Origin of the sequence: Bacteroides clarus YIT 12056, assembly GCF_900129655.1 — a bacterium.
Classification (GTDB): domain Bacteria; phylum Bacteroidota; class Bacteroidia; order Bacteroidales; family Bacteroidaceae; genus Bacteroides; species Bacteroides clarus.
In genome coordinates this window covers 173,014-230,684 of record NZ_FQWK01000002.1, presented here as the reverse complement: position 1 = coordinate 230,684, position 57,671 = coordinate 173,014, and the positions used below count along the sequence as shown (strand labels likewise).

Annotated in this window: 44 protein-coding genes (2 of these 44 only partly in view); 28 read left to right on the top strand and 16 right to left on the bottom strand. The window is 46.2% G+C overall.

Features of this window, described 5'->3' with window-relative positions; genetic code table 11:
• From rpsA to BUB52_RS03000, 7 genes are all read left to right on the top strand, one after another.
• On the top strand, positions 1–992 hold the 3' portion of the coding sequence (rpsA, locus tag BUB52_RS03030) for a 30S ribosomal protein S1 (protein WP_009122506.1). 802 nt of this gene lie to the left of the window's left edge; 992 of the gene's 1,794 nt are visible here — the last part of the coding sequence; the start codon falls outside the window, past its left edge; its stop codon occupies positions 990–992.
• 228 nt (positions 993–1,220) lie between these two features.
• Positions 1,221–1,979 (top strand): hypothetical protein, encoded by a 759-nt coding sequence (locus BUB52_RS03025; protein WP_254302497.1) that lies wholly within the window; start codon positions 1,221–1,223, stop codon positions 1,977–1,979.
• A gap of 32 nt (positions 1,980–2,011) precedes the next feature.
• The gene (locus tag BUB52_RS03020) at positions 2,012–2,926 is read left to right on the top strand and encodes a ribonuclease Z (RefSeq protein WP_009122504.1); all 915 of its coding nucleotides are present in this window, start codon (positions 2,012–2,014) and stop codon (positions 2,924–2,926) included.
• Positions 2,927–2,970: 44 nt separating this feature from the next.
• The gene (locus BUB52_RS03015; protein ID WP_022217615.1) at positions 2,971–3,555 is read left to right on the top strand and encodes a DNA-3-methyladenine glycosylase I; all 585 of its coding nucleotides are present in this window, start codon (positions 2,971–2,973) and stop codon (positions 3,553–3,555) included.
• A gap of 112 nt (positions 3,556–3,667) precedes the next feature.
• Complete coding sequence (locus BUB52_RS03010; RefSeq protein ID WP_009122502.1) at positions 3,668–4,222, top strand: RNA polymerase sigma factor; 555 nt, start codon at positions 3,668–3,670, stop codon at positions 4,220–4,222.
• Between the two features lie 48 nt (positions 4,223–4,270).
• A complete protein-coding gene (locus tag BUB52_RS03005) occupies positions 4,271–4,639 on the top strand; it encodes a hypothetical protein (RefSeq protein ID WP_039951004.1) in 369 nt (122 codons plus the stop codon).
• Between the two features lie 32 nt (positions 4,640–4,671).
• Positions 4,672–5,151, top strand: a complete 480-nt coding sequence (locus BUB52_RS03000) for a hypothetical protein (RefSeq protein WP_009122500.1) — start codon at positions 4,672–4,674, stop codon at positions 5,149–5,151.
• Positions 5,152–5,228: 77 nt separating this feature from the next.
• Here BUB52_RS03000 and mazG read toward each other — a convergent pair whose 3' ends face one another.
• Both mazG and BUB52_RS02990 read right to left on the bottom strand, forming a co-directional pair.
• Positions 5,229–6,023, bottom strand: coding sequence for a nucleoside triphosphate pyrophosphohydrolase (mazG, locus tag BUB52_RS02995; RefSeq protein WP_009122499.1), 795 nt, complete (start codon positions 6,021–6,023; stop codon positions 5,229–5,231).
• 69 nt (positions 6,024–6,092) lie between these two features.
• Positions 6,093–7,190, bottom strand: coding sequence for a DUF3810 domain-containing protein (locus BUB52_RS02990; protein WP_039950933.1), 1,098 nt, complete (start codon positions 7,188–7,190; stop codon positions 6,093–6,095).
• Here BUB52_RS02990 and BUB52_RS15545 point away from each other — a divergent pair.
• Positions 7,177–7,428, top strand: coding sequence for a hypothetical protein (locus BUB52_RS15545; RefSeq protein ID WP_139259685.1), 252 nt, complete (start codon positions 7,177–7,179; stop codon positions 7,426–7,428). The genes BUB52_RS02990 and BUB52_RS15545 overlap by 14 nt on opposite strands.
• 111 nt (positions 7,429–7,539) lie before the next feature.
• Positions 7,540–10,224 carry a valine--tRNA ligase gene (locus tag BUB52_RS02980; protein WP_009122497.1) on the top strand — a complete coding sequence of 895 codons (2,685 nt, stop codon included), beginning with the start codon at positions 7,540–7,542 and terminating at the stop codon, positions 10,222–10,224.
• A 59-nt stretch (positions 10,225–10,283) separates the two neighbouring features.
• Here the strand turns inward: BUB52_RS02980 and BUB52_RS02975 are convergent, their stop codons facing one another.
• Entirely contained in the window at positions 10,284–10,874 is a 591-nt protein-coding gene (locus tag BUB52_RS02975; protein ID WP_009122496.1) for an RNA polymerase sigma-70 factor, read from the bottom strand.
• A gap of 115 nt (positions 10,875–10,989) precedes the next feature.
• On the opposite strand from BUB52_RS02975, the gene BUB52_RS02970 reads away from it, so the two are divergent.
• The 4 genes from BUB52_RS02970 to BUB52_RS02955 all read left to right on the top strand — a co-directional run bounded on the left by BUB52_RS02970 (position 10,990) and on the right by BUB52_RS02955 (position 19,109).
• Positions 10,990–12,015, top strand: a complete 1,026-nt coding sequence (locus tag BUB52_RS02970; protein WP_009122495.1) for a FecR family protein — start codon at positions 10,990–10,992, stop codon at positions 12,013–12,015.
• Between the two features lie 90 nt (positions 12,016–12,105).
• On the top strand, positions 12,106–15,642 hold the full coding sequence (locus tag BUB52_RS02965; RefSeq protein ID WP_009122494.1) for a TonB-dependent receptor: 3,537 nt from the start codon (positions 12,106–12,108) through the stop codon (positions 15,640–15,642).
• A 15-nt stretch (positions 15,643–15,657) separates the two neighbouring features.
• The gene (locus tag BUB52_RS02960; protein WP_009122493.1) at positions 15,658–17,628 is read left to right on the top strand and encodes a RagB/SusD family nutrient uptake outer membrane protein; all 1,971 of its coding nucleotides are present in this window, start codon (positions 15,658–15,660) and stop codon (positions 17,626–17,628) included.
• A 98-nt stretch (positions 17,629–17,726) separates the two neighbouring features.
• Positions 17,727–19,109, top strand: a complete 1,383-nt coding sequence (locus BUB52_RS02955; protein WP_009122492.1) for an arylsulfatase — start codon at positions 17,727–17,729, stop codon at positions 19,107–19,109.
• Between the two features lie 87 nt (positions 19,110–19,196).
• Here BUB52_RS02955 and BUB52_RS02950 read toward each other — a convergent pair whose 3' ends face one another.
• From BUB52_RS02950 to lnb, 5 genes are all read right to left on the bottom strand, one after another.
• Complete coding sequence (locus tag BUB52_RS02950) at positions 19,197–19,643, bottom strand: hypothetical protein (RefSeq protein ID WP_009122491.1); 447 nt, start codon at positions 19,641–19,643, stop codon at positions 19,197–19,199.
• 67 nt (positions 19,644–19,710) lie between these two features.
• Positions 19,711–20,805 carry a DUF6340 family protein gene (locus tag BUB52_RS02945; protein ID WP_039950929.1) on the bottom strand — a complete coding sequence of 365 codons (1,095 nt, stop codon included), beginning with the start codon at positions 20,803–20,805 and terminating at the stop codon, positions 19,711–19,713.
• Positions 20,806–21,006: 201 nt separating this feature from the next.
• On the bottom strand, positions 21,007–24,303 hold the full coding sequence (gene secA, locus BUB52_RS02940) for a preprotein translocase subunit SecA (protein ID WP_009122489.1): 3,297 nt from the start codon (positions 24,301–24,303) through the stop codon (positions 21,007–21,009).
• Positions 24,304–24,468: 165 nt separating this feature from the next.
• On the bottom strand, positions 24,469–26,037 hold the full coding sequence (locus BUB52_RS02935; protein WP_009122488.1) for an alkaline phosphatase family protein: 1,569 nt from the start codon (positions 26,035–26,037) through the stop codon (positions 24,469–24,471).
• A complete protein-coding gene (gene lnb, locus BUB52_RS02930) occupies positions 26,037–27,254 on the bottom strand; it encodes a lipoprotein N-acyltransferase Lnb (protein WP_009122487.1) in 1,218 nt (405 codons plus the stop codon). The genes BUB52_RS02935 and lnb overlap by 1 nt, the downstream gene beginning before the upstream one ends.
• Positions 27,255–27,690: 436 nt before the next feature.
• On the opposite strand from lnb, the gene BUB52_RS02925 reads away from it, so the two are divergent.
• The 15 genes from BUB52_RS02925 to BUB52_RS02855 all read left to right on the top strand — a co-directional run bounded on the left by BUB52_RS02925 (position 27,691) and on the right by BUB52_RS02855 (position 43,875).
• On the top strand, positions 27,691–28,422 hold the full coding sequence (locus BUB52_RS02925; RefSeq protein ID WP_009122485.1) for a type III pantothenate kinase: 732 nt from the start codon (positions 27,691–27,693) through the stop codon (positions 28,420–28,422).
• Positions 28,409–29,671: a BamG family beta-barrel-assembly machinery protein gene (locus BUB52_RS02920; RefSeq protein WP_009122484.1), complete on the top strand. Its 1,263-nt coding sequence runs from the start codon at positions 28,409–28,411 to the stop codon at positions 29,669–29,671. The genes BUB52_RS02925 and BUB52_RS02920 overlap by 14 nt, the downstream gene beginning before the upstream one ends.
• 47 nt (positions 29,672–29,718) lie before the next feature.
• Positions 29,719–31,038, top strand: a complete 1,320-nt coding sequence (locus BUB52_RS02915; protein ID WP_009122483.1) for a tetratricopeptide repeat protein — start codon at positions 29,719–29,721, stop codon at positions 31,036–31,038.
• Between the two features lie 4 nt (positions 31,039–31,042).
• The gene (gene lptC, locus BUB52_RS02910) at positions 31,043–31,669 is read left to right on the top strand and encodes an LPS export ABC transporter periplasmic protein LptC (protein WP_009122482.1); all 627 of its coding nucleotides are present in this window, start codon (positions 31,043–31,045) and stop codon (positions 31,667–31,669) included.
• A 4-nt stretch (positions 31,670–31,673) separates the two neighbouring features.
• Positions 31,674–32,930 carry a hemolysin family protein gene (locus BUB52_RS02905; RefSeq protein ID WP_039951002.1) on the top strand — a complete coding sequence of 419 codons (1,257 nt, stop codon included), beginning with the start codon at positions 31,674–31,676 and terminating at the stop codon, positions 32,928–32,930.
• Between the two features lie 123 nt (positions 32,931–33,053).
• A complete protein-coding gene (locus tag BUB52_RS02900; RefSeq protein ID WP_009122479.1) occupies positions 33,054–35,192 on the top strand; it encodes a SurA N-terminal domain-containing protein in 2,139 nt (712 codons plus the stop codon).
• Between the two features lie 146 nt (positions 35,193–35,338).
• The gene (gene rlmN, locus BUB52_RS02895) at positions 35,339–36,376 is read left to right on the top strand and encodes a dual-specificity RNA methyltransferase RlmN (RefSeq protein ID WP_009122478.1); all 1,038 of its coding nucleotides are present in this window, start codon (positions 35,339–35,341) and stop codon (positions 36,374–36,376) included.
• 69 nt (positions 36,377–36,445) lie between these two features.
• Positions 36,446–37,504, top strand: coding sequence for a DUF4837 family protein (locus BUB52_RS02890; RefSeq protein WP_009122477.1), 1,059 nt, complete (start codon positions 36,446–36,448; stop codon positions 37,502–37,504).
• 2 nt (positions 37,505–37,506) lie between these two features.
• Positions 37,507–38,604 (top strand): 4-hydroxythreonine-4-phosphate dehydrogenase PdxA, encoded by a 1,098-nt coding sequence (gene pdxA / locus BUB52_RS02885; RefSeq protein ID WP_009122476.1) that lies wholly within the window; start codon positions 37,507–37,509, stop codon positions 38,602–38,604.
• Between the two features lies 1 nt (position 38,605).
• A complete protein-coding gene (locus BUB52_RS02880) occupies positions 38,606–39,856 on the top strand; it encodes a sigma-54 interaction domain-containing protein (protein ID WP_009122475.1) in 1,251 nt (416 codons plus the stop codon).
• Entirely contained in the window at positions 39,843–40,367 is a 525-nt protein-coding gene (locus BUB52_RS02875; protein WP_009122474.1) for an LptE family protein, read from the top strand. Before BUB52_RS02880 ends, BUB52_RS02875 begins: the two co-directional genes overlap by 14 nt.
• A gap of 7 nt (positions 40,368–40,374) precedes the next feature.
• Entirely contained in the window at positions 40,375–41,253 is an 879-nt protein-coding gene (locus BUB52_RS02870; protein WP_009122473.1) for a hypothetical protein, read from the top strand.
• A 4-nt stretch (positions 41,254–41,257) separates the two neighbouring features.
• The gene (gene secG, locus BUB52_RS02865) at positions 41,258–41,653 is read left to right on the top strand and encodes a preprotein translocase subunit SecG (RefSeq protein ID WP_009122472.1); all 396 of its coding nucleotides are present in this window, start codon (positions 41,258–41,260) and stop codon (positions 41,651–41,653) included.
• A gap of 196 nt (positions 41,654–41,849) precedes the next feature.
• Positions 41,850–43,514 (top strand): MFS transporter, encoded by a 1,665-nt coding sequence (locus BUB52_RS02860; protein ID WP_009122471.1) that lies wholly within the window; start codon positions 41,850–41,852, stop codon positions 43,512–43,514.
• Between the two features lie 10 nt (positions 43,515–43,524).
• Entirely contained in the window at positions 43,525–43,875 is a 351-nt protein-coding gene (locus BUB52_RS02855) for a PqqD family protein (protein WP_009122470.1), read from the top strand.
• Between the two features lie 61 nt (positions 43,876–43,936).
• Here the strand turns inward: BUB52_RS02855 and BUB52_RS02850 are convergent, their stop codons facing one another.
• From BUB52_RS02850 to BUB52_RS02815, 8 genes are all read right to left on the bottom strand, one after another.
• The gene (locus BUB52_RS02850; protein ID WP_009122469.1) at positions 43,937–44,989 is read right to left on the bottom strand and encodes a DUF4831 family protein; all 1,053 of its coding nucleotides are present in this window, start codon (positions 44,987–44,989) and stop codon (positions 43,937–43,939) included.
• An 86-nt stretch (positions 44,990–45,075) separates the two neighbouring features.
• The gene (locus tag BUB52_RS02845) at positions 45,076–46,194 is read right to left on the bottom strand and encodes a lactonase family protein (protein ID WP_009122468.1); all 1,119 of its coding nucleotides are present in this window, start codon (positions 46,192–46,194) and stop codon (positions 45,076–45,078) included.
• Between the two features lie 96 nt (positions 46,195–46,290).
• Positions 46,291–49,125, bottom strand: coding sequence for a glycoside hydrolase family 3 N-terminal domain-containing protein (locus BUB52_RS02840; RefSeq protein WP_009122467.1), 2,835 nt, complete (start codon positions 49,123–49,125; stop codon positions 46,291–46,293).
• A gap of 400 nt (positions 49,126–49,525) precedes the next feature.
• Positions 49,526–51,211, bottom strand: coding sequence for a fimbrillin family protein (locus BUB52_RS02835; protein ID WP_139259684.1), 1,686 nt, complete (start codon positions 51,209–51,211; stop codon positions 49,526–49,528).
• A gap of 42 nt (positions 51,212–51,253) precedes the next feature.
• On the bottom strand, positions 51,254–52,837 hold the full coding sequence (locus BUB52_RS02830; RefSeq protein WP_009122464.1) for a glycoside hydrolase family 32 protein: 1,584 nt from the start codon (positions 52,835–52,837) through the stop codon (positions 51,254–51,256).
• 13 nt (positions 52,838–52,850) lie between these two features.
• Positions 52,851–54,257: a DUF4960 domain-containing protein gene (locus BUB52_RS02825; protein ID WP_039951001.1), complete on the bottom strand. Its 1,407-nt coding sequence runs from the start codon at positions 54,255–54,257 to the stop codon at positions 52,851–52,853.
• Positions 54,258–54,306: 49 nt separating this feature from the next.
• Entirely contained in the window at positions 54,307–56,052 is a 1,746-nt protein-coding gene (locus BUB52_RS02820; RefSeq protein ID WP_009122462.1) for a RagB/SusD family nutrient uptake outer membrane protein, read from the bottom strand.
• 26 nt (positions 56,053–56,078) lie between these two features.
• Positions 56,079–57,671 carry the 3' portion of a SusC/RagA family TonB-linked outer membrane protein gene (locus BUB52_RS02815; RefSeq protein ID WP_009122461.1) on the bottom strand. Its footprint extends 1,488 nt past the window's final position, so only the last 1,593 of its 3,081 coding nucleotides appear in the window; the start codon falls outside the window, past its right edge — the gene reads right to left on this strand; it ends in the stop codon at positions 56,079–56,081.

The window sequence follows — 57,671 nt, the reverse complement described above, 5'->3', positions numbered from 1 at the left end:
TCGACTTCGACGATGAGAAGAAGCGTATCGCTCTCGGCTTGAAACAACTTACTCCGCATCCTTGGGACGCTCTTGATCCTAACTTGAAGGTAGGCGACCACGTGAAGGGTAAAGTAGTCGTTATGGCTGACTACGGTGCATTCATCGAAATCGCTCCGGGTGTTGAAGGTTTGATTCACGTATCTGAAATGTCTTGGTCACAGCACTTGCGTTCTGCACAGGACTTCATGAAGGTAGGTGACGAAGTGGAAGCTGTAGTTCTGACTTTGGACCGCGAAGAACGTAAGATGTCTTTGGGCATCAAGCAACTGAAAGCTGATCCTTGGGAAACTATCGAAGAGAAATATCCTATCGGTTCCAAGCACACGGCTAAAGTTCGTAACTTCACTAACTTCGGTGTATTCGTAGAAATCGAAGAAGGTGTTGACGGCTTGATCCACATCTCTGACCTGTCTTGGACTAAGAAGGTTAAGCATCCTTCCGAATTCACTCAGATAGGTGCGGACATCGACGTACAGGTTCTGGAAATCGACAAGGAAAACCGTCGTTTGAGCTTGGGTCACAAGCAACTCGAAGAGAATCCTTGGGATGTATTCGAAACTGTATTCACAGTAGGTTCGGTACACGAAGGTACTATCATCGAAATGCTGGATAAGGGTGCGGTAGTTGCACTGCCTTATGGTGTAGAAGGTTTCGCTACTCCGAAACACCTCGTTAAGGAAGACGGTTCACAAGCTCAGTTGGACGAGAAACTCGAATTCAAGGTTATCGAGTTCAACAAGGACGCTAAGCGCATCATCCTGTCTCACAGCCGTATCTTTGAAGATGTAGCTAAGGCGGAAGAAAGAGCTGAAAAGAAAGCCGCTAAGAAGTCTACCGGTAAGAGAGAAGAAGCTCCCGCTTCAATCCAAAACCAGGCTGCTTCTACAACTTTGGGCGACATCGACGCTCTGGCTGCTTTGAAAGAGCAAATGGAAGCCGGAAAGAAGTAATCACTTCCACATATAGATAAGGTAAGGGCACTTGTGTAACCACAGGTGCCCTTTCTTGTTTTCTATTTCGGTAGAATTTGCAAGAATAAAGGCTGTTTCTTTATTTTATGATTATCTTTGCAAAATAGTAGTTTGAAACGAGGTTTCATAGCTGCCATATTCCAAACAATATACATAACTTTATTTTAGTTCACTATGCAAAACATTCTCAAAACCTCAGGAAGCATTATGTTACTGGCTTGTTTGTCTCTCGTGTTATTGACAGGATGCAGCCAAAAGTCCAAACTCAAACTGGCAATAGAATTGGCCGACAAGCAATGTCCCATGGATATGGGAACTGTCGGTGAGATATCCGGCATCACTTTTGATGGTACGGATGTGATATATAACATGCTGATGAATGAGGATTATCTGGATTTGAACGCATTGGAGAAGAATCCGGACGCAATGAAATCTGCGGTAACGGCCATGTTCAAGAATCCGAAAGGCGAGATAAAGACAATGCTGGAAATGGTTGTTGATACAAAATCCGGAATTAAATTTATATATAAGGGAAAAACCACAGGAAAAGAGGTGGAATGCTATTTGGAAACCGAGGATTTGAATAACATCCTGAATCAGAACCTGACAGAGGAAGAAAGCGACAAGCATAAGTTGGAAGAACTGGTGAATGTAACCAATGTCTCCTGTCCGATGGATGTAGATGAGGCTACTACGCTCGATAAGCTGACGATAGAGCCGGATAAAGTAGTCTATAATTATACCATAGACGAGGCAAAGGTCGATATGGCTACAATGAGAAATAATGAAGCGCAAATGAAGCAGGCCATCAAAGGCTCTTTGAATGTTTCCGAATCTTCTTTAAGGTTGTTTCTGGAAGCTTGCGTAAAGGATAATAAAGGGCTTTCTTACCGGTATGTAGGTGGTACTTCGGGAGAGAGTGCGGAGTATATTTTCACGGTTGCCGAATTAAAAGCGCTTCTGTAAAAAGAGATAAAGATTGTTCTGAACCGTTTATCATGGAAAAGTTTGAATTGCATGTACTCGGCTGTGGTTCCGCACTGCCCACAACACGTCATTTTCCTACTTCGCAAATAGTGAATGTGCGCGATAAGTTGTTTATGATTGATTGCGGGGAAGGTGCACAGTTGCAGTTCCGTAAATCGCGTTTGAAATTTTCGCGACTGAATCACATATTTATATCTCATCTGCATGGAGACCATTGTTTTGGATTATTGGGGCTGATTTCTACCCTCAATCTTTTGGGACGTACGGCCGAATTACACATTCATTCTCCAAAAGGCTTGGAAGACCTGATGATACCCATGCTTGATTTTTTCAATCGTCAGATGACTTATAAAGTGCTCTTCCATGAGTTCGGAACGAAAGAGGCTGCGGTCGTTTATGAAGACCGTTCATTGACGGTGACTACCATTCCTTTGCGGCATCGTATGCCTTGCTGCGGTTTCCTGTTTGCCGAAAAGCCGGGTCCCAACCATATCCTGCGCGATATGATAGATTTCTATCAGGTGCCGGTGTACGAGCTGAACCGTATCAAGAACGGTGCGGACTACGTTACGCCGGAAGGAGAGGTGATACCCAATGCCCGCCTCACCCGTCCTTCGGCTGCTCCGCGCCGCTATGCCTATTGTTCGGATACGATTTATCTTCCCTCTGTAACGGAGCAGATAAAAGGAGTGGATTTGCTTTTCCATGAAGCCACTTTTGCCGAAGATGCCGCCCCGCGTGCCAAGGAAACCTTCCATACCACCGCTTCGCAGGCCGCAAGGATAGCTCGCGATGCGGAAGTGAAGAAGTTGCTGATAGGTCACTTCTCCGCCCGTTACGACGATGAGCAGGTATTGCTGGACGAAGCCCGGGCGGTCTTTCCCAATACGCAGCTTGCCAAAGAAACGCTTTGTATATCGGTGTGAATTAAACTTTTACTATCTTTACCGGTGTATTAAATATAATGAGTATGCAAGATATAGTAAACGGACGTTGCGGCTGGTGCGGAACGGACGAGTTGTATGTGAGATACCACGACCAAGAGTGGGGGAAGTTAGTGACCGATGACAAGACGCTGTTTGAGTTTCTTGTATTGGAAAGCTCTCAAGCCGGGCTGAGCTGGATAACCATCCTTAAAAAGCGCGAAGGATACCGTAAAGCCTTTTGTGACTTCGATGCCGGACAAGTGGCGCAAATGACCGATGAGGACGTTGAGCGGCTGATGCGGTTTGAGGGTATTGTGCGGAACCGTTTGAAAATCAAATCGACCATCACAAACGCAAAACTGTTCCTTGCCGTCCAAAAGGAGTTCGGCAGTTTTTATAATTATACCCTGTCATTCTTTCCCGACGGAAAACCTATCATCAATACCGTTCACTCATTGAGCGACATTCCGGTATCATCGCCTCAGTCCGATGCCATGAGCAAGGATATGAAAAAGCGGGGATTCAAGTTCTTCGGGACAACCATTTGCTACGCGCACTTACAGGCGTCAGGCTTTGTGAACGACCATCTGGCGGGATGTATCTGTCGCCAAACAACAGAGGTGAAATAAGCGAAATGCCAATACAACTCTGCCTTTACCGGGCTTTTTGTTCGTTTCGGGCTGCTTTTCGTTTTAATTTCTTATCTTTGCTATCCAAAAGCCATAAATGTGAATAGAATATATGAACCCTTCTTATAATGAACGCGAAGTGCTGGCGCTTCTTCAAGAGGAGAGTACACAGAAGCGGGGATTCGAGATGATTGTCGCACAATACAGTGAGCAGTTATACTGGCAAATCCGGCGCATGGTACTTTCGCATGAAGATGCCAACGACTTGCTTCAGAATACCTTTATCAAGGCATGGATCAATATCGACTATTTCCGGGCGGAGGCCAAACTCTCCACCTGGCTCTATCGTATCGCCCTGAACGAGTGCCTTACTTTCCTGAACAAACAGCGGGCGGCGGGTACCGTGTCATTGGACGCTCCCGAAGCCGCCACCCTTCAAAAGCTGGAGAGCGATCCTTACTTCTCGGGAGACAAGGCTCAGATGGCTTTGCAGAAAGCGCTGCTCACATTGCCCGAAAAACAACGTATGGTGTTCAACCTGAAGTACTACCAGGAAATGAAATACGAGCAAATGTCCGATATCTTCGGTACTTCCGTAGGAGCTTTGAAAGCGTCCTACCATCATGCCGTGAAAAAAATAGAGAAGATATTGGGAGAAGAAGATTAAACCTTTGACATGAATAAAAGTCTAACCAAACAGAGAGGAGAAGAGCTTATGAAAGAAGAAGACAACATACTCAAAAAGGCAGGGACGGGGAATGCTTTCCATGTGCCCGAGGGATATTTTGAGAACCTTACTTCGGAGATTATGAACCGGCTTCCCGAAAAAGAGCGCCTTGCTTTTGAGAAGAAAGAATCTACGATGTGGGAGAGAGTAAAGCCGTGGGTATATATGGCGGCTATGTTTGTAGGCGCGGCATTGATTATCCGCGTGGCTTCCTCTGACCATACTCCGGCTGCGGCAGACCGCATGGCTGCCGACGAAACGGAAACCGAAATGGAATATATCAACATGGCGGTGGATAACTCCATGCTTGACGACTACTCATTATACGTCTATCTGGCTGATTCCGACGCAGAGTGAGCGATAGATAACTTTAACCGATTGAAGAAAGAATGAAAAAGCTGATTGTTTTATTAGTTATGATGTGCGGTTTGGTACCCGTATTGCGGGCAGCGGACGGATGTAACCAGCGTTTGTCGCCTGCTGAGTTTCGTGCCAAGCAGAAAGCCTATATTACGGAAAAAGCCGGATTGACCAAGGAAGAGGCCGTTAAGTTTTTCCCTCTGTACTTTGAGTTGCAGGATAAAAAGAAAGAGCAGAACGATAAGGCATGGAAGCTGATTCGTCAGGGAAAAGACGAAAAGACTACCGAAGCCCAGTATGACGCGATAATGGAAGGCGTGTACGACGCGCGTATCGCTTCCGACCGTTTGGATAAAACGTATTTTGAGAAGTTCAAGAAGATATTGTCTGCCAAGAAACTCTATCTGGTGCAGAAAGCCGAAATGCGCTTTCACCGGGAATTGCTGAAAGGCATGCGTCATAACGGCGACAAGGGTAAAGCTCCGAAATCCCAACCGGGCAAGAAATAAAAACACACCGTCTGTTTGCGTGAAACGGACGGTGTGTCGAGGTCTGACAGACTATCTGTTTGAGCCGTACAGACAGTCTATTTTTTATTTTCCAACGCTTTGGCTTCTTCCCATAGTTTGTCCATTTCTTCCAGCGTCATGTCGTGCAGGTTTTTGCCCTCTTTGATGCTGTGCGCCTCTACATAGTTGAAGCGGCGGATAAACTTCTGGTTGGTATGTTCCAGCGCGTTGTCCGGATTTATCTTATATAGGCGTGCGGCGTTGATGAGGCTGAACATCACGTCCCCGAACTCCTCTTCCGCTTTCTGCTTGTCCATATGGGCCACTTCGGCTTGGAACTCCTGTATTTCTTCTTTCACTTTATCCCATACCTGCTCGCGTTCTTCCCAGTCGAAACCTACGTTGCGGGCTTTATCCTGAATGCGGTAGGCCTTGATAAGCGAGGGAAGGGCTGAAGGTACGCCGCTTAACACGGTCTTGTTGCCACCCTTTTCCCGAAGTTTCAGCTGTTCCCAGTTTTCGGATACTTGTCCGGCGGTTTCCGCTTTCACGTCGCCGAATACGTGGGGATGGCGGAAGATAAGCTTCTCGCAAAGGCGGTCGCAGACATCTTTCATGTCAAAGTCGCCGGTTTCCGAACCGATTTTGGCATAAAAGGCTACGTGGAGCAATACGTCTCCCAGCTCTTTGCAGATGTCCTGCTTGTCGTCGCGCATCAGGGCGTCACAGAGTTCATACGTCTCTTCAATGGTGTTGGGACGCAGACTTTCGTTGGTCTGTTTCTTGTCCCAGGGACATTTTACCCGCAGTTCGTCGAGAATGTCGAGGAAGCGGCCGAAGGCTTCCATCTGTTCTTTTCTTGTATGTTGCATGAGTCGCTTTTTTGATTAAAGATTGACGCAAAGATACGAATATTGCACTACGAAAGTGCAGCATTTGTCTTATTTCTGTACTTCTGCGGCACAGTTGGCCTTATTTTTCCATTCTTCATACGAAATCAGCAGGCCTATTACTTCCGAGTAGTTTTTCCGCCCGCTTTCTATCTTGTTTCCTTTCAGGTATAAGTCGTATATCCGGTCTTGGATATCACCGACCAACGGGTTGTACTTCCTCATCCAGTATTCGCTGTTCTTCTTGGCCAGTCCGATGATTTCCGGACGGATGCTCCGGTAGAGTTGTGCATATTCTTCTTCGTCCATAAGCCGGCGCGCATTGCCCAAGACGTGGGGCAGTACGGACAGATAGCCGCTGAAACGGATGTCTTTCGCCTGCGAGCGGGTACATACCTGATAGGCGTAGAAATTGGCTTCCGCCTCGCTGGTGATGCCCAGTAAGTGGGCGAACTCGTGGGCGTAAGTGGCGGGATATTGAGAGGGAAGCAAATCGCCGTTCAGGGTGAACTCGCAGAAGAAAGGCGCCATGCTGCCGGTGACTCCCACCATGGAAATCAGGGGGGTGAATAGCATTGTTTTTACGCGGGGCGATTGATGAAAAGGATGGTGAACACCTAAGGAGTCACCGATTTGATTATAGGCTTGTACGCTTTCACGGCAGACCAGTTCTTTGTCAATCGACGTAATATCGGTGTAAGAGCTGTTCAGATTCTTGATGTAGCCGTCTGTAAAACTCCGAAAGTTTTCAGGAGTATAGGCGGTGTAAGGAATGCGCGTCCGCTCGTAAAAGTTCTTTTGCGAGTAATTCAGCCCCCATGCCAGATAGAACCATACATACACCCATAGAAGATACTTTACATCTTTCAGCAGGATGCGGCTCCATTTCCGTTTGCGGATGCAGCGCGCGTAAGCAGGGTAGAGAAGTACGCCGGCGATACTTAGCGCAATGAACAGGTCGCCGATGGCGAAAGGGATAAGCCGGGAGAAGGACGAAAGCGTCCGGGCGATGGACGGGTATACGTACATGGCGTAGGCATTTCCCCAACCGGGCACTGTCTGCACGCACAATACGAGCAACAAAAAAAATATCAAAAGCAATGAATCGCCTCTGAATCTCACTCCTGCTATTGTTATGCTACGCTTCATTCTATTCTTCTTCTTGAGCCCGTGCCGGTTTCCTGCCTTCGGTACTGTTGTTTCCCCCTTTGAGAACGGGAGTTTCAAGCGGTGGAACTCCGGTTTCCTTACGTGGATACTGACGTTTCTTTACGTGGGCACTGTTGTTTCCCTGCGTGGATACTCCGGTTTCCTTGCATGGAAACTTTCGGTTCCGGCAGCCGAAACCGACGCGGCACCGGGTGCTTATTACGGCAACTCCGTATAAAATCATCATTTGTAAAGCAAAGGTATGTAATTCTTTTCATTGCTTTTGCCGGATAAAGCTATTAATTTATTAATTTTGCGCCCATTATAACAAAATATAGATTTTAGAAACATGGAATTAGCAAGTAAGTACAATCCCGCTGACGTAGAGGGAAAGTGGTACCAGTATTGGTTAGACCACAAATTATTCAGTTCTAAACCCGATGGTCGTGAGCCCTACACCATCGTCATTCCGCCCCCCAACGTCACCGGTGTGCTCCACATGGGACACATGCTTAATAATACCATCCAAGATATCCTTGTACGCCGTGCCCGTATGGAAGGCAAGAACGCCTGCTGGGTTCCGGGTACGGACCATGCTTCCATTGCCACCGAAGCCAAGGTTGTGAACAAGCTTGCCGCGCAGGGCATCAAGAAAACAGACCTTACCCGCGACGAATTCCTGAAGCATGCCTGGGAATGGACGGACGAGCACGGCGGCATCATCCTGAAACAGCTCCGTAAGCTGGGTGCTTCCTGCGACTGGGACCGTACTGCCTTTACCATGGACGAGAAACGCAGCGAAAGCGTGCTCAAAGTATTCGTAGACCTTTACAACAAGGGACTGATTTATCGTGGCGTGCGTATGGTGAACTGGGACCCGAAAGCCCTCACCGCCCTTAGCGACGAGGAAGTCATCTACAAGGAAGAACATAGCAAACTGTACTATCTGAGATATTACGTTGCCGACGATGATATGTCAGGTGAGACGGGAGCCGAAGGTGAAGTCGTTCATCGTGACGCCGCCGGCAAACGTTATGCCGTAGTGGCTACTACGCGTCCCGAAACAATCATGGGCGATACGGCGATGTGTATCAATCCCGCCGACCCGAAGAACCAGTGGCTGAAGGGCAAGAAAGTGATTGTTCCGCTGGTGAACCGCGTTATCCCCGTCATCCAGGATGATTATGTAGACGTGGAATTCGGTACGGGCTGTCTAAAGGTAACTCCTGCACACGACGTCAACGACTATATGCTGGGCGAGAAATACAACCTGCCCACTATCGACATCTTCAATGACAACGGCACGTTGAGCGAAGCCGCCGAACTCTATGTCGGCATGGACCGTTTCGATGTACGCGAGCAGATAGAGAAAGATTTGCAGAATGCCGGACTGTTGGAGAAGGTGGAAGCCTATACCAACAAGGTAGGTTTCTCCGAGCGTACCAACGTGGCTATCGAGCCGAAGCTCTCCATGCAATGGTTCCTCAAGATGCAGCACTTTGCCGATATGGCTCTGCCCCCGGTAATGAACGACGACTTGAAATTCTATCCTGCCAAGTATAAGAATACTTACAAGAACTGGCTGGAGAACATCAAAGACTGGTGTATCAGCCGTCAGTTGTGGTGGGGACACCGTATTCCCGCTTACTTCCTGCCGGAAGGCGGATATGTGGTAGCCGCCACTCCCGAAGAGGCTTTGAAGCTGGCTTGGGAAAAGACCGGAAATTCCGCCCTTAAAATAGAGGACTTGCGTCAGGACGAGGACTGCCTCGACACTTGGTTCTCTTCCTGGTTATGGCCTATCTCTTTGTTCGACGGCATTCTGAACCCGGGCAACGAAGAAATCAACTATTATTATCCTACCAGCGACCTCGTGACCGGACCGGATATCATCTTCTTCTGGGTAGCCCGTATGATTATGGCGGGTTATGAATACGAGGGTAAGATGCCGTTTAAGAATGTTTACTTCACAGGTATCGTCCGTGACAAGCTGGGACGCAAGATGTCCAAGTCGCTCGGTAACTCGCCCGACCCGCTGGATTTGATAGAGCGTTACGGTGCTGACGGTGTACGTATGGGTATGATGCTTTCGGCTCCTGCCGGCAACGACATCCTTTTTGACGATGCGCTTTGCGAACAGGGACGTAACTTCAACAATAAGATATGGAATGCTTTCCGCCTTATCAAGGGTTGGGAAGTAAGCTCCGAGGTGGCTGTGCCGGAAGCTGCCGAACTGGCAATGCGTTGGTTCGACTCCAAACAGAACGCCGTAGCTGCCGAAGTGGCGGACTTGTTCGGCAAGTATCGTTTGAGCGAGGCGTTAATGGCCGTGTACAAGCTCTTCTGGGATGAGTTCTCTTCGTGGTATCTGGAAATGATTAAGCCTGCTTACGGTCAGCCTATCAACAAGAAGGTGTACGACACGACTATCGGTTTCTTCGATAATCTGTTGCACCTGTTGCATCCGTTCATGCCGTTCATCACCGAAGAATTGTGGCAGCACATTGTCGACCGTAAAGACGGAGAGAGCCTTATGGTAAGTCCTATTTCCATGTCGACGGAAGTGGATGAAGCCTTTGTACAGCAGTTTGAAGTGGTGAAAGAGGTTATCAGTAACGTACGCTCCATCCGTTTGCAGAAGAACATTGCCCAGAAAGAGGCACTGGAGTTGCAGGTTGTCGGTGAGAATCCCGTGGCTGCTTTCGACGCTGTCATTATCAAGATGTGTAACCTTTCTGCCGTAACCGCGGTTGAGGCTAAGGCTGACGGCGCCGCCGCTTTCATGGTAGGTACGACGGAATACGCCGTTCCTCTGGGTAACATGATTGATGTGGATGCCGAAATAGCCCGTATGGAAGCCGAGCTAAAGCATAAGGAAGGCTTCTTGCAAGGCGTTCTGAAGAAACTCGGCAATGAGAAGTTCGTGAATAATGCTCCCGCTGCCGTAATCGAAATGGAACGCAAGAAACAGGCGGATGCGGAGAGTATCATCAATTCACTGAAAGAAAGCATTGCCGCTTTGAAGAAAGCGTAGAAATATTAAATACAAATAAAACGAGCCTTGAGGAAAACTCAAGGCTCGTTTTATTTGTATTAGGTAGATGAATATGGTGCAGCTAATAATAATAGCACAATTGGCAAATAATCTTTTAATTCTACCCGTAATATTTTTAGTGCCTGCTGAATTCGGTAATCTACTGTTTTAGGAGATATATCTAATATGGAAGCAATCTCTTTATAGCTCATTCCTTTAAAGCGATGTAGGCAGAATGTTTCCTGATAACTAGGAGGAAGTTCCTTAATAGCCTGTTCGATGTGTTTGGCAAGTTCCTTTATCTGATACAGATCGATATCATGTAACATATCTTGCATTTGTTCATAGAAAACAGTATTTACTCGTTGACGAATACTTTGCTGGCGCAGTTGACTGATGGCCTTATGATAGACCATCTTAAATAGATATTTACTAAGAGATGTTTCAATAATAGTGTGTGCATCAGGGTGTCTCCAAATCCATAACAATACATCTTGTACAATTTCTTCAGCATCTTCCAATTCTACGAAATTAGTACAATAAGCACATAATGCCGAATAGTATTTCCTAAATAGTGTGTCAAATGCTTTCTTGTCCTTTTGTTCTATGGCAGATAGTAAGAGGTAATCCTCATGCAATGTTGTTTTCATAATATAATTTTGTAAGACAAAGATATAATTTTTTGGATAAAATCGAAAAAAAAAGCTTTTTTGTTTAGGAACTCCGTTTTCTCATGCGTCTTTTAAATAAAAGGTAATTAATATAATGGAGAATCAGAATATAGATAAAATAGAAGAGATATTGTTCCGTTATTATCAGGGCAAGGTAACGAATGAAGAGTACCAGTTGATAGTTGCTTGGTCAGAATCATCAGAAGAAAATAAAAAGCTGATTCAGCAATTGTATTCAATTTATCTTGCAACAGATATACGGAAGGTTACGAAGCAAGTTGATACAGAAAAGGCTTTACATAAAGTGAGTAATCAAATTGCGATACGAAAAAAAAGCATTGGTTGGAAGTGGATACAACATGCTGCCGCGATATTATTTATTCCTCTATTGGTGACAATAGGACTATTATTGCGAAACAATAAATCCGAATATCATTCATCAATAGCACAGATTGTCAATGTAAGGACAAATCCGGGTATGATAACTTCTGTTGTTTTACCGGATAGTTCGATTGTTTATTTGAATTCAGAAAGCTCTTTAAGTTATCCTCTTGTATTTGATGGTAAGACCAGAGAAGTGCATTTGATAGGAGAAGCCTATTTTGAGGTAGCAAAAGATCCTTTGAGGCGTTTTATTGTTTCTACTGCGCATCAAACCCAAATAGAGGTGTTAGGCACTCATTTTAATGTGGAAGCTTATGAGAAAGATGAAAAGGTCATTGCGACTTTATTGGAGGGAAAAGTTGATTTTTTGTTCCAAGAGAACACTGATACTCGTAAAATAGGATTAAAACCTGGAGAAAAGTTGGTGTATGATTCAAAGGTTCGTAAAGCAAGTTTACATAAGACCTCATGTCAATCAGAAGTCTCTTGGAAAGATGGAACAATTATTTTATCCGGCACTCCTTTAAGAGAAGCTTTTCGTATGTTGGAAAAACGTTATCATGTGGAGTTTGTCATAACTAATAACCGTGGTATTGATGACACTTATACGGGTGTATTCACTAATGAACGTTTGGATAGAATATTAGACCATTTCAAGATTTCTTCGAAGATACGTTGGCGTTATATGGAAGAACAAGATGTAGCTGATAAGAAAAGTAAGATAGAAATTTATTAGTAGAAATATGTTAACTTAAAATTGAAATAAAATGAAAAACAGATCTCCATAAATAAAAACATACGGAATGATATTGGCGTATCGTTCCGTATGAAAATAGATTCATTGTTCAATAGCTTGTTTGGCGACAAGCATAGACAAACTCTTTTTTTAACTTTAAATCCATACAAATTTATGCATAAATATTTTAGTTTCCAATTTTTGGAGAGAATTATGTCTTTGGGGTTGACCTTAAATAAAATTCCATTAGCTATGAGACTGTTTGTATTAATTTTAATTTGTTCTATAACCTTGGTCCATGCTTCGAATTCTTATGCTCAAAACACTGTTATTAAGATTGAAGTACAAAACAAGACAGTTAGTGAAGTATTGTCTGAAATAGAGAAACAGTCAGATTTCACTTTTTTCTTTAATAATAAACATGTGGACCAAAATCGTAAAGTTTCTGTTGCCGCAAATAATAGTAATATCTTTAAAATTCTTGATGAAATATTCAAGGGTACCCAGGTAAAATACTCTGTACTTGGCAAAAAGATTATTCTTTCTACTGAAATACAGACATCTCAACAAGAACGTAAAAAACGTGTAACGGGTAAAATCTGTGATGCAAATGGTGAACCGTTGATTGGGGCTTCTATCCAGGTGAAAGGCACTACAATTGGCTCTATAACCGATATTGATGGTAATTATTCATTGGAAGTCCCTGATGATGCTGTTTTAGTAATCTCTTATATAGGATATATTGCGCAAGAGGTATCGGTTGGTATTAAAAATGTGGTGAATATAGCATTAAAAGAGGATGCGGAAGTACTGGATGAAGTGGTAGTTGTAGGATACGGAGTACAGAAAAAGTCAGATGTCACCGGTGCTATGATCAGAGTTAATTCAGAGGATTTAACCTCTCGTCCTGTAGCTAATGCTTTTGAGGCTATGCAGGGTAAGGCTGCAGGAGTTGATATAACGAGTAATGAACGTCCGGGTGAAATTGGTACTATCAATATACGCGGTGTACGCTCACTAAGCGCAAGTAATACTCCATTATATGTCGTAGATGGTATTCCTTTGATGTCGAACAGCGGTATAGAAACTTTAAATCCACAGGACATTGAATCTATAGATGTATTAAAAGATGCATCTGCTACTGCTATTTACGGTTCACGCGGTGCTAATGGTGTTGTTTTGGTTACTACTAAACAAGGTAAGGAAGGTAAGATGTCGTTAAATTATTCAGGCACGATGACAATAGAAACGTTACAGGATTATTCAGAAATGATGAATTCTGCTGAATATATTGAATGGCGCCGATGGGCATATTATTATTATGATCCTTCTACTTATCCAAGAGCTGATCAGCCTACAAAAGAAAATGATTATGATATTTTTATGGGATCCGCTGATCCTTATGCATGGAGAAACATTGAAAGAGGCTGGGCTGGTGGTATTTGGGATGGTTCTAAGGTTCCTACTACAGATTGGGGTAGTATGGTGAAACAAACAGGAATAACTCATGAGCATACTTTAAGTGCGAGTGGTGGTACTGAGAAAATGCGGGGCTATGCGTCTTTTGGCTATTTAAATAATGAGGGTACCATTAAGGGAGAATCTTATACACGCTATACGGCGAAAGTCAGTACCGATATGACACCTGTTAAATGGTTTAAATTGGGTATGAATGTCAATGCGACTTTTAGTGAACAACAATATGGTTCTTCTGCTAAATCAGTGGGACAGCTATCGACAAATATCCCTAAAAATCTATATGCGGCTTCTACGAGTATCTTTCCTTATGCGGTACCTTATGATGATAATGGAGAACGTATAATTTATCCGGGTGGGGATGATGGTGTAAAAACTGTAGTTGATGATTGGAAATACAGTGAATATGAAAGAAGAATGCTTCGTGTGATAGGCAGTATGTATGCTCAATTGGATTTAGGTGAAATTTATAAGCCTCTTAAGGGTCTTAGATATCGTTTGAACTTTGGTCCTGATTTTCGTTATTGGCGTAATGGTACGTTTGAGGACGCTCAATCGGTTAGTCGGAATGGGTCTCCTAATTATGCCTCTTTGGAGAATCAACATGATTTTTCGTGGACATTGGATAATTTGATTTATTATGATAAGGTGATAGGTAAGCATTCTTTGGGTGTTACTTTGTTACAAAGCGCTACAAAATATCACTATGAAGATGCCTCAATGGCAGCAGTGGGGATTCCATTATCTAGCGCTAAATGGAATGCTTTGAATCAACAAAATATATCAAACTTGGATAGTTGGAGCAGCAACTTGATAGAAAAACAACTCTTGTCATATATGTTTCGGTTGAATTATGATTATTCTAATAAATATTTGCTGACAGTGTCCGGGCGTTGGGATGGTGCTTCCCAACTTGCAGATGGTAATAAATGGGCTTTTTTCCCGAGTGTTGCACTAGGCTGGCGTCTTGAGCAGGAAGAGTTTCTGAAAAATATTCATTGGATTAATCAATTGAAGTTACGTATGGGAGTTGGTGTAACAGGTAATTCTGCTATTGACCCTTATCAGACTAAAGGTGGAATTGTTTCCTTATTTTATCCCTCTGGCAGTAATTTGGTATCGGGCCATGTCCCGACAGAAATGATGGTGGAAGATGGTGATGTAGCCATGGCTAACCCTAGTTTGACCTGGGAGAAAACCAGACAGTGGAATGTGGGGCTTGATTATGCTATTTTGAATGGACGTATCTCTGGTGTATTGGATTTTTATACCTCACAGACCTCTGATTTGCTGATGGCGATGACGATACCTGCTTTGAATGGATATCAAAATACTTACTCTAATGTTGGCGAGACCTCAAATATAGGTGTCGATATAACTTTGAACACAGTGAATGTAAAGACATCTGACTTTGAGTGGAGTACAACTTTAAATGCGGCTTGGCAAAAAGATAAAATAGAAACCCTGGCAAATGGCAAAGAAGATGACATAAATAATAATTGGTTTATAGGGCATGCTTTGGGAGTAGTTTATGGATATCAGTCTGCAGGATTATGGAAAGAAGAGGATGCTGCAGAAATGGCTAAGTTTAATGCGAATGGACATAAATTTGCTGCAGGTATGGTACGCCCCGTCGATCAGAATCATGATTATTTAATAGACCCGAATGATGACCGGGTAGTGATAGGGCATACGCGTCCACGTTGGACTTTGGGCATGACTAATACTTTCTCTTACAAGAATTTGGATTTCTCTTTTATGCTGTACGGACGCTTTGATTATATGGTTGATACAGGAGGAGAATATCAAGGAGGACGCTATACTCAGCGGAAAATTAATTACTATAATGAAAATAATAAGAATGCTGAGTACCAAAAGCCCATATATAGTGGTTCTGCAGGAGATCCTTATTATAATATTATTGGCTATAAGAATGGTTCTTTCCTGAAAGTACGTAATGTGTCATTGGGGTATACTTTCCCACAATTACTTGTCAAGAAGTGGGGGTTATCCAATTTGAGAGTTTATGTTCAAGCTAAGAATCCGGGAAGAATATTTTCAAACATTGATTTTCTTGAGTTGGATGCCTCACAGGCCGGAACTACTACTTGGAATCGTGGATATACTATAGGATTGAACATTGGTTTTTAATAGAAATAAAATAGAATGATTATGAAACTATATAAGAAAATTGTATACAGTGTATTAGCGATGACACTGGTTGGAAATACTTTGAGCTCTTGTAGTGATTTTTTGGATGAAGAACTTACAACTCAACTGAGTACTGATTACTTTGATACGGATGAAGGTATTACTGAATTAGCACAAGGTATGTATTATAATTTACGTTTTCATTTTTCTAAAGAGTGGGCGTACGCAACAACTAATTTTGGAACAGATGAGTTTCGTATAGGTGGAAATACTTCTAATGCTGCTTGGAATAGTTATGATGGAAGTTTTAAATCGCAGATTACGGCAATGGATTCAAATACAGCTTTAATGGAAACATTGTGGGATAATATGTATGTTGGTATTAATACAGCTAATCTTTTACTGGAAAAAGTATCCTCAGAAAAATATACAGGTAGTAATAAGGAAAGATATATGGGAGAGGCCCATTTCCTCAGAGGATTTAATTATTTAAAGTTAGTTTCGCAGTATGGTGGAGTGCCTTTAAAGCTATCTACTAATACGATACCAGAGAGAGAGTTTACTCGTGCGACAACAGAGGCTACTGTACAGCAAGTTATTAATGATTTAAAGAAAGCGTATGAGTTATTACCTCAAACAGCAACTATGACAGGAGATATGACAAAGGATGCAGCTGCGCATTTTTTGGCAAAAGCGTATCTTTTTCGTGCCAGTGAAATAAACGATAGTTGGAATGATAAAACAAAGTCTGCCGATTGTACAGAGGCTCTACGGTTAGCAAAAGAGGTAATTGCTCACCGTAGCTTAGCTCCGGATTATTCTGATTTATGGAACTATACCACACCGGATGGGGACAATGAACAGTTGAGTGAAGTTATTTTAGCTGCTCAGTTTTCTGCAGATAAATCTTCTAGAGGACGTTATGGTAATACTTGCCATTTGTACTTTCTTGCTAAGTATTCGGAACTATCGCAAATGATGCGCGATATTGCAGGCGGAAGGGAATATCAGCGTTTACGTACTACATACTATATGTATAATGTCTATGATATGGTGAATGATTCACGTTTCTGGAAAAGTTTTAAAACAAAATATGCAGTAAACAACCCGGCAAAAGGTTCTATCTACCAAAAAGGTGATCTGGGTATTATGTATGTGGTTAATCGCCCTGGTGATACCCGATTTGAGAGTATGCAGATGAAAGATAAGGTGGTTTGTGAAAAAACTGGTAAAACAATTCCTACTGTTTTTGTAGCTTATCCCAAAGGTAAGAACGGCAAGGATGATACGGCTCTTTACGATGATAAATCACATTTTCCATCTTTAAGTAAATACTTTGATGGCTCACGTGAAGGAGTAACCGATAATGTTGGTGCCCGTGATGGTATTTTGGCACGTTTAGGAGAAACTTATCTTATAGCTGCTGAGGCTTTGATTCGTTTGCATGAATATAATGATGCATTATATTATATCAATGAACTTCGTAAACGGGCTGCTTATAAAACAGGAGAAAATAGGTCTGCTTATTGCGATGGTGGTGCAGCTTATCATTCGGGAGCATTAGGATATCCCAGCATGGGAGATATAAACTCTTATATCCCGGAAAATTCGTATTATGAGTCTAATAATATAACACCTACGACAGCTGCAACTGATTTGGAAGTGACAGATATACATAGTCTTCCAGTTGAGGATGAGGAGATTATTACTAAATTGAATTATACGGGTGACTATGATCGTATGATGTGTTTCTTATTAAATGAGCGTTCACGTGAGTTGTGTGGAGAGTTTTTGCGCTGGGTAGATTTGGCTCGAACGAAGACGCTTGTAGCTCGTGCGCGTGCTTTTAATCCCGATGCTGCTCCTAATATTGATGAACATCATTGTTTACGTCCTATTCCACAAACCTATTTGGATGCAATACAGAAAAGCGGGCATGCTTTGACTGCAGAAGAGAAAAAAGCGGAACAAAATCCTGGATATTAGCGTGATATCTTCTCATAGGACAGAAAGAAGTCTTTTAACCTGATTATTGGAAGAAAGGCTTCTTTCATTAGAATTATGAATATATAAAATAGTTAGTTATGAAAATAGTAAATTGTTTGTTTTCTATTGCAATGATATTGCCGGGAAGTATGTCTGCTCAAACGGTAAAAAGCTTTCCTAATGTAATTTATATAATGGCGGATGATTTGGGGATTGGTGACTTAGGATGCTATGGTCAGCGTCAGATAAAAACTCCTAATATTGATAATATTGCCCGGCATGGAATGAAATTCATGCAACATTATGCTGGTTCTACTGTCAGTGCGCCTTCTCGTTGTGCATTGCTTACAGGAAAACATATGGGGCATGCTGCCGTTAGAGGAAATAAGAAAGTTTTGGGATCTGATGGGTTAGCCTATGAAACTCCTTTACCCAAAGAGGAAGTGACTGTGGCTGACATATTTAAGAAACGAGGCTATATGACAGCTTGCATTGGTAAATGGGGGCTAGGTGGACCTGGTACAGAAGGTATGCCTGATAAACATGGCTTTGATTATTTCTATGGGTATCTGGGGCAAGGCTTTGCCCATAGTTATTATCCGGATTTTCTACATGAGAATGATAAAAGGATAGAGCTAAATGGTAAGGTTTATTCTCATGATTTGATGCTAAAAAAGTCTCTGGATTTTATAGAACAGTATAAGCAGAATTCCTTTTTTCTTTATTATTCACCGACTATCCCTCATGCAGATCTTGATATTATAAAAGAGCAACAACAAGAATATGAAGGGATGTTTTGTGAGACTCCATTTACAGGCCGAGGATACAAACAGCAGGCAATTCCCCGTGCCACTTATGCGGCTATGGTGACTTACTTAGATAGGAGTGTTGGGATTATTATAGATAAACTGAAAGAATTGGGTTTATATGATAATACGATTGTAGTTTTTACCTCAGATAATGGAGTACACGCAGAGGGTGGGCACGATCCTTATTTTTTTGATAGTAATGGTCCTTTCAGAGGGTATAAAAGAGATTTGTATGAAGGTGGAATACGTACTCCGTTTGTTATTCAATGGCCAAGAATTATTCCAGCTGGAGTTGTAACTGACCATGTTTCCGCTTTTTGGGATTTTTTGCCGACCATAAGTGATTTACTGCAAGTCAATGCTCCGAACACTTGTGATGGAATATCCTATTTACCTACTCTTACTAAAAAAGATAAGCAGCAAAAGAAACATTCTTGTATTTATTACGAGTTTTTTGAAGGAGGTGGCAAGCAGTCAATTATGACATCTGACGGTTGGAAACTAATAAGATTACAGGTGGCTGTTCCGGAAAAGACTTATGAAGAGTTATATAATTTGAGTATAGATCCGGCTGAGATTGCTAATCTTGTTGAACAATATCCTGAAGTTGCCACCCGTTTAAGAAATATGATAGTTGGCCAAAGAACGGAGAATATAGATTTTCATTTTTAATGAGCTTATATAATATAAAAAGAATTAGTCCCACAAATTAAACGATTGTGGGACTAATTCTTTTTATATTGTAAACTTATTGAGTACTTATTTCTCCAGCAAGTCTTTCAAGAAAGCATCCAACTCCTCATCCAATCCTTTCAGCAACTCTTCGTTTACCAGCAGGGTATCGTCGTCCAGCAGTAAAAGTTCGGCTATGGTTTCCTTATCATCATCTACCAGTACGAAAGAGAAAGGCTTCATGATGGTCAGCTTATCAAAATCGCTCTGATTCTTCATGTTACAGAGCAGGTTACTCAGGATACGCTCCATGTTCTCGTAAAAATCATCACCTTCGTATGTCATCCATTCTTCGATGGTGGCATTGGCGAGTTCCTTGTCGTCATCATCGAATATGAAGAATTCGCCCGAGCTTTGGTTGGCTTGCAGGTGAATATCCGTAACGACGGTTTGCTCGCAACCGCAAGTGTATTTGCCGATTGCCTGTTTGATGGTTTCTTCGAGGAGAGATAATGACGGTTGACTGAGTTTCATAATTGCTTTTCTTTACTTAATGGATGTTCAAAGGTATAAAAAAAACAATTATATCTACAGTATTTGACTAAAAATCATCATTAAATCGCTGCATTTGCATGTTCAGGCGTGATAAGCCTGCTTTTCGCTCTTCTAATTCGGTTACGTAAAGCGTTGTAAGGATATAATAGGGGAGATCCGCTTTGCCAAGATGAGTCAAATCTTTTTTGTCCACGCCGTCTACGATACGAGCTTCGGCTTGCGCTTTCAACGCCCAATCGAGAGCGGTGGCAATGCTGTCCTGCATCTCATAGCCGACAGCGAGGTTGTAGGCTGCCTGCATCTTTTTCTTCCCTTTCTTGGTGGCGTAGGTCTGCTTCCACAGCTCGATGGCCGTACCCCATTTCTTATCTCCGGCATATACGGCGGCGTCACGCATGTTTACGGAACCGCCGCAGAACAGATAACGGTTGGCGGTTTTCCAATATGGCAGTAACTTCTTTATAGGGATGCTTCCGGCAAACTCAGAGGCTTGTTTTATCAAATCTTCCTCATTGATAAGGTGGCTCTGTACGAAAGGTCCGTTTCCCGTTTCTTCCCAAAAGATGCTGTCCTTGGCGCTGATGGTCACCATAGGCGTACTGCGGTCGGGCAGATAAACCCTGACGGTGGGATACACTTTGGCATCCACCGTTCCCTGGTAAATACCCCAGCTTTTCAGGTAGCTTATTCTCCGGACGGCACGTATCTGTACATTCTCCAGTGCAATGAGGAAATCCACGTCCAGCTCATGTGCCAGCCGGTTCACTTCTGTTTCCGATAAAGCTCCCTCACGTGGAGTGACATCATGGGCGCGCAAGGCCGAATCACAGATAACCACCTCATTGAAATAATTCTCATGGGCAAGAGCTTCTGCAAGGGCCTCGGCGGTAATGGCGCCGTTACCGTTGTAATAATCTATCTTACGGGCTATCTCAAAACCGTCTTTCTTTTTTTCTTTGGCAAGAATCGGTTTGTTGTCCGGGACTTCAGGCATGTTATTGACAATGGCTACCCGTTTCAAACTCGGCGGGAAACTTACATCCGCCGGTAACATATAATCTATGGCAAGCGGTTCGACGGTTTGGCAACCCGCCAAAAGCATCAAACAAGACAGTAACAGGTAATAAGAGTATTTAGTCATAGCCTTTTATTCTTAGTTCTAAAAAACAAAAGTAATCTTTTACTTGAATAAATAAAAGCCCCGAACAGTTTTTAACCGTTCGAGGCCTTTATTATACCGGTTGGTGATTGACGGTCAGTGATTGACGATTAGTGATTATCAGTCAGTACCCGCACTAAAGCGCTCCCCTAATCACTAATCCCTAACCCCTAATCGCTTTTTTTACGCATTCTTTCCGTGACAATTCTTGTACTTCTTGCCGCTTCCGCAAGGACAAGGATCGTTACGTCCTACCGTCTTCTCTGCGCGGATAGGCTCGCGCTTCTGCTGTTCGCGCGTATCCTGTTGGGCGGCGGCTTGCTGGTTCGGATCGTTCAAGTCCTGCTTTTGTTCGCGGTACTTGCTTAAATCCTGACGTTGCTCGGGAGCGGCCTGACGCACTTCCTGCGGTTCCTGTACCGGAATTTGTCCGCGCATCAGGATAGAAACAGTCTGGTTGTTTATTTTGTCTACCATGGTGTCGAACAGGTTTACGGACTCCAGCTTGTAAATCAACAACGGGTCTTTCTGTTCGTAGCTGGCATTCTGTACGGAGTGTTTCAATTCGTCCAGTTCGCGCAGGTTCTCTTTCCATGCCTCGTCGATAACGTGCAGCAGGATGGACTTCTCGAATGATTTCACTACTTCCTTGCATTCGCTGTCGTAGGCGGCTTTCAGGTTGCAGGAGATGTTATACATACGCTTGCCGTCCGTAATGGGAATCAGGATGTTTTCGTACATGTGTCCCTGGTTTTCGTACACCTGCTTGATAACCGGATAAGCGATTTGCGCCATACGTTCGGTTTTGCGTTTGAAGAGTTCCATAGCGGCGTCGAATGTCTTGTCGGCCAGTTTCTCTTTCTTCTCGTTACGGAATGCTTCTTCCGTGAAAGGAGTTTCCATGGCAAGCGTCTGGAGCAAGTCCATTTTGCAGTCCTCATAAGTAGGAGCTTCGATGGCGTTGACGCAACGGTCCCAAATCATGTTCACAATATCCATACCGATGCGCTCACCCATCAAAGCGTGGCGGCGTTTGGTGTAGACCACAGTACGTTGTTTGTTCATGACATCATCGTACTCCAGCAAACGCTTACGGATACCGAAGTTGTTTTCTTCCACCTTCTTCTGCGCACGTTCGATAGACTTGGAAATCATGCTGTGCTCAATCATTTCGCCTTCTTTGAAACCGAGTTTGTCCATTACGCCGGCAATACGGTCGGAAGAGAACAGACGCATCAGGTCGTCTTCCAAAGACACGAAGAATACGGATGAACCAGGGTCGCCCTGACGTCCGGCACGACCACGCAGCTGGCGGTCTACACGACGTGACTCGTGACGCTCCGTACCGATAATGGCAAGACCGCCCGCGGCTTTTACTTCCGGGCTCAGCTTGATGTCCGTACCACGACCCGCCATGTTGGTGGCGATGGTTACGGCGCAGCTTAAACCGGCTTTGGCCACGATGTCGGCTTCTTTCTGATGCAGTTTCGCATTCAATACGTTGTGCTCGATTTTGCGCATGGTCAACATCTTGCTTAGCATTTCGGAGATTTCAACGGAAGTGGTACCTACCAGGACAGGACGTCCGGCTTCTACCATCTTCTCGATTTCTTCGATAACGGCTTTATATTTTTCGCGTTTGGTTTTGTAAACGCGGTCATTCATATCGTTACGGGCAATGGGGCGGTTGGTCGGGATAACGACTACATCCAGTTTGTAGATGTCCCAAAGCTCGCCTGCTTCCGTTTCGGCAGTACCGGTCATACCGGACAGCTTGTGATACATACGGAAGTAGTTCTGCAAGGTAATCGTCGCGAAAGTCTGTGTGGCGGCTTCCACCTTCACGCCTTCTTTGGCTTCGATGGCCTGGTGCAAACCGTCGGAGTAACGGCGGCCTTCCATGATACGTCCGGTCTGCTCGTCCACAATCTTCACCTGACCGTCGATTACCACATACTCGTCGTCTTTCTCGAACATGGTGTAAGCCTTCAGCAACTGGTTGATGGTATGTACACGCTCGCTCTTGATGGCGAAGTTAGTCATAAGGGCGTCTTTCTTGGCAAGGCGTTCCTCGTCCGTCAGGCTCTTTTCATTTTCCAGCTCGGAGAGTTGGGCGGTGATGTCGGGAAGCACGAAGAACGTGGGGTCTTCGGAGTTGCCGCTAATCAAGTCTACACCCTTGTCGGTCAGGTCTACACTGTTCAGCTTTTCATCGATTACGAAATACAGCGGGTCGGTAACCTCGTGCATACGCTTGTTGTTCTGCTCCATGTAGATTTCCTCGGTCTTGAGCATACCGGCTTTGATACCCTGCTCGCTGAGGAACTTAATCAACGCCTTGTTCTTCGGCAAACATTTATGGCTGCGGTATAATGCAAGGAAACCCTCTTCCTGTTCTTTCTTGTCGTTTGAAGCTATCAGGCGTTTGGCATCGGCAAGGTATTGCGTGGCCAGTTTCTTCTGTGCTTCCACCAGACGTTCCACTTGCGGACGGAGTTGCTCGAAAAGCTGGTCGTCGCCTTTGGGAACCGGGCCTGAGATAATCAGCGGAGTACGGGCGTCGTCAATCAATACCGAGTCGACCTCATCCACGATGGCGTAATTGTGCTGACGCTGTACGAGGTCTTTCGGGCTGATAGCCATATTGTCGCGCAGGTAGTCGAAACCGAATTCGTTGTTCGTACCGAAAGTAATGTCGGCAAGATAAGCCTGACGGCGTGCGTCGGAGTTGGGCTGGTGTCTGTCGATACAATCCACGCTCAAACCGTGGAACATATAAAGCGGGCCCATCCATTCGGAGTCACGTTTTGCCAGATAGTCGTTTACGGTTACCACATGCACGCCGTTTCCGGTCAGTGCGTTGAGGAATACGGGTAGGGTAGCCACCAGAGTCTTACCTTCACCGGTTGCCATTTCCGCAATCTTGCCTTTGTGCAGTACCACGCCGCCAAACAACTGTACATCGTAGTGCACCATGTTCCATAACGTGTCGTTACCGCCGGCTACCCAGTGGTTCTGATAAACGGCCTTATCGCCTTCGATGCGTACAAAATCTTTGGTAGCGGCCAGATGGCGGTCGAATTCCGTAGCGGTTACTACGATTTCTTCGTTTTCGGAGAAGCGCTTGGCTGTTTCCTTTACGATGGAGAAAGCGACGGGCAATACCTCGTCCAATGCTTTTTCGTAGATATCCAGTATTTCTTTTTCTATCTTGTCTATTTGAGCGAAGACTTCTTCGCGTTCTTCCAGTTCGATGCTCTCAACGCTTGCTTTCAGTTCTTCCACTTTGGCGCGTTGTTCTGTTGCCGAGTTGCGGATGTATGCCTTCAATTCTTCGGTTTTGGCGCGCAGGGCATCGTTGTCCAATGCGGCTACTTCCGGATATGCGGCTTTTACCTTGTCTACCCACGGCTTTATCTCTTTCATGTCGCGGGTGGCTTTGTTGCCGAAAATCGAGCTTAAAAATTCATTAAATCCCATTATGTATTTGTTTTTATTATTATTTACTAAGTTTATATGGCGTGCAAAGTTACTGATTTTGCAACAGATAACGTAAAGTTACACTGATTATTTTAAGGGGTTGCCGCGGAGGATACGGAGTTTTACGGGAATATAAAACTCTGCAGCTCTCTGTACCGGCCTTTATCAATAATTGAGCAGTGTGGCTGTGCACGCATTGGGAGCGCGAATGCGCATCGCGCTCGACAGGGTGGGAGCAACGCGGTCTACGGCGACCGGCATGCGGATTATTTCCGGCTTTATTCCTTTACCGAGAAGTATGAGGGGGGCGGGTATGGCGGCGGCACGCACCACGCGGTTGTCATTGCTGTTTTCCTGCATGACAGTCCAGCCCGGCAGAACTTCGATAATCAAATCGCCGGAGCGGTGGCGGTGAAAGCCGTTGCGTATGCGCTCTATCTGCGGCGACCAGGAGCCCAACAGCAAGTGGTAGGCGGAATATACCTTGTTTACTCCGCTGAACTGTACCAGAAATTCTGCCGACTTTTGCTGCATGTCGGCAAGGTTCAACAGCTTCTCTTCTATTAATTTATGATTGAGATATATCTGTTGATTATAATAGCCTTCTACGTATTGTCCTTCACCGTAAGTCGCCATCAGGTACATGTTCAGCAAAGTGGCGCAACGGTTCAGATAGAATTCTCCGCCGGGAATACGGTAGATGCCTATGTCTGCTCCGTCCGGGTCGGTATATCCCGTAGAGGCGATGCACAACAGCACGTTTTGCAGACCCACCTTGCGTTCCAGCATATCCAGCAGATGAGCGATGCTTTGGTCTAAGCGGGCGTAGGTGTCTTGCATTTCCATGGCGCACTCTTGCGTGCTGCGGTGATTGTAGTTGCCTGCATAATAGGTGATTGCAAGCAAATCCGTTATTTCGTCCTTGCCGATATTACTTTTATCCAGTAAATCTTCCGCCACACGGTTCACTTCATCGTTGATGAGCGGGCTGGTTATCAACCGGCGGTATTTATTGTCCTTTTCTGTTTCGAACTTGTATTTGAAAGGGATGGTACGCCATTCGGGCAGGAATGTATAGCTTGTGACGGGGTGGAGAGGGTTCCACTCCATTTCCTTGATGCGGAAGTCGGGTGATTGTCCGTCATTGTATTGGCTCAGCCACCAGGGATATTCGCCGTAATAGGTTGTACCGCACCATTTGCCGGTTTTATGGTTCAGCCAGAACGCGCCGTTGCCGCTATGTCCTGCCGAAAGGACGGCGGCATCACGGAAGGGGGCGATGGAATATACCAATGCGGCGTTTTTGGTGGCTATTTTAAGTTCGTCGGCAAAAGTGGAAGTCAGCAGTTGTGTAGGGGCGGTGTTCTGGTCGGTATAGTTACCCATGAAGGCTGAATCGTCTACGCAATTCCTGGGACGCAAGGTTTTCGGGTCGAACCAACGTTCGGCTATGATGCCGTTCATAGACGGTGTGGTACCCGTATAAAAAGCGGCGATGGCCGAGGCGCGGTCGGTGACGTTGAAAGAATATTCCGCCTGGCGGAACACTTTCCCTTCCCTTAACAGCCGTTTAAAGCCCCTTTCTCCATACAATGACGAGAATGCTTCCATGTAGTCCGTGCGCAGTTGGTCTATTGTCAGCGTCACCACGAGCTTCGGAGATGGTGGCAACGGCTGGGCTTGCAGGCTGCCGAATGTCAGCGCGAGTATGGAAGTTATCAGTCCTTTCTTCATTATTTCTTATCGTATGTGAGAATTAGGTTGCTTGCAGAACGTATCAGCAAACAAAGTGCCAAAGGTAACACTGCTAACGGAAATCTTTGCGGTATTACGAGCCAAAGCAATATAAAAAGTGTTAAAACTATAAAGTTTGCCAGCATATAGCGGCTTCTTTTCCTTTTTCGCACTCTGTTCAGCATGCATGGCAGGCAGAAAAGATGTAGCGGGTGGAATACAAACAACAGATAATTGGGGCTGACGGCAGGGTGTTGGGAGAACAGGGCGAGGAACGCCAATATACATCCCGCCGTTCCGGCGGCAAAAAACAGTGCCAAATCAATTCCCCAAAGCGTTTTCTTCCGGCGTATTCCGTAGATGGTGGCGGCCGCGGTCAGTATAAACAGGAGTAAAGCGGCCTGCATCGGGGTGAAGCCGTCGGAAGGCTGTTCCGCTTCTTCGCTTCCGGTCATTATTATTTTCTCTTCATTCAGTACCAAAGGACGTGCTTGTCCGTCTTTGTTTACAATACGGGCTTGATTGAAGTAGTCTTGTACATAGAAAGGGACAAACATCATCAGTCGGCGGTTGATGATTTTGTCAGCCCGGCTGCCCATGCATAGGTCCATGCCGAAACGCGACCAGGGATGTCCCTCGCTGTATTTGTGCAACAAGTCGCGAAAGGATGTACCGGTGTTCGTATCGGTCATATTGTCAGCATATTGCAGGCTCCCGTCAATGGATTTTTCTATTAAGTCGCGTGGGCGGGTGGCACAGTTGTCATAAAAGAAATTGTAACGGTATACCCGGTTTTCGGGGCGATAGTTTTCTTCGAGCAAGGCTATCAGCCTCTCTTTTTCCTGCGGGGTGAGGTTCAGCTCTTGTTGCCAGACATCGCGTTCCAGATAGTGATATTCGGCGGCAAAACGTTCGTAACTGTTGACACCCAACTGATAATCCGTTTCACCCAAAGCGAAACGGAGAATGAAGTTCGGCGCGTTGAAGTTGAAGATGCCGTAATTGAATACGGCGTCAATGCCACGCGTATGGTTTTCGTATCGTATGGCGGTATGTCCGAAAAGGGAGTATATTTCTTCGCCCGAGGCGCATGTCAGCAGGCTGATGCGTATGGAATCCGGAGTGTCTCTTTTGTGTTCTTGCGCTTGCACGGCGATGAAAGGCAGGCAGAGGAAAAGAAAAATAAGTATGCGGAAAGCCGGTAAGGAGAATTTCATTTGTCTTTTTTTTATTATCACTGATTTGAATCGGGGTCATATCTTGTAATTCGTTACAAAGATACGCTTTAAATCTTAAAACGGCAATTATTGCGGACACTCCTTTCGTCTTTTTTACATCTGCATCCCGTTTCTTTTCGCACTATACCCAAACCGTTTTTTGATGTACGTCATAACGGATTTCCACTGTGGTGAAAAACTTTTTTCAAGTACTATAAAAATCGCCGTATATGCGGAGGGGGGTATACCCTCCTCTGTCAATCGTGATAACATCGGCGATTTTTCGGAAATAAAAAGAAAAGATAATGCGCGCATACGGGCGAGCCTAAGATTTATGCGTGGTTATATATAAGGGAAAACCTGTAAACTTAGTGTAACGCGCATGTAAAACAATCGAAAAAAGTGCTATCTTTGCCCCGCTTTAAATATATGCAGAATGAATCTTATAATCGATATAGGCAATACCGTTGCAAAGATAGCGGTGTTTAAAGACAAGGACATCGTCGAGGTGTTCTACGATTCCAATCAAACGCTTGAAAATCTGCCGGATATCTGCGCGAAATATGCCGTTGAGAAAGCCATTGCGGCTACCGTTATCGATCTGAATGAGCAAGTATCGGCGCAATTGGCGTGTTTGCCCGTTCCGCTGTTGTGGCTGAATGAAACAACATCGCTTCCGGTAGAGAACCTGTATGAAACTCCCGAGACATTGGGGTACGACCGTATGGCGGCTGTGGTGGGCGCCTGTGAACAATTTCCCGGAAAGGATATTCTGGTGATAGATGCCGGAACTTGCATCACTTATGAGTTTGTAGATGCCGCCGGCCGCTATCATGGCGGGAATATCTCGCCGGGTGTGCAAATGCGCTTTAAAGCACTTCACGAGCTGACAGGGCGGCTTCCGCTGGTGTCACGCGAAGGGAGGCGGCTGCCGCTGGGTAAGGATACCGATACGGCAATGCGCGAAGGAGTGCTGAAAGGCATGGAATATGAAATTTCGGGCTACATAATGGCCATGAAGCATAAATATCCTGAACTTTTGGTTTTTTTAACGGGCGGCGATGATTTTTCTTTTGATACAAACTTAAAAAGTATCATCTTTGCAGACAGATTTTTAGTGTTGAAAGGATTAAATAGAATTTTAAACTATAATAATGATAGGATATAGACAAACACTCTTGGTGTTCTTGCTCATGATGTTGTCCGGAGCGGCAATCGCTCAAAATAATACGAATTCTCCCTATACACGATACGGATACGGACAATTGGCAGACCAAGGTTCAGGTAATAGCAAAGCCATGGGTGGTATTGCATACGGATTACGGGATAAATACCAGGTGAATTTCGCTAATCCGGCATCCTATACGGCGATAGATTCGCTTACTTTTATTTTTGACGGCGGTATCTCTTTGCAGAACACGAACTTCAGTAACGGTACGGTGAAGCAAAATGCCAAAAACTCCAGTTTCGACTATATTACAATGCAATTTCGCCTGGGTAAATGGGCGGCCATGAGTTTGGGACTGCTGCCTTATTCCAATGTGGGATATAGCATGGGAGAATATCGGGAAGACGCGAATTATCCTTCACAGTCCAGCGCGTTGCAATATTACGGAGACGGCGGACTGCACCAGTTATATTTGGGGGCCGGATTTAAAATATTTAAAAATCTTTCCGTTGGCGCGAACATTTCGTATCTTTGGGGGGATATAACGCATACGAGAGCCATGACATTCCCGAACAACTCGTCTACCTTGCCGCTGACTACGGTGACGGGTACGTCCATACAAAGCTATAAGCTGGACTTCGGCGCGCAGTACACGCAGGCGTTCGGCAAAAAACATGAAGCTACTTTAGGAGTGGTATTCTCGCCGGGACATGATTTGGGTAACGATTCGTACGTGCAAGACCAGCTGGGCGACAGCAATACGGGCGCTACGATAAATACCCGGGACACGGTCGCTACGTTCGGCAGCCCGATGAGTTTCGGTATAGGTCTCAGCTATGTATATGACAAACGTTTGACGGTAGGCGCCGATTTTACTTTCCAGAAGTGGAGTTCGGTTACTTACATGAATGCGAAGAACGCTTTCTGCAATCGTACGAAGATAGCTTTAGGCGCCGAATTTCTGCCGAATCCTTTGGGAAGAAGTTATTTGGCGCATGTGAAATACCGTTTGGGAGCTTATTATTCCCAGCCGTATTACAAAATCAATGGCATGCGTGCCGCCAATGAATATGGAGTGACTGCCGGTTTCGGACTTCCTATTCCGCGTACGCGTTCCGTATTGAGCCTCTCGGCGCAGTATGTAAGAACCGAAGGCAAGACAGCGGCGTTTCTCAATGAAAACACATTGCGCGTCTGCATCGGGGTGACTTTTAACGAACGCTGGTTCTTCAAACGGAAAGTCGATTAATGTTGAATGGTGAAAATAGACAATATAACAACTAAAATTTAAATACAATGAAAATTAAAACGCTTGTCGCTGTTTTGCTCCTTTCGGGTGGAGTAACCAGCACTTTCGCACAAAGTGATTGTAATGCCAATAGTAGTATCTCGCATGAGGCGGTAAGAGCGAAAAATTTCAAGGACGCTTACGCCCCTTGTATGGAAGTTCTGAAAGACTGTCCGACACTGAGATATTACACTTATACCGATGCGCAAAAGATTCTCGTCGGCTTGATGAGCCAGATTAAGGATCGTAATTCTGCAGAGTATAAGAAGCTGTTTGACGAACTGATGGCTGTACATGACCAGAAAATGAAGTATATTCCTGAATTTGCTACGAAGATGAAGGGTGTACCGAGTGTTGCGTCTGCGTTAGGTACAAAAGCCGTGGATTATCTGCAATATTCACCGGCTCCGGATTTGAACCAGGCTTATGCATGGTTGAAGGAATCCGCTGAAACCGCTAAGGGTGAATCTGACGGTGCCGTATTGCACTATTTTGTAGATGTGTCCATGCAGAAAGTAAAAGCCGACACTAATCACACAGACCAATTCTTCCAGGATTATATCAACGCTTCACAGTACGCCGACGATGCTATTGCGGCAGAGGATAACGCTAAGAAAAAAGCCGTGTTGCAGACAATCAAGGACAATTTGGTAGCTATGTTCGTGAACAGCGGTGTAGCCGATTGTGAGTCCTTGCAGAATATCTACGGTCCTAAAGTTGAGGAAAACAAGTCCGACTCCGCTTTCCTGAAGAAGACCATCACCATCCTGAAGATGATGAAGTGTAATGAGAGCGAGGCGTATTTCAAGGCTTCCGACTATCTGTATCGTGTTAACCCGAGTGCGGATGCTGCCGTAGGCGTAGCATATATGTACTACAAGAAAGGTGACTACGACACTGCTGTGAAGTACTTCGACGAGGCGCTGGGTATGGAAACCGATAACGCGAAGAAAGCCGAAATGGCCTATGCTACCGCTGCCGCTTTGTGGCAGGCCAAGAAGCTGTCTCAGGCAAGAAGCTATGCTCAGAAAGCCATCAGCTTCAATGAAAGCTACGGCGAGCCTTACATCCTGCTGGCTCAAATGTACGGTTCAAATCCTAACTGGAGCGATGAACCCGCTTTGAACAGATGTACTTATTTTGTTGTTATCGATAAGCTGCAACGCGCTAAAGCTGTAGACCCGAGCGTTACAGACAAAGTTAATGAACTGATTTCAACGTATGCGCGTCATACTCCGCAGGCTAAAGACCTCTTTATGTTGGGTTACAAAGCCGGTGACCGTATCACGATCGGCGGTTGGATCGGTGAGTCTACAACCATCAGATAAGCATATGTCGCTACAACCCCACGTGGTCGGACATAAGAATATGAGCATAACCATTGCCCTCGGGGTAATGGTTATGTTTCTTTTATTTTCTTCCTGTTCCGGACGTAAAAAAGAAATGGGAGCCGCCATTACCGAACGCGATTCATTGCCGGTTATGGATACTAAAGGTGTTACAACGCTGATTTCCGATTCGGGCATTACCCGCTATCGTGTCAATACGGCGGAGTGGCTGATTTACGACCGTAAGAACCCGCCTTATTGGGCGTTCGAAAAAGGCATTTACCTGGAAAAGTTCGATTCGGTGTTTCATACCGAGGCCAGTATCAAGGCCGATACGGCTTATTATTATAATAAGAAAGAGTTGTGGAAGCTGATGGGGAATGTGCATATACAGAACCTGAAAGGAGAGAAATTCGATACGGAGTTGCTGTATTGGGATCAGAACAAAAAGCGTGTGTATTCCGACCGGCGGGTACGTATAGAACAACCCGACCAGATAATCTATGCCATCGGCTTTGAGTCGAATGAGCAATTAACAAAATATCGTTTCTTCAAGACGGAAGGTATCTTCTATGTGGACGAGGAGAGTACCACGCCTTCCGATACGTTGAGGACGGACAGCATCAAATGATATGATGGATACTATTATTTACTTGTTGATAACCATGGCTTTCTCCGCTTTCTTTTCGGGTATGGAGATTGCTTTTGTTTCTGTAGACAAGCTTCGTTTTGAGATGGAACGGAAACCGGGTGTTACGTCAAGCATCCTTTCCTGTTTCTTCCGTAACCCGAATAATTTTATTTCTACCATGCTGGTGGGAAATAACATTGCGCTGATTATCTACGGTATCCTTATGGCACAGATTATCGAGGTGAATCTGCTGGCGGGCATGATTGATAATCATTTTGTAATGGTGCTGGTGCAGACCATCATATCCACGCTCATTATCCTTGTAACGGGAGAGTTCCTTCCAAAGACGCTGTTCAAGATTAATCCGAACCTGATGCTGAGGGTGTTTGCTACTCCTTTGTTTGTCTGCTACGTTATTCTGTTTCCCATATCGAAACTAGCTTCCGGACTGTCTTATCTCTTTCTGCGCCTGTTCGGCATGAAGATAAACAAGGAAGCGTCCGACAAGGCGTTCGGTAAGGTCGATTTGGACTATTTCGTGCAGTCGGGCATAGAGAATGCCGCTAATGAGGAAGAGCTGGATGCGGAAGTGAAAATCTTTCAGAATGCGCTTGATTTCTCCAATATCAAGATACGCGATTGCATCGTGCCCCGTACGGAAGTGGTGGCGGTGGATGTGACGGCCTCGCTCGAGGATTTGAAGAGTATGTTTGTGGAGTCGGGCATTTCCAAAATTATTGTGTACGACGGGAATATAGATAATGTAATCGGCTATATCCACTCGTCCGAGATGTTCAGAAACCCGGCGGATTGGAGAAATAATGTCAAGGAAGTGCCCATTGTGCCCGAAACGATGGCGGCGCATAAACTGATGAAACTTTTTATGCAGCAGAAAAAGACGATTGCCGTTGTAGTGGATGAGTTTGGCGGTACATCCGGTATCGTTTCACTGGAAGATCTGGTAGAAGAAATATTCGGAGATATTGAGGACGAGCATGATAATACTTCCTACATCTGTAAACAGATCGGCGAGCGTGAATATGTGCTGTCAGCTCGTCTTGAGATAGAGAAAGTAAACGAAACGTTCAATCTTGAGCTTCCGGAGTCGGATGAATATCTTACGATAGGCGGATTGATTCTGAGCCGTTATCAAAGCTTCCCGAAGCTGCATGAGGTGATAACCGTCGACGAATATCAGTTCAAGATAATTAAGGTGACAGCCACTAAAATAGAGTTGGTACGGTTGAAAGTCACGGAATAATTCCGTTTCAGCGTAAATTTTTAAAGAATAAATAGATGCGTATTAGCATTTTTTGTATCTTCGTGCGCTAAAATGAACATTGAAAAGAAAATAATAATAAACAAATAATTCATATTAACTAAAATGGCAACATTACAAAACATTCGGTCTAAAGGGCCCTTATTGGTGATTGTTATTGGTTTGGCGCTGTTTGCCTTCATCGCGGGAGACGCGTGGAAAGTACTTCAGCCGCACCAGTCACAAGATGTAGGTGAAGTGAACGGGGAAACAATTTCCGCTCAGGATTTTCAGGCATTGGTAGAGGAATATACGGAAGTAGTGAAATTCTCCAGCGGCTTGAACGCGTTGAGCGATGAACAAACCAACCAGATTAAGGACGAAGTATGGAGAGCATACGTAAACAATAAATTGATTGAGAACGAAGCTGAAAAGTTGGGTTTGACCGTTTCAAAAGCGGAACTTCAGGCTATCATCGACGCCGGTGTACATCCGATGTTGCAGCAGACACCGTTCCGCAATCCGCAGACCGGAGCTTTTGACAAAGATATGTTGAAGAAGTTCCTGGTGGACTATTCTAAGATGAACAAGGCTCAGATGCCGGCTCAATACGCAGAGTACTACAATTCCATGTACAATTTCTGGGCTTTTGTAGAGAAATCACTCGTACAGGCGCGTCTGCAGGAGAAATACCAGGCTCTGATTACGAAGTCTTTGTTCTCTAACCCTGTTGAAGCGGAAGATGCTTTCAATGCGCGCGTAGACCAGTCTGACCTGTTGCTGGCCGCCGTTCCTTATTCCTCTATCGTAGACTCTACAATCGTTATTAAGGAATCCGACCTGAAAGATGCTTATGACAAGAAGAAAGAGCAATTCAGACAATATGTGGAAACCCGCAACATCAAGTATATCGATGTACAGGTTACCGCAAGCCCGGAAGACAAAGCCGATATTCAGAAAGAGGTGGAAGAATATACTGCACAGTTGGCCGAAAATCCTTCCGATTATGCAAACTTCGTCCGTTCAACCGGTTCTACCCAGCAGTATGTTGACTTGTTCTACACAGACAAGGCGTTGCCTGCCGACGTTGTTGCCCGTTTGGATTCTGTAAAGGTAGGCGGTGTATACGGTCCTTACTACAATGCGTCGGATAATACAATCAACTCTTTCAAGAAATTGGCTACTGCCGCTATGGCCGACTCTATCCAATACCGCCAGATTCAGGTTGTTGCGGAAGACGCTGCCAAGACCAAAACTTTGGCTGACAGTATCTATACTGCCATCAAGGGTGGCGCGGACTTTGCCGAAATCGCTAAAAAGTACGGCCAGACCGGCGAAGCGACATGGATTTCTTCTGCCAACTACGAAGGCGCTCAAGTGGATGGTGACAATTTGAAGTATATCGCGGCTATCACTACTTTAGGTCAGAACGAGTTGACTAACCTCGCTTTGGGGCAGGCGAACGTTATCCTGCAAGTGATGAACAAGAAAGCTGTGAAAGATAAATATAAAGTAGCCGTTATCAAGCGTCCGGTTGAATTCAGCAAGGAAACTTATAGCAAGGCATACAATGACTTCAGCCAATTTATCGCTACCAACAATACGCTGGATAAGCTGACCGCTAATGCGGAAGATGCCGGTTACAGACTGTTGGATAGAGCCGACTTGTATAGCTCTGAGCACAATATCGGTGGTGTGAAAGGAACAAAAGAAGCTCTGAAATGGGCGTTTGCCGCAAAAGCAGGTGAAGTTTCAGGTCTGTACGAATGTGGCGAAAGCGATCACATGATGGTAGTAGCCGTTACACGCATCGTTCCGGAAGGCTATCGTCCGTTATCTATGGTACAGGATCAGTTGAGAAGCGAAATCCTCCGTGACAAGAAAGCCGAGAAAATTATGGCTGATATGAAGGCTGCCGGCGCAACTTCTTTCGACCAGTATAAGAACATGGCAAATGCAGTTAGCGACTCTGTTAAGCACGTGACTTTCGCGGCTCCGGCTTATGTTCCGGCATTGCGTAGCAGCGAACCGCTGGTAGGTGCTTATGCTTCTATCGCTGAGCTGAACAAGTTGAGCACTCCTATCAAAGGCAATGGCGGCGTATTCGTTCTTCAGCCTTATGCCAAGGACAAACTGAACGAAACTTATAATCAGGAAACGGAAGAAGCTACATTGGAGAATATGCACGCACGTATGGCAAGCCAGTTCATCAATGACCTGTATCTGAATGCGGATGTAAAGGATAACCGCTATCTGTACTTCTAAGAAAGTAGAATAAACTTTAGAATACTTGGAGAAGCCGTTCGATAAATGTCGAACGGCTTTTTCATTTGTGCAACTTTATTCATACCTTTGCAAAAGATAATTTATCGGTGAATAAACTATCTTGTTATCGTAAATATGCAATTAGAATGAAACAACCTCTTTTAGGTCTTACCTTAACCGAACTTCAGGCGGTCGTAAAGAATCTGGGGATGCCCGGATTTGCAGCCAAACAGATCGCTTCGTGGCTATATGACAAAAAAGCAGCTTCCATAGATGAAATGACAAACCTGTCGTTGAAGCACCGGGAGCTGTTGAAAGAGATATATGAAGTAGGGGGTGAGGCGCCGGTGGATGCCATGCGCTCGGCAGACGGTACGGTGAAGTATCTTTATCGTGCCGGAGAGGGGCATTATGTGGAAGCTGTTTACATTCCGGATGAGGACAGGGCTACGCTGTGCGTATCTTCCCAAGTAGGGTGTAAGATGAACTGCAAGTTTTGCATGACCGGCAAGCAGGGGTTCACCGCCAATCTGACCGCCAACCAGATTATCAACCAGATTAATTCTCTGCCCGAACGGGACAAGTTGACCAATGTGGTGATGATGGGTATGGGAGAACCATTGGATAATCTCGATGAGGTGTTGAAGGCGTTGGAAGTGATGACATCGTCCTATGGCTACGGTTGGAGCCCGAAGCGGATTACGCTCTCTTCCGTCGGGCTTCGTAAGGGTTTGCAACGCTTCATTGAAGAGTCGGACTGTCATTTGGCAATCAGCCTGCACTCGCCCGTACCTTTGCAGCGACGCGAACTGATGCCTGCCGAAAAGGCTTTCTCCATTGCCGAGATTGTAGAACTGTTAAGAAACTATGATTTTAGTAAACAGCGCAGACTATCTTTCGAGTATATTGTTTTTAAGGGAGTGAACGATTCGCTGTTGTATGCCAAGGAGTTGCTGAAGCTGTTGCGAGGTTTGGACTGCCGCGTCAATCTGATTCGTTTTCATGCGATTCCGGGAGTTGACCTGGAAGGCGCCGATATGGAGACGATGACAACGCTTCGCGATTATCTGACGTCGCATGGATTGTTTACTACGATTCGCGCTTCCCGCGGTGAGGATATATTCGCTGCATGCGGTATGCTTTCAACGGCTAAACAGGAAGAGAATAAAGAAGAATTAATATAAATTATTAACTTTGCCGTCAAGCTTATATGGCTTTTTCGTAGCTTTGTAAAAACTAAAACATATAGATATATGAAGAAACACCTGTTTTATTTGAGTATGTCCCTGATACTCGCACTGTTTTCAGCGTGCGGTAATGGCAAGAAGGGTGTGTTTACTCCGACGTCAAGCGGTCGGGCGTATGAAATTTTGGTAGTGGTTGACCAGGGACTGTGGGAACGTCCTGCAGGTCGCGCCCTCTATAACGTGCTTGATTCCGATGTGCCGGGGTTGCCCCAGTCGGAACGTTCATTCCGTATTATGTATACTTCTCCTGCAAACTATGACGCTACATTGAAGTTGATCCGCAATATTATTATTGTCGAGATAAACAAAGACCAGTATACACAGCCCAAGTTTAAGTACGCGAAGGACGTTTATGCCGCTCCGCAATCCATTCTGACTATTCAGGCGCCGGACGAAGCCTCTTTCGAGAAGTTTGTCGAAGAAAACAGACAGGTTATCATCGATTTCTTTACTCGTGCCGAAATGAACCGTCAGATTTCAGTGCTGGAAACCAAGCACAATGATTATGTTTCGACGAAAGTAAAGAGTATGTTCGATTGTGACGTATGGGTTCCCGGTGAACTGACTGCAACCAAACAGGGGGAAAACTTCTTCTGGGCAGGTACGAATGCGGCGACGGGCGATCAGAATTTCGTTATCTACTCTTATCCTTATACGGACAAGGATACATTTACGAAAGAGTACTTTGTGCATAAGCGCGACTCTGTGATGAAAGTCAATATTCCCGGTGCGAGCGAAGGCATGTACATGGAAACCGATTCGTTGATGACAGATGTGCGTCCTATCAATGTACAGGGCGAATATGCTTTGGAAGCCCGCGGCTTGTGGCGTGTGAAGGGCGACTTTATGGGCGGTCCGTACGTGTCTCATGTTCGTTTGGACAAGGCTAACCGGCGTATTATCGTATCCGAGATATTTGTATACTCACCCGATAAGATGAAACGCAATCTGGTGCGTCAGATGGAAGCGTCACTGTATACGCTTAGATTGCCGGGAAGCAAACAGGAAGGAAACGAAATGCCTTTGGCGGTAACAAAAGAAAATTCCACTAAAATAGAAAAATAAGAATGGAAGATAACAAAATAAGAGTCGGCATAACTCAGGGAGATATAAACGGAGTGGGATATGAGGTGATTTTAAAAACTTTCTCAGATCCTACGATGCTGGAGCTGTGTACTCCGATTATTTACGGTTCGCCCAAAGTGGCTGCCTATCATCGCAAATCGTTGGATTTGCCGACCAATTTCAGTATTGTAAACTCGGCATCCGAAGCTGCGCCCGACCGTTTGAGTGTGGTGAACTGTACGGACGATGAAGTAAAGGTCGAATTCTCCAAGCCTGATTCAGAGGCGGGTAAAGCCGCTCTCGGCGCTTTGGAAAAAGCGATTGAGGAGTATAAGGCAGGGCTGATTGACGTCATTGTCACGGCTCCTATCAACAAGCATACCATCCAGTCGGAAGAGTTCTCTTTCCCCGGGCATACGGAGTATATCGAGGAGAAGTTGGGCGACGGCAGAAAGGCTTTGATGATTCTGATGAAGGATGACTTCCGGGTGGCATTGGTGACAGGACATATCCCCGTAAGAGAGATCGCATCGACCATTACTAAAGAATTGATACAAGAGAAACTGGTAATCTTCAACCGTTCTCTGAAGCAGGACTTCGGCATCGGAGCGCCGCGTATTGCCGTACTTTCTCTGAATCCGCATGCAGGCGATGAGGGGCTGCTGGGTACGGAAGAGCAGGAAATCATCAGTCCTGCCATACAGGAACTGGCGGACAAAGGCATGTTGTGCTACGGACCTTATCCGGCTGACGGCTTTATGGGTTCCGGTAACTTTACCCATTTTGACGGCGTACTGGCAATGTACCACGACCAGGGACTGGCTCCGTTCAAGGCATTGGCCATGGACGAGGGCGTGAACTATACCGCGGGACTTCCGGTAGTGCGTACTTCACCGGCGCATGGCACAGCCTACGACATTGCGGGAAAAGGGCTCGCTTCCGAAGATTCTTTCCGTCAGGCTGTCTATGTGGCAATCGACGTGTTCCGTAACCGTATGCGTGAGAAAGAAGCGCACGCCAATCCTTTGCGGAAACAATATTACGAAAGACGTGACGACAGTGACAAACTGAAACTCGATAGTGTAGAAGAAGATTTGTAGTATGACGAAAGCGGAAATACAACAAGTAAAATTACGTTTTGGCATCATCGGCAATAACGAGGCACTGATGCGTGCCATCGATATTGCCATTCAGGTGGCTCCTACCGATTTGTCGGTGCTGATTACCGGAGAGAGTGGTGTAGGTAAGGAAAGCTTCCCGCAGATAATCCACCAGTACAGCCGGAGAAAGCACGGGCAATACATTGCCGTAAACTGTGGCGCCATTCCCGAAGGGACGATAGATTCGGAGCTTTTCGGTCATGAGAAAGGCGCCTTTACAGGCGCTATCGGCGAACGGAAAGGGTACTTCGGTGAGGCGGACGGTGGAACGATTTTCCTTGATGAAGTAGGTGAACTTCCCATGCCTACGCAAGCCCGTTTGCTTCGTGTGCTCGAGACGGGCGAGTTTATCAAGGTAGGTTCGTCTAAGGTGGAAAAGACGAATGTACGTATCGTAGCCGCCACCAATGTGAATCTTACGCAGGCGATTGCCGACGGGCGCTTCCGCGAAGACTTGTATTACCGTCTTAACACGGTGCCTATTCAGGTTCCGGCTTTGCGCGAACGCGGAGAGGATGTGGTGCTGTTGTTCCGCAAGTTCGCATCGGACTTTGCCGAGAAGTACCGTATGCCTGCGATTCAGCTGACCGAGGACGCCAAGCAATTGCTGCTGGCATATTCATGGCCCGGTAACGTACGCCAGCTGAAGAATATAACGGAACAGATTTCCATCATCGAAACCAATCGCGAAATCAACGCTTCTATTTTGAAGAACTATCTGCCCGAACAGAACAATGCGCAGCGTCTGCCCGCCCTGTTTGGCGTGAAGAATGAGAGCAAGAGCTTTGAGAGCGAGCGCGAGATACTGTATCAGGTGCTTTTCGACATGCGTCAGGATGTGACCGAACTGAAGAAACTGGTACACGAGATTATGACCGAACGGGCTGCTGTGGGAAGTCCGGCCGTAACGCCTGCCGCTTACTATACGCCTGCTCCTGCGGTAGTGGCTTCTGTGCCCGCTGCTGTGCCTACCATAATACATCCTTCCGTAAAACCGGCTCCCGCTATGGATGATGATATCCAAGATACGGAAGAATACGTTGAAGAATCTCTTTCGCTGGATGAAGTGGAGAAGGAGATGATACGCAAAGCTCTCGAAAGGCATCACGGAAAACGCAAAAGTGCGGCCAAGGATTTGAATATATCGGAGCGCACGCTATACAGAAAGATAAAAGAATATGGATTGGATTAAGAAAATAGCGCTGGTATCGGCGTTAGCGGGTGTGGTGTGCGTGGTAGCTTCCTGCCGCATCTCTATGGGACTTGCCCCGATAAGCTCTATCGATTACAGCAAAGTAAAGACTATTACGATTGCCGAATTTCCCAATCGTGCCGAATACGTGTACGCTCCCATGACTACGGAGTTCAACCAGAAACTCAAGGACATGTTTATCCAGCAGACACGTCTGCAACTGGTGAATGCCAACGGCGATTTGGAAATAGACGGTGAGATAACCGGCTATAACCAGTACAACGAGGCTGTGGCTGCGGACGGTTTTTCTTCTAAAGTGAAGCTGACCATGACCGTTAACGTACGTTATGTAAACAACACCAACCATGAGGAAGACTTTGAGCAACAGTTCTCCGCCTTCCAGACTTATGATTCGTCCTTGTTGCTGACTGATGTGCAGGACGACCTGATAAGTAAAATGATAAAGGATATCACAGAACAAATATTTAACTCAACCGTAGCTAACTGGTAACCGAGGAATGACTTCTGCCTATTTGCAACAATGGATACAGCATCCTGAAATGTTGGATAGGGACACTTTGTACGAGCTTCGTACATTGGTGGCCCGTTATCCCTATTTCCAGTCGCTCCGGCTGTTATACCTCAAGAATCTTTATTTGCTGCATGACATCACATTCGGTGCGGAACTGCGTAAGGCTGTACTGTATGTGGCGGACAGACGCGTATTGTTCTATCTGATAGAGGGCGACCGTTACACCCTGAAATCCCGGAAATCTCCTTTGCTGTCTTCCAAAGTTCTGGAAGAAGAACCCAGCGTAGACCGTACGCTTTCTTTGATAGACGCTTTCCTTGCAACTGTTCCTGAAGAACATTCGCAAGCTACCGAGCTGGATTATGCAATGGATTACACTACGTATCTGTTGCAGGATGACGGTTCGACGGATTCCGGACCAGCCGACGGAAAGGAAGTTCCCAAGCTGCGCGGGCACGAACTGATAGACGGATTTATCCGCAAGAGCGAGTCTACGGAACTGTCCGTATCCGCAAGACCGGTATATCTTGAGGAAGTCCCGGTATCCCCGGAAGAAAAAGAAATATCCTCCGGAGAAGAGGAAATATCTTCCGGGAAAACCGAAAGCGCCCCGGCCGCCTTCTCAGAGAACGGTCAGTCGCTTTCCGAAGAAGACGGAGCTAACGGTGAACAGCCCCCGCAGGACAGCCTGGACGATAGCTGTTTTACGGAAACTCTGGCCAAAATCTATATTAAACAGCGCAGATATGATAAAGCGCTTGAAATTATTAAAAAATTAAGTTTGAATTATCCAAAAAAAAATGCTTACTTTGCAGACCAAATAAGATTTTTAGAGAAATTGATTATTAACGCTAAATCAAAATAACAAAATGTACTTATTATTAGTTATCTTAATGGTGATTGCATCCGTGCTGATGTGCTTCATTGTGTTGATTCAGAATTCCAAAGGCGGCGGTCTGGCTTCGGGTTTCTCATCATCCAATCAAATCATGGGTGTACGCAAGACTACTGACTTTCTGGAAAAGGCAACATGGAGCCTCGCTGTATTTTTGGTGGTGATGAGTGTTGCTTCGGCTTACGTCATTCCTTCCGTTTCTCACAAGGGCGGTGATGTAATTCTGGAACAGGCGCAACAAGAAGAAAAAACAAACCCGTACAATATGCCCGTAGGTACGGCTGCTCCGCAAGCTGAACAACCGGCCGAGACAGCCCCGGCGGCAACAGCTCCTGCTGCCACGGACGCTGCAGAACCGGCTGCAAACTAATATTCGAGAAATAACCGAATTTCTTGACAGGTGGAATTGTACAATTAATATTGTGCAATTCTGCCTGTTTTTATTTATAGTCTTTTATATTTAGTTACTTTTGCAGCGGGATACTTATTAAAAGCGTATGTTTTATTATACTATCCGTCATGATATATAAACCGAATTTAATTAATCAATTTATTATACTATTGTAATGACAACTACTGACAAAATTCACCAGACGCTCCGCGATTCGGCAGGTATGCGCTGGTTGGTGCTACTGCTTTTGGCGTTCGCCATGTTCTGTTCATATATCTTTATGGACATACTTTCACCTATTAAAGACCTGATGCAGTCCACACGCGGCTGGGATTCGACTGCATTCGGTACGATGCAGGGTTCTGAGACATTCCTTAATGTATTCGTGTTTTTCCTCATCTTCGCGGGCATTATCCTCGATAAAATGGGGGTACGCTTCACAGCAATCCTTTCCGGAGCTGTGATGCTTGTCGGAGCTACCATCAACTGGTATGCGGTGACGGATGCTTTTCAGGGAAGCGGGCTTCAAACTTGGTTTACCGACAATCTGAACTATATTCCCGGTTTCGATGAACTGGGTATCTCTCCGTTTTATAGAGGTATGCCGGCATCGGCTAAGTTTGCGGCAATAGGTTTCATGATTTTCGGTTGCGGTGTCGAGATGGCGGGAATTACGGTATCCCGCGGTATCGTCAAGTGGTTCAAAGGCCGTGAAATGGCGCTTGCCATGGGTTCCGAAATGGCGCTTGCCCGTTTGGGAGTCGCCACTTGCATGATATTCTCTCCGGTATTCGCCAAGTTAGGGGGCGTTATCGATGTTTCCCGTTCGGTGGCATTTGGCGTTGTATTGTTGCTTATTGCGCTTATCATGTTTATTGTTTACTTCTTTATGGATAAGAAACTCGATGCGCAAACGGGTGAGGCTGAGGAGAAAGACGATCCGTTCAAGATTAGCGATCTCGGTACTATTTTGTCAAGCAGCGGATTCTGGTTGGTGGCTCTTCTTTGCGTGCTTTATTATTCTGCCATATTCCCGTTCCAGAAGTATGCCGTAAATATGTTGCAATGTAATTTGGTATTTAAGGAAGTACCTTCCGACTCTTTCTGGGCTACCAATACGGTGACGATTCTTCAGTATTGCATTATGCTTGTCGTTGCAGGCGCTTCTTTTGCAAGTAATTTTATGAAGAAAGCAAGTATGAAGTACGGTCTGCTTACCCTTGCCGGAGTATTGCTGGCTGTTTTCTGCTATATGGGTTATATGCGCCAGAGCGCGGAAACGGTATTTGCCGTATTCCCTTTGCTTGCCGTGGGTATCACTCCGATATTGGGCAACTACGTCGACCATAAGGGCAAGGCGGCCTCGATGTTGATGATCGGTTCAATGCTGCTCGTGCTTTGTCATCTTACCTTTGCGTTTGTACTTCCTGAGTTCAAAGACAATGCGGTAGGCGGTGTTATGATAGCTTACCTTACCATATTGGTGCTTGGCGCAAGTTTCTCATTGGTTCCCGCTTCTTTATGGCCCAGCGTTCCGAAACTGGTTGATGCCAAGATTATAGGTAGCGCTTATGCGCTTATCTTCTGGGTGCAGAATATCGGTCTTTGGCTTTTTCCGCTTCTTATCGGAAAGGTGCTCGATAAAACAAATACGCAACTTGTAGCTGATTTGAAAAACGGTGTGATTACTCCGGAAGAGGCTGCCGTTTCGTATGATTACACCGCACCGCTTGTGATGCTGGCCTGCCTTGGCGTTGCCGCTTTGGTACTGGGATTTATCCTTAAGATTGTCGATAAGAAGAAAGGACTTGGTTTGGAAGAACCTAATATCAAAGCTTGATAAGACGGTAATGTCAGATACAAAAGGAAAAGTAAACCTGTTGGATACTGTCCCCGTTCAGTGCGGACATATTACGACCGGATGGGAAGGGGAGTACGCGGTACTTTCCTTTCCCCGGTTTAAGTATGACTGGATGAGACGTTTCTTGTTGCCGAAAAGTATGTCGGCCGATATCCGTGTGAAGCTGGAAGAACATGGTACTGCCGTATGGAGTTTGATAGACGGAAAACGGACAGTACAAGAGATAATCTCTCTGCTTACCGAACATTTCCAAAATGAAGATGACTATCCTTCCCGTGTCACTGCTTACATTATGCAGTTGCAGAAGGATGGGTTTGTTCAGTTGAGAGTTAAAAGTTGAAAGTTAGCTGCGCTATGATGCCGCATGCTAACTTTCAACTCTTGACTTTCAACTCTCAACTTTAATTGTTTTCTCTGTCTACCTTTATCAGCCCGCCTGTGGCTGTATCGAACAGCACTTTTACAGTGGAGTTTTTATTGAACAATACAGGCGCAAGGTATTCTATGGTACCGAATTGCGTGATAGGCAGTTCGCCGTCGAATAATTTTTTGTTGTTACCTGTTAATGTAATGTGGGCGCGTCCCGGAACGTTGTAGGCCACTCCGTCCACTTTCTTCTTACCGTCGTCTTCGGGAATGGCGGGAGTTTTCAAGTCGGTTATGGAGATATAATACGGTTCGCCTGCCAAATCATCAGAGGCTACTACACCCAGTCGTTTGGAGAAGCGGAAAGCTACTTCATTGTCCATTTCCTTCGGAGTCAGACGGATTGTAAATGTTTGGGGCTCTTCTTTCAGAGTACCGGAGAACATTTCCGTCATGGCGCGTTCTTGCAGGTTCAGGTTGTCAAGCATAATTTTGAGCTGTGCGCCATCCTGCGGCATATTGTCGGCTTCACCGCGAAGAAGGGCGTTTTTACTTTCACGGATGTTGTAGATTTCTTTGGCTACCAACTCCGCCATTTTAGCTCTGGAACTTGCCATGAGTATCTCTTCCGTAAGGAATTTACGCGGGTCTATAATCTCTTGCGCGGTGGCGGTTATTTTGGTTGCCGGTACCGTACGGCCGCTGAGCGGCATGTTGATGGAACGTACGATGCCGTCTTCGGTAAGCTCCATTAGCGGGGCGACGGTTTTGTCTTTCAGCTTGACGAAGTAAACATTATCTTTATCGGGCACTCCGATTACACGGGTCTGCAACTTGTCGATGGTCCAATAGATATCCGGGTCGGCAGATATGTTGTTCATGCGCAGGTAACGGTCTGCATATTTACAGAACTCTCCGGGCATGTACGTATGTTTGGTAGCTTCCACTACAATCTCTATTTCGGTTTTGGGCAGGAGATAAGTTACACCGTAATCCTTACCGCGCATTATGCCGGTGGTGACATCCGTTTGGGCATAGGTACTTGTGGCTATGAAAAGCCCGGCAAGCCATATCATCTTTTTCTTCATACTTCTCTATCGGTTTATAGCTATAATTTTTAATAACAAAGTTAACGAAGTTCTTTGTTCTTGGAAATTCATTTACGAAAGATTAACTAATTGTGAAATGGCGGGATGAACTGTACACAGACCGGTTTATCGATAAGAATATCTTGCTGTGTGTCTTTTAGCAATCCGTTTTCGGTGTCGCGTTCGTATACTTGGATGACATTGCTGTCTCTGCAAGCCGCCAGCAGGTATTTGCCGTTGGGCGTGATATTGAAATGGCGCGGATGGATGCCGGTAGGCTGGTATCCCGCACGGGTTAATGTTCCGTTTACGGTATCTACCGTGAAGATGGCTATACCGTCTCCTTCCAGGCGATTGCTGGCATAGAGGAATTTGCCGTCGGGACTTAAATGGATGTCCGCACTTCCCCGGGCTTGCAGCGAGTCGGCTGCGATACTCTGTATCTGCTCCAGTTTGCCGTCGGTATAACCGAAGGCGATTACTTTACCGGACAGTTCATTGATGAGATAAGCGAACTTACCGTTCGGGCTGAATGTGAGGTGGCGCGGGCCGGAATCGGGAGTGATATCGGTCGCTTCACCGGGCAGGCGGGAGATGTTGCCTTCGGAACTTAATGTAAAGCGCAGAATACGGTCGGCACTGAAATCGGTGGCGAATATATACTTCCCGTCCGGTGAGAATAGGGCGCAATGGATGTGCGGTACGATTTGGCGAATGGTGTCCGGGCCGTTGGCCGTACCTTTAAAGAGCGCTTCCGCAGGTGATAGCGTACCGTCCTTGCGCAACCGGAATACAGACATGTTTCCGCCGCTGTAATTGGCGGTCAGTACTTCTTTGCCGTTCGTGGATACGTAACAGGGAGCCGCTCCCGGAGTACGTTCGCTGTTCAGCAGGCGGAGATTGCCCGTTTGTTTATCAAAGGCAAGCGCATTGACGGCTGCCGTGCTGTCATTCATCTCGCTTACGGCATAAATGAATTTACCGTCTTCCGATGGCGTGAGGTAGGACGGGTTGGATAGCTCCACCGAGCCGAGCGGCGTGGCCGTACCCGTCTTTTGGTTGAAACGGAAAGAATAGATACCTTTACTTGTTCCGTCGGTGTATGTACCTATCAACATGGATAGTTCATCTTCACCGCTGTTGACGGTCTTTTGAGGCGTGCAGGCCGCCATACTTAATCCGAGCATACAATAAAGAAGTTTCATTGGAGTTATGAGTTATAAGTTATAAGTTTGTTTTTAGTTCCCGAAAGGAAAAAGTACAAGCGAATAACTTATAACTCATAACTTATAACTTGTATTTTATTCTTTCAGCACTACTTCCGCTATTCCTACGCGGTCGTCATTCAGCACGATGCGCAGGTCGCTGGCGGTAGTTCCCTTGAACGAGTAGGGGATGAGCTGCTCATATTGGCTGACAGTACCCGAATAAACCGTCAGGAATTGCCCGCCACCGCCCGAGAGCTGTATTTCAAACTCTGCCGGCAGCTTGTTATCGCGTTTGAAGGCGATAGATACTTCGTCTACTTTAGCACCGTTCTTTAGAGCAAAGGTAATATAATCTCCCTTATTACCTTGCCAAACGGTGCTGATTTTTCCGTCGAGCACGTTCGTGGCATTTTCCATATCGGTACTGGCCGTTACGGGACTGACGGGCTTTTGGCTTTCAAGGGCATGCAGACGGCTCCGGTAGTCTTCTACGGTAAGTATGCCATTCAGCCGGATGTCCTCGGAAGATGCGCCAGCCATGATGGCGAACTCGCCCGGTTCCACTATCCACTTCATATCGGCATTCAGCAGTTCGAGGTGCTTGCGGTCGAGCGTGAAAGTAACCTCTTTGGTTTCTCCCGGTTTCAAACGGATGCGTTCAAAGCCGGCAAGATTCTTTTCGTAGGTGGTAATGCTGCTCAATATATCGCGGGTGTAGAGTTGTACCACTTCATCACCGGCACGTTTGCCGGTATTCGTCACTTTTAGGCGTACGGTGGCTTTTTGGTCGGGCGTGATTACTTTGGGACTGATTTCGAGGTCGGAATACTCAAAAGTGGTATAGCTCAGACCGTAGCCGAAGGGATAAAGCGCGCCGTTGATGCGCGACATATTGCCGTCCGCTCCCGGATTCTTGCCGCCGTCAATCTGTGAAGCCGGTTTGCAGGGGAAGTTGAACGGTATTTGTCCGACTGTTTTAGGGAAAGTAACTGTCAGCTTGCCGCCGGGGTTGTAGTCGCCGAAGAGAATGTCGGCTACTGCCGTACCGCCTTTGGAACCCGGGTACCAGGCCTCGAGAATGGCGGGGACAAACTTGTCAGCCCAGTTTACGGATAGCGGACGGCCGTTTATCAGTACCAGTACCACAGGTTTACCCGTGGCTTGTACAGCTTGAAGCAATTTCAATTGGTGTCCCGGTAAATCCAGGCTTGTACGCGATTTGTTCTCGCCGCAGGTACGCTGACCGCCGCCCAGTACTACTACCGCCACATCAGCTTGGCGGGCATTGGCAGCGGCACGGTCTATTTCAGCCTGTTCGTCGGGGGTAAGCGGATATTCTATGATTTCGCTTTCCGGCCAATGGGCGTCTACGAGGTCGCAACCTTTGGTATAAAGCACTTCGGCCTTACCTTGCGCTTTTTCGCGGATACCTTCGAGGACGGTAGTCACCTCTACTGCAAGCGGGCCGTAGTGTGTCAGAGCATAGCCTTCCTCATCGGCGTTCGGGCCGCAGACGGCAATCTTCTTTATCTTATCGATATTCAGCGGCAGTGTGTTATCTGCATTTTTCAGCAATACGACGGACTCGCGGGATGCTTGCAGGGCAACGGCTTCATTGGCCGCCTTTTCCACTTCGTTATCAGCTCCGGCAAGGTCTGTTTGGTAGGGAGAGTCGAACAGTCCGATAAGGAACTTTACCCGAAGGATGTCGCGCACACGGTCGTTGATGACTTCTTCGCTCAGCCCGCCTTCCTTTACGAGTTCGCGCAGCGGAAGCACGAACGAGTCGGGCGAGCGGAATGTACAACGTACGTTGAGGCCTGCCTCCACACTTTGGCGTACGGCTTCTTTCATGTCTTTGGCGGTGTTGTGCTTGGTATAGAGATACTCCACGGCATCGCTGTCCGACACTACATATCCCCGGAAGCCCATTTCCTGGCGCAGGCGGGTTGTCAGCCAGTAGTAGCTGCCCTGAACGGGGATACCGTCGTAGTCGTTATAGGAGCTCATGATACCCAGTAGTCCGGTTTCACGGATTACCCGCTTGAAAGGGTAGATATGGATGTTTTCCACTTCGCGCGGCGACATTTGCGGATCGACGCGTGACATGCCTTCACGTGCTCCCTTATTGTTGCTGTAGGCGGCAAAATGTTTGGCAGTGGCGGCTACTTGGTGGTTATGTTGCAGTCCGCGTACCATTTCGATACCCAGTTCGGCAACGAGATAGGGAGATTCACCGTAGACTTCCTCATAACGTCCCCAGCGCTGGTCGCGGCCTACATCGAGGATGGGGGCGTAGACGTTGGTGTAGCCCAGCATACGGGCTTCCCGTCCGGTGATAAGTCCGACTTGGCGGATTAGCTCACGGTTCCATGTGTGTCCTAAGCCCAGTTGGGTGGGGAAGTTGGTGGCTTTGTAACTTTCCACGCCACGGATGCCTTCATTGGTGAAGTCTACGGGGATGCCGAGGCGGGTATCTTCAACGAAGAAACGTTGTACTTCGTTCAACGCCCAGGCGTGGCGTGAGGCAGGCCAGACGTTTTCATTGTCCGAGGGGGGAAGCCCCCATTGCTGGAAACCGTTCAGATGCTCGTCGATGGCTCCGATACCGTCTTTCCAAAGCATCTGTTTCCATTCGGGAGTGGGAAGATCGTCTTTTAGTACCCGTTTGTAGCCGTAGAGGGTAACCATCTGGCAGGTTTTTTCTTCGAGTGTCATCTGTTGCAAAAGGTTTTCGATGCGGTCGTCGAGTGTTGCGGCGGGATCTTCGTATATGTCTTTAACACCGTTTTTGTTGAAATCTATCCAACCCTTGCGGTACATTTCGCTTTTTACCGGTTTGTAGTGTGCCGGTACTTTTGTAGTTTTCTGTGCAGACAGTAATGTGCCACTGCCTAATAACAAGGTAGCTACAATTAATTTTTTCATGGTATGGTATGTTTTTTATAGTTTTCTTCGGGTGTCAAAGATAATGAGTTTTAGAGACAGGAAAGGATAAAATTGTCCGAAGTACGGGTATTTATTGTACATACTGTATCGGGATAGGATGATAGCTGCGGATAATGGCGTCTGTGCCTTTGACTGATAGATTATATGGTTGATATCTCTTCGTTGATTGAGTCAGTGTCTCTCTGTCATAAGGTGATTTATGATTAAAAGGCTTATAATATCATATTATAAGCCTTTTAATATAGTATTATGAGCCTTTTAATAGTCTCTCGGTCGTGAGGTTATTATGGCTTTGATAGAAACCTTGTTCTATTTAGGGGTATCATTACAGGTAATCACAAATAATGTATATTTAATATATTATTGTTTGTGGTTGTTGCTATTTGTTGTTGGATTGGCTGATTAAGTAATCAATGGTGTTTTCTGTAAGTTTATATAAACTGGCAGATACGCTAAGGTCTGTTCCTTGCCAAAAGAAATATGGATCTCCAATGACTATGGCACACCCATGTTGCAGTCCTGTCTCTTTTGATATTTCAGCGATGGAAACAACATTCTGGTTATTAATATCACCTGCCAATACGTTTGCTTTGGTAGCGCTTGTCCAGGTATTTAAGCCTATGTCTTGAGTGTTCCAACCACGAAATTTTCTTTTGATGGTGTATGTCCCGCTATAAATGGGATTATTGAATTCAACGAATATTGGATGGTCTGTATCTTTGATTGTAAGATTAGGGTTCTCAGTCTGTTCGTTATCTCCCGATTCAAATTTCCAAGTGAGATTACTATATTCTGCCGGAATAATTCCCCAAATACCGAGGCTTAGCATTGCTTCACGAGAAGCAAAAACGGCACCGCCATTGGCATAGTATTGTTTTATGGCTTGATTCATTTGACAGTTCTCATTTAAATTCTCAAAATCGAAGTGTGTCCAAATCATTTTGTATGAACTCAAATCAATGTTTTCATTTACATCATTCATGGATAAGTACTCTACATCATACTTGTCCGTATTTACTAACCAATTATAAGCGGCTCCTGCTTCTGCATCAAAAGAGCCTATATCTTCTGCATTGCTTATAAATGCAATCTTTGTTTTACCCGGTTCATTCTCATTCCACCCCTTTATCGTATTATTATCAATAGTAATGGTAGCATGGATTGTAGCATCTTTTACCTCCGCGTTAATGGTGTATGAGTTGTTTGGTTCGAACTTTTTATTGTCGGGCAGAGTGAATGATGTCTTTAGATTATCATTTTCATCACCAATCCGTAAGTCGAGAGATTCGGCGTTCTGCGGGTAAATGATGCGGATGATTTCCATTTCCGTGCCGTTTGTAGAGTTGAAAGTTCCGATAGACCAATCATTTACTACATTACTACCATTGGCTCTTGCGATACCGGAATTTGTATCAAATGTGCCTTCGTGTATTAAACCGCCTAATATAATGTTCTTGCCATTGATGTCCGTATTATCGGTTACCTTAATCTTCACTCGGATACGTGCCATCCTGTGTTGGAATTCTAAGTTTATTTGGGGGCTTTCACTCCCCTCTATGTAGCTTATTTCACCGGTTTTAGCAAATAAGAAATCGATATTCTTTTGCGGTGCTTCCGTATTCGTGCTAGCTTCAATAATACTGTTTTCGATAGTGGCAGTATGCGGATAATACGCTGTGAAAACCATTTTATTCTCTGAGGTATAGGCTATCTCGTCTTGTTCTGTTCCAACCCAAGAGAATGTGGTAGACTCTCCGTCTGCATCCGCTTTGTATTGTACGTTTGTATATTTAGGAGTGGATGTTGTTCCTACTATTTCAGAAGCCGATATGCCTACAAGGTCACCTATTTCCCACTCACTGTTTGTCGTTACGCGAGTAGTGATACCTGCCGAGAAGTCCACAGCCACGGGTTGTGCCAGTTGCTTGCCCTCACCTTGGCCGAGAATATCGTCTTCGTCGTCATTGCTGCATGCCGTAAAGGTCAATGTCAGTGTTGTAAAGGTCAACGCCAAAAGCCTGAAGGCTAACTTTGATGAAATAAGAGTAGATAGTTTTGTTTTCATGATATTTGTTCTTTTTAGTATTGGTATTCTTTTGTTTTCCATTTAGTAGCAGCTCACTTTTATGTCGCTCACCTGTATGCTGCCCGCATAAGAGTCTAACGACCAGCAATTTTTCTGTATGCCGTAGATGCGGTTGGTGTATGCCACGTTCTCGTTGATGTAGACGGTACATACGGAATTGTCCGTGCAGATAGTGACATGATAAATATTATCGGCGGGAACGGGAAATTTGTAGCTGTCTATTCCTGCGATGAATCCCATGCCTTCCTTCCCTTTCTGCTCGAAGTTGATTTTGCGGTTGCTGTTGTTGTCTTCCGGATTGATGATAAGGGAGTAGTATTTCCCAGAGTTTGTGCCGCGTACCAGGGAAATACCGAATATATCTTCGTTACTTGAGGCTGTTACGGTAAATGTAAGCTTGTTGTGTACCTTCAGGCGGTTGAAAAGTACGTAGGCATCACCGCTGAGCGTATAGTTGCCGTTACTCTCGGCTACACCGGTTTCACTTTGCGCCATTACTTTCAGTGCGGTGTTGTCGGTGTACTTGTTCAGAATTCCGTCTACATATCCTAATGAGAGCGTGCCGTCTTCATGCTGGATAATCTTATGCATCACAAGATTACCCGCCCACTCGGGTTCGGCAGGAGCAGCGCCGACAGCCGTATTGTCATTGCCGGCACGGGTGGGACACCAGCCCCAAATGTAACGGTCGGTTCCGTTGCTTGCCGTTTTTCCGGCATAGAAGGCACGGGAGTCGAGCACACCCTCTTTGTTGTCGGGGAAAGTAGGTGCGGCGGTCATTTGTTTCAGTTCGTCCAGCGTGCCGCCTTTGAAGTAGCATACCTTGCGTGATACGGCATTCTGGTCGGAATACACGAGGTACCACCAGTCGCCCATCTTGAATACATCGGCACATTCGTAGAAGCGGTCGGCGCCCCAGTGCATCGGCATGAATACGCCCGCGTGTTCCCATGTTTTCAAGTCGGTGGAAGTGTACTCGGCGAGTACTCCTATACCGTCTTTCTTAGTGGATACGATCATGTGATATTTGCCACTCTCGCTTTCGAAGATGAAAGGGTCGCGGAAGTCTTTCCGGCTGTAACCGTCATTGCTGCCGGGCAGGAAGAAAGTACGGTCTTTGCTCCACGTCTTGAAATCGGTGGAAGTGGCCCGCATCACGACTTCGGTGTCGGCTGTGTGTCCGGTGTAATAGGTATAATATAGCTTATTGGCTTCATCATAGAACGTACAGCCTGTACCTAAGGCCGCGTCGAGCTCCTCTTCCGTTCCGGTGGGGATAAGTTCACCCAATGAGGTGTAACTGCCGCCGTCTTTGGTACTTACCGCCCAAAACGGGTGGTAAGTGGTCTGATTGGGGCGGTACTCCTGTAAGTACATTATTTTGAAGTCACCGGCTTGCGGGTCGTAGAACGGCATGGGGTCGCCCACGTAGCCCAGTTGCGGTTTGTAGTAAGTGCCGAACATGTTTTCATCGGTCGGCTCGAAATAAGTGGCGGTGTTGTCCCAGTCCTTTTGGGTGAGCACGGGAGCGTTATCGTCGTTGCAACTGCCGAGGGTTGTACCCAGCAGCGCGGCGTATGCAAGTGTGTATATCATTGTTTTCATTGTATGTCAGTCTTTATTTACCGGTTAGATAATCGATTGCATTTTTCGTGAACTTGGCTACATTGCCGTGGTATGGGTCTTTGGATGTGTCGATGCCTTCCGAATACCAGTCGTAGCAACCGGAACCGATGCAGAAGACGCCGCCCTTGCCGCCGTCGGCCGGATATTCCCAAACCACGATAGCTCCGTCGCCACCGTAACCTAAGGCTTGGCCGCCATGTTTCCGAGACCAGTCGGCCTCATCGTTGTAATCTCCCCAAGGGTTCGCTCCATCTTGCGAGCGTAAATGCCATTGAGCGGTAGTGTTGGTGATTCCGTAGCCCTTACCGCAGGTATATACGGCATTACCTTCGTGTATACCTTGATAGGCAGGGTGATTTTCATGTCCTTGTATAAAGAAACTCCACGGCTCTGCGGTGATTTCGGGTTCGGCTTCCGTGTGTCCGAGCCAGCAGTTGTTGGGATTCTTATTGTCTTTGGACGCTCCCAGATTGACGGCGTAGAAAGTGGCGTACCGTGTCAATAACAGGTTCATGCCCTGCTCATAACGTGTTTTAATCGCATCGGCAGCAGACAAGGCGGCCGGAGCAGCCGTTTCGAACTTGTTCATATCATCGATGGTGGCGTCTGCATGGAAATGCCACCACAACACCTTACATTCACTTAAATCCGCGTTGCCTGACGCTATGTCGCTGAAAGAAACATATTGCGCGTCTTTCACATTGAACAGCATCCACGTCGCCGCTTCTTTCTCTTCGGGGTTCAGTCCTTCGATGGTGGAAGCGAGGCCTGCATAAACCGCTGCCGGCTTGCCTGCGGGTGTGAGTACCTTTACGGTATAGACAGCCGATGCCATATTGTTGGATACGATGAAGTCTACCGGACGGCTGAAATCCATGGCGGTTCCTCCGGCAGGGGCTACGATGGCTCCTTCGGTGGCGGTGTAGGTGGGGACGAGCTTCGTTATATCGGCGGAAGCCGGTACCTGAACCAGAATGTTCTGGTTTTGCTGGTCGATGATGCCGCTATACATATCATTCAGTTGGAATGTCAGAATCCGCGCTTCATCGTATCTCGTTTGGATGACGTATTGCTGGAATACGTTGCCATTGGCTACTTTTACAGTCTGCGTCATGTTCAGATTCAGCACATCTCCCTGTTTGAGGGTCGCCTCGGCGCCTGCCGGCAGTTGTATGTCGGTCACTGTCATTGCCGCCATATCGTAGTCTTCCGGCAGGGTGATGGTGATAGTCTCTTTTTGAGGGTCGATGGCGCCGGAGTAGTTGTCCAGCGCAAAGGATTTGATGGCGGTGTCTTCGTTCAGTCTGAGCGCGCTGCTGTTGTCATCGCTGCATCCCGTAGCCAATAATAGGATGGCTGTGAGGAAAGACAGGTTAAATATATTCAGGATTGATTTCATTCTTTTCTGTTTTTGAAGGTAAAACGATGTTTCCATTCCCGCAGGGGAGTTACCAGTTGCCGCAGTTCTGTACATATCTTCCGTTGCTGGCACTGATTTGCGCAAACGGTATGGGCAGGTACTCGTTTTTGTTTTTGGTAAACGAGGCGTTGGAGTAGATACTGCAATCGGCTGCTTCTTCGGCATAGTACTTGTTCAGTACTTCGGCCGCTTCACCCCAGCGTACGAGGTCGAAGAAGCGGTCGCACTCCATGGCAAGTTCCACACGACGCTCGAACTTCAGCATTTTCAAGGCATCGGTTTGGCTGTATGTACCGTTGTAAGGCTCTACCTTAATCTTTACGCCATAGTCCTCGGCATAATTCTTTATCACACTGGTACTTGCGGTAACGCTCTGACCGGCACGGCTGCGTACTTCGTTTATCAGGCTTACGGCTTCTTCGATCCGGCCGTCGTTCAGTTGAATCAGAGCCTCGGCACGCATCAGCAATACGTCGGCATAGCGCAGTACGATGTGGTTCATAGGCGTGCCCCAATAACTACCTTTCACCAGATAACCGCCGTCGGGGTCTACGTTCTGTTTCAGGGTGACGTTATAGCCGTACAGACCGCCGCTACGGCTCCATGTATTGTTTTTCTTCATCATGTATTTGGTGTTGAATTCGTAAGGAAACTCCGGCATACCTACCGTGAGGAACAGACGCGGGTCGGCGTTGTCCTCGGCCTTGTCGTAGTTCTTGGTGTTGAAGCTGTCGAATAACGGATGTCCGCCGGCATCGGTACGGAAAGCGTTTACCAAGTTCTGACTGGGTTTGTAGAAGTCGGTACCGCCGTCTGTCACACCCGGAATATTGGGTACAATCAGACCGTTGGACCAGTTACAGTTACCGTTCTTTGTTCCGTCGTTCATGGAGTATTGCATGGCCCACAGAGATTCCACACCGTTTTCATATTCCGGTTCAGGACGGAAGTTGTTGTGAAAATCCGGTTCCAGACCATAGCCGCCTGCGCTCATGATGCTCTTGTCCGTGTATTTCACCACTTGAAGAAGGTCTTCCGCATTAATGGAAGTTACTTCGTTGGTGGCATCGTCGTCCTGACGGTATGCTTTGTACAGATATGTTTTTGCCAGATAAGCCGCAGCGGCAGCACGGGTAGGGCGTCCTTTGTCCTCTTGGGTAACCGGCAGGTTCTTGTAGGCGAACTCAAAGTCTCCGGCTATCTCCGCCCAGCTCTCGTCGTTGGTATAGACATCGTTGGACAAGTTGTTATAACCTTCCTGATCCAGCGTCTCATCATTGGCTATGACTATCTTCTTGAAAAGCTGTTTCAGCAGGAAATGTCCGTGTCCGCGCAGGAAACGCATTTCCGCGATACGCTGCTGCTTTTCCGGGTAGGTGGTTTCGTCCATCCCGTTCAGAGATTTTAAAGCCATGTTTACGCGTGAGATGCTGTTGTATAACCGTTGCCAGATGTCGCTGATGTTCCATGCGGTGGTCATGATACCTTGCGAGGTTTCCAACGCGTGAAACACATCGCCGTCTTCCGTACCGTTGCCGCCTTTGTAAGCGTCATCCGAGCGGACATCGTAGTTCCATAAGGAGAAAGAGGAGTTGATATCCTCGGCGCTGATCCATACGGCGTATGCCGAAATCACCAGGTTGTCTATATAAGCCGGGTCTTGCAGTTGTTCTTCGTCCACACTTCCCTGCGGTGTCTGGCTTTCCAGGAAGTCGGAGCATCCGGTGCATATCCATGCGAGTCCGAAGATAAGGGTATATACTAAATTCTTCATGGTCTTTCTATTTGTTGTTCATTGTATTAAAAGCTGACGTTCACGCCAAAAGTGATATTCAAAGGAATGGGGTAGCCGTAGTTCACGTTTTCCGGGTCTACTCCGGTGAAATCTTTGCTCTTGATGGTGAGCAGGTTCTGCGCGCTGAGGTAGAAGCGCAGGCGCTCCATGCGGATTTTCTCCGCCCATGCTTTCGGTACGTTGTAGCCTACCTGCAGATTGCGCAGTTTCAGGAATGAACCGTTCTCCACATAATAGGTGGATACGCGTTTCTCGTTGTTACTGTCGTTACGGGCAAGCGCCGGAATGTCGGAACCGGGATTGGCGGGTGACCAGGCATCGAGTACGCGTTTGCCTTTGTTCAGGAAGCCGATGTTGAGGCCGCTCCACAGGTCGGTTTCTTTCTTTAAATCACTGATGATGTCTACTCCTTGCACGCCTTGCCAGAACATGGTAAGGTCGAAGTTCTTATATTCCAAATAGATATTGATACCGTAGCTGAAAGCAGGCGTAGGGTCGAATATCCATTGCTGGTCTTTCTCGTTGATGATACCGTTGCCGTCCAGGTCGCGCCAGCGGATGCGTCCCAAGCCTGCACCTTCCTGAGTGGCGTGGTTGTCGATTTCTTCCTGTGACTTGAAAAGGCCGTCGGCTACGTAGCCTACCTGTGCCCCGTTGGGGTGTCCTATCACACTTTCCACGCCGTTTCCACCAAAAGTTCCGTTGGCCGCTACCGTGGCGGGCAAGGCGGTGATTTTGTTGCGGTAAGAGGAGAGGTTGGCATTGATGTCGTACTTCAGTCCGAATTTTGTACTGTTGCGGTAGCCTAAGTTCAGTTCAAAACCTTTGTTTTCCATTTCACCGGCATTAATCCACTGCTTGCTTCCTTCACCCATGGTGGCGATGCCTGCCATTTCTACCAGAATGTCGGTCGTCTTTTTATAGTACCAGTCGAACGAACCGTACAGTGTCTGGTCGAAAAGGGAAAAGTCGAAACCGAGGTCGGTTTGTGTGGTAGTTTCCCATTTGATACCGTTGTTGCCGAGTTGGTCGCGTTTGAAACCGGATTGAAGAATACTTCCGCCATTGCTTCCCGTGATGTCGTAGGAAGTTCCGTAGCTTCCGCCGCCGTTTTCCGTTCCGGCGTAGTTGGGCACATAAATCGTATAACGGGCGTTGTTGCTGATTTCCTGATTACCGGTCTGTCCCCAGGACGCGCGTATTTTCAAATCGTCCAGCCATTGGATGCCTTTCATGAATTCTTCCTGACTGAGACGCCAGCCGGCGGAAACCGACGGGAAGGTGGCATAGCGGTTGTCCTTGCCGAAGCGCGAAGAACCGTCACGACGTACGGTAAGTGACAGCAGATATTTGTCGTTGTATGTATAGTTCAGCTTTCCGAAGAAAGAAACCAGCGAGTAACCTTCGCCTGCACCGTAGGACTGCGCCGTGCCTACACCGGCATCCGGCCACATATAGTCGGGCGTAAGGATGGAAAAGTTTTCTTTGTAACCTGAGAAATGTATATCGTCCTCACGGTTCAGCTCCACACCCAACATTACGTCTCCACGGTGTTTGCCGACTTCCATGTTATAGGTGGCGATGGCATTCCACATCCA

What these genes read in the sequence shown, in the direction of transcription:
- BUB52_RS03025 (WP_254302497.1), top strand. Translation starts at nt 1,221, where the DNA reads ATGTTACTGGCTTGTTTGTCTCTCGTGTTATTGACAGGATGCAGCCAA.
- BUB52_RS02855 (WP_009122470.1), top strand. Translation starts at nt 43,525, where the DNA reads ATGTCAGATACAAAAGGAAAAGTAAACCTGTTGGATACTGTCCCCGTT.
- lnb (WP_009122487.1), bottom strand. Translation starts at nt 27,254, where the DNA reads ATGAAATTCTCCTTACCGGCTTTCCGCATACTTATTTTTCTTTTCCTC.
- BUB52_RS03000 (WP_009122500.1), top strand. Translation starts at nt 4,672, where the DNA reads ATGAAAAAGCTGATTGTTTTATTAGTTATGATGTGCGGTTTGGTACCC.
- rlmN (WP_009122478.1), top strand. Translation starts at nt 35,339, where the DNA reads ATGAAACAACCTCTTTTAGGTCTTACCTTAACCGAACTTCAGGCGGTC.
- BUB52_RS02920 (WP_009122484.1), top strand. Translation starts at nt 28,409, where the DNA reads ATGATAGGATATAGACAAACACTCTTGGTGTTCTTGCTCATGATGTTG.
- BUB52_RS02905 (WP_039951002.1), top strand. Translation starts at nt 31,674, where the DNA reads ATGGATACTATTATTTACTTGTTGATAACCATGGCTTTCTCCGCTTTC.
- secG (WP_009122472.1), top strand. Translation starts at nt 41,258, where the DNA reads ATGTACTTATTATTAGTTATCTTAATGGTGATTGCATCCGTGCTGATG.
- BUB52_RS02860 (WP_009122471.1), top strand. Translation starts at nt 41,850, where the DNA reads ATGACAACTACTGACAAAATTCACCAGACGCTCCGCGATTCGGCAGGT.
- BUB52_RS02925 (WP_009122485.1), top strand. Translation starts at nt 27,691, where the DNA reads ATGAATCTTATAATCGATATAGGCAATACCGTTGCAAAGATAGCGGTG.
- secA (WP_009122489.1), bottom strand. Translation starts at nt 24,303, where the DNA reads ATGGGATTTAATGAATTTTTAAGCTCGATTTTCGGCAACAAAGCCACC.
- BUB52_RS02835 (WP_139259684.1), bottom strand. Translation starts at nt 51,211, where the DNA reads ATGAAAACAAAACTATCTACTCTTATTTCATCAAAGTTAGCCTTCAGG.
- BUB52_RS02880 (WP_009122475.1), top strand. Translation starts at nt 38,606, where the DNA reads ATGACGAAAGCGGAAATACAACAAGTAAAATTACGTTTTGGCATCATC.
- BUB52_RS02970 (WP_009122495.1), top strand. Translation starts at nt 10,990, where the DNA reads ATGGAGAATCAGAATATAGATAAAATAGAAGAGATATTGTTCCGTTAT.
- mazG (WP_009122499.1), bottom strand. Translation starts at nt 6,023, where the DNA reads ATGCAACATACAAGAAAAGAACAGATGGAAGCCTTCGGCCGCTTCCTC.
- lptC (WP_009122482.1), top strand. Translation starts at nt 31,043, where the DNA reads ATGTCGCTACAACCCCACGTGGTCGGACATAAGAATATGAGCATAACC.
- BUB52_RS02875 (WP_009122474.1), top strand. Translation starts at nt 39,843, where the DNA reads ATGGATTGGATTAAGAAAATAGCGCTGGTATCGGCGTTAGCGGGTGTG.
- BUB52_RS03005 (WP_039951004.1), top strand. Translation starts at nt 4,271, where the DNA reads ATGAAAGAAGAAGACAACATACTCAAAAAGGCAGGGACGGGGAATGCT.
- BUB52_RS02990 (WP_039950933.1), bottom strand. Translation starts at nt 7,190, where the DNA reads ATGAAGCGTAGCATAACAATAGCAGGAGTGAGATTCAGAGGCGATTCA.
- BUB52_RS02820 (WP_009122462.1), bottom strand. Translation starts at nt 56,052, where the DNA reads ATGAAGAATTTAGTATATACCCTTATCTTCGGACTCGCATGGATATGC.
- BUB52_RS15545 (WP_139259685.1), top strand. Translation starts at nt 7,177, where the DNA reads ATGCTACGCTTCATTCTATTCTTCTTCTTGAGCCCGTGCCGGTTTCCT.
- BUB52_RS02915 (WP_009122483.1), top strand. Translation starts at nt 29,719, where the DNA reads ATGAAAATTAAAACGCTTGTCGCTGTTTTGCTCCTTTCGGGTGGAGTA.
- BUB52_RS02935 (WP_009122488.1), bottom strand. Translation starts at nt 26,037, where the DNA reads ATGAAGAAAGGACTGATAACTTCCATACTCGCGCTGACATTCGGCAGC.
- pdxA (WP_009122476.1), top strand. Translation starts at nt 37,507, where the DNA reads ATGGAAGATAACAAAATAAGAGTCGGCATAACTCAGGGAGATATAAAC.
- BUB52_RS02890 (WP_009122477.1), top strand. Translation starts at nt 36,446, where the DNA reads ATGAAGAAACACCTGTTTTATTTGAGTATGTCCCTGATACTCGCACTG.
- BUB52_RS02980 (WP_009122497.1), top strand. Translation starts at nt 7,540, where the DNA reads ATGGAATTAGCAAGTAAGTACAATCCCGCTGACGTAGAGGGAAAGTGG.
- BUB52_RS02975 (WP_009122496.1), bottom strand. Translation starts at nt 10,874, where the DNA reads ATGAAAACAACATTGCATGAGGATTACCTCTTACTATCTGCCATAGAA.
- BUB52_RS02960 (WP_009122493.1), top strand. Translation starts at nt 15,658, where the DNA reads ATGATTATGAAACTATATAAGAAAATTGTATACAGTGTATTAGCGATG.
- BUB52_RS02950 (WP_009122491.1), bottom strand. Translation starts at nt 19,643, where the DNA reads ATGAAACTCAGTCAACCGTCATTATCTCTCCTCGAAGAAACCATCAAA.
- BUB52_RS02840 (WP_009122467.1), bottom strand. Translation starts at nt 49,125, where the DNA reads ATGAAAAAATTAATTGTAGCTACCTTGTTATTAGGCAGTGGCACATTA.
- BUB52_RS03010 (WP_009122502.1), top strand. Translation starts at nt 3,668, where the DNA reads ATGAACCCTTCTTATAATGAACGCGAAGTGCTGGCGCTTCTTCAAGAG.
- BUB52_RS02845 (WP_009122468.1), bottom strand. Translation starts at nt 46,194, where the DNA reads ATGAAACTTCTTTATTGTATGCTCGGATTAAGTATGGCGGCCTGCACG.
- BUB52_RS02945 (WP_039950929.1), bottom strand. Translation starts at nt 20,805, where the DNA reads ATGACTAAATACTCTTATTACCTGTTACTGTCTTGTTTGATGCTTTTG.
- BUB52_RS03015 (WP_022217615.1), top strand. Translation starts at nt 2,971, where the DNA reads ATGCAAGATATAGTAAACGGACGTTGCGGCTGGTGCGGAACGGACGAG.
- BUB52_RS02900 (WP_009122479.1), top strand. Translation starts at nt 33,054, where the DNA reads ATGGCAACATTACAAAACATTCGGTCTAAAGGGCCCTTATTGGTGATT.
- BUB52_RS02955 (WP_009122492.1), top strand. Translation starts at nt 17,727, where the DNA reads ATGAAAATAGTAAATTGTTTGTTTTCTATTGCAATGATATTGCCGGGA.
- BUB52_RS02870 (WP_009122473.1), top strand. Translation starts at nt 40,375, where the DNA reads ATGACTTCTGCCTATTTGCAACAATGGATACAGCATCCTGAAATGTTG.
- BUB52_RS02825 (WP_039951001.1), bottom strand. Translation starts at nt 54,257, where the DNA reads ATGAAATCAATCCTGAATATATTTAACCTGTCTTTCCTCACAGCCATC.
- BUB52_RS02830 (WP_009122464.1), bottom strand. Translation starts at nt 52,837, where the DNA reads ATGAAAACAATGATATACACACTTGCATACGCCGCGCTGCTGGGTACA.
- BUB52_RS02965 (WP_009122494.1), top strand. Translation starts at nt 12,106, where the DNA reads ATGAAAATAGATTCATTGTTCAATAGCTTGTTTGGCGACAAGCATAGA.
- BUB52_RS02850 (WP_009122469.1), bottom strand. Translation starts at nt 44,989, where the DNA reads ATGAAGAAAAAGATGATATGGCTTGCCGGGCTTTTCATAGCCACAAGT.
- BUB52_RS03020 (WP_009122504.1), top strand. Translation starts at nt 2,012, where the DNA reads ATGGAAAAGTTTGAATTGCATGTACTCGGCTGTGGTTCCGCACTGCCC.